Here is a 57,671-nt window from a genome sequence, read left to right as displayed (position 1 = left end):
TTTCGGCCGCTCCCATCACCCGTTCCCGCAGCGAGGTCAGGACGTCGACGAGAGGCTTGACGGACGAGTCTGCGTGCATGGTTTCGCTCCTTGGTGGTGGTACCGGCAGAGGTCCTGCCGTGGGGCGTCGTACAAGCACCGGACCACGGCTCCTCCAGCGCGGCCGTGGCTCCGGCTCCCTGCATCCGGTCTATGAACCGTCCGTCTGTCGTGATGTTCCGTGCTGCCCCGTGGTTCCGTACCGCTCCGTGGTTCCACGGGACTCGGCCGTTCCGTACGTCTCCGTGGTCCAGTGCGGATCTGTGGCCCCGTGCGGATCTGCGGTCCCGTGCGGATCTGCGGTCCCGTACGTCTCCGTGGTCGCGTACGGCTCGGTGGGCCTGTGCGGATCTGCGGTCCCGTACGTCTCCGTGGTCCCGTACGGCTCCGTGGTCCCGTACGGCTCCGTGGTCCCGTACGGCTCCGTGGTGGCGGAGGTACGCCCGGCCTCCGGTGTCCGGGGCGGCTCGGGTGTCCGGGGCGGGGCGTCGTGGGTCCACGCCGCCGGGCGTCCGCCGGGGACGCGGCGCGGCAGGGTGGCCTGCGGCGCCCCTGACGGCCCCTCGGGCCCGGTGGCGCCGGGGCGGCGGCGGGGCGCGGTGCTGGGGCGGTCCGGCGGGCGCCGGGACTCCCACTGGACGAGCCCCCGTTCGTCCAGCCGGATCAGGTCCGTCGTCACGGCGAAGAGCCCCCGGCCGAGCGCGAAGGCGAGATCCCGGGTGGTGCGGCGGCCGTTGGCCAGGGCGAGGAGCGCCGCGTACCGGGGCCCGAGCCGTCCGGCCTGCCGGTCCGCGCCGGCCGAGGGGCGCATCCGCGACCTGGCCAGTTCACCGGGCGAGCCCCACCGCTCGGTCACCAGCGCCAGCCGGCGCGCGGTCTCCTCGGCGACGGTCCCCGGCTCGGCCGCGTACCGGGTGAGTACGGCCGGGACGGGGGCGCCCACCTCCCACGCCTCCGGCCGGCTGAGCGCCATGGCGAACGCGCCCTCGAACATGGCGGCTGCGCAGAGAACCTCCAGCTCCGCCTCGCCCACCAGCCCCCGCCCCACCAGTACGGCCCCGAGCCCGTCCATTCCGTCCATGCCGTCCAGGGCGAGCGCGGAGGCCCAGGACGCGTCGTCCACCCGGCCCGACTTCAGCAGGACGGACTCGACGGACGGGGTGCCCGGGGTCTCGATCGCGCTGATCAGTCCGGAGCGCAGATGAATCGTTCCTCCAGGGGTACCGGCGACCGTCACGGTGCCGCTGTACCGCTCCTGACGCAGCCTCATCAGCAGCGCGGTGACATTGCGCGGCAGCGGTGTCCCCGCCGCCTCCCGCACCTCCCGCCCCGCAGGCGCGGGGCCCCGTCGCGCCGGGCCCTGGGTCTCCGGTCCGCCGCCGATCATGCGAGCACGCTCTCCGCATGGCGGGTCAACTGCCGGATCGCCAGCGCGAGATTGGTACGGTTCCGGTCCAGCGCCGCGACCAGCAGGACCGGATCCCCGGTCCGCCGGACCGTCTGCACCACGTGGTAGCGGCGCTCGCTCGCCACGATCACACTCTCCAGCTCGTCGTCGCCCCCGGCCCGCCCCACCCGGTCGGTGATCGCGGCGGCGGCATCGGCCGTCTCCGTCCCGCTGCCGACCTCCAGCGCGTCGCCGACGACGCAGTAGGTGAGCCCGGTGACCGCGTCCACCAGAGCGGCCCCCGTGATCCCCGGGGTCTCCATGATCCGCGTGAGGGACGCTTCGATCGCTGACACGTACATCCCTTCGGGAAACGACTGATGCGACAGTACTCTAGTCTTCAACTAGTACATCAGTGGCTGGTTTTGGCGTTTTTTGCCCGGCCCGGCTGTGAACCGCAGGGATCGACCGCTCGCAGCATTCGAAGAATTTCGAAGAGTTCGAAGAACAGGACCACGCGATGAACCTTGAATCCGCACTCAAAGAAGCCATGACCCTCGACGGCGCCCTGGGCGTGGCGGTGGTCGACTACGAGAGCGGCCTGTCCCTCGGCACGCTGGGCGGCGGCCCGGACCTCGACCTGGACATCGCGGCCGCCGGGAACACCGATGTCGTCCGCGCCAAGGTGCGCACGCTGGCCACGCTGGACATCGACGACGCCGTGGTCGACATCCTGATCACCCTGGGCAAGCAGTACCACCTGATCCGGCCCATGACGTCGAATCACGGCTCGCTCTTCGTCTACATCGCGCTCGACCGCGCCCGCGCCAACCTCGCGCTGGCCCGCCACAACCTCAAGCGCATCGAGTCCGAACTGGAGATCTGAGCCCCCCTCCTCCCGCCCCTTCTCCCCTCCGCTCTCCCCCCTCCGCCCCGCACCGTTCCGCCACTCCCCGTTCGCCGCCGCCTCGGCTCTGGTTAAGGTGGCCGGTCACGGATGGTGCCAGTGGTGAAGCGGAGACGGGTGCATGGGCGGGGGACGGGCCGGGTGGCTACGGGTGCCGGTGGGCGAGGGGTCGGACCCGTGGCGTACGCGCGGAGAGTGGCGGCTGGTCCTCTTCGTCGTGCACAACGTGACCTCCGCGACCCGGCTGCTCGATGTCCTGCCGCTCTTCCGGGACGACCTGCGCGTGCAGATGGCCGTCACCTGCACCGGTTCCTCACCGTTCCAGGCCGGGGTGGCCGAACTCATGGCGGAGACCGGGCTGGCGGTGGTTCCGTGGGAGCAGGCGCTCGCCCTGGCCCCGGAGCTGTCGATCTCCGCCAGCTTCGGCGGCGAACTGTCCCAGCTCAAAGGGAAGTTGACCGTCCTCTCACACGGGGTCGGATACAACAAGAGGCTGGCTACACCGGACACCGGACACCTGTCGCCCGAGCCCGCCGCTCCTCCGCCCGTTTTCGGCCTCTCCCCCGAGTGGCTGCTCGCGGACGGCATCCCGGTCGCGGACGCGCTGGTCTTCTCCCACCCCGAGCAGGTGGAACGCCTCCGCGCCGGCTGCCCTGAGGCGGCGCACACCGCCGTCCTCGCCGGTGACCCCTGCTTCGACCGGATACGGGCCGCCGTCGAGTACCGCGACCGCTTCCGGCGGGCCCTCGGGGTCCGCCCGGGGCAGCGGCTGGTGCTGCTGAACTCGACCTGGAACCCGGACTCCCTCTTCGGGGACCGGGGCGCCGAGGATGTGCTGCCCTCGCTGCTGCCGCGCCTCACCTCGGAACTCCCCGTCGACGGCTACCGCCCGGTCGCCGTCCTCCACCCCAATATCTGGCACGGCCATGGTCCTGGACAGGTCCGCGCCTGGCTGGACCGGGCCCGGCGGGGCGGTCTGGCACTGGTGGACCCGGTGACGGGGTGGCGCCAGGCGCTGATCGCCGCCGATGTGATCATCGGGGACGGTGGTTCCGTGACCTATTACGGGGCCGCGCTCGGCACCCCCGTACTCCTGGGCTCGACATCGGCCGGTGCCCTCGACGCGGAGTCACCGGTGGGCACCTTCGTACGGCACGCGCCCCGGCTCTCCCCGCACATCCCGCTGCGCACCCAACTGGACGCGCTGCTGGCCCCGGAGCGGGGACCGGGAGCCGCCCCGCCGGACACAAGCCCCGAACCCGGCCCCGCCGAGCTGGTCTCCTCCGTCCCCGGGGAGGCCGCCGTCCTGCTCAGGCGCCACTTCTACGGGCAACTGGGCCTCCCCGAGCCCGCCGCCCCCGCGCGACTGGACCCTCTCCCGCTGCCCCCGTACGAACCGCCGGTCCGGACCGCCCCGCTCAGGGTCGTCACCCGGCTGCCGGGCGCGGGCGAGGTGGAGGTGGACCGGTACGCGGACCCGCGCTCGGAACCGGCGGCCGAGGGCGACGCGCATACGGCCGTCCACGAGGACACCCTCGATCCGGGCCAACTCGACCTGGCCGATGTGATCTTCCGGTACGGCGCGGCCGACGACCCCCGCTTCGGCGGCCCCGGAGCCTGGACCCGTGAGGTGCTGGCCCGTCACCCGTACTGCTCCCTGGCCGCGTTCATCACCGAGGACGGGGCGTGTACGGTCCGCACCCGCGCCGGGGAGCTGCTCCGGCTCGCCGACCGCTCCCCGGACGGCCCTCTCCCGGCCGTCGACCCGGCCGCCTGCGCCTCCGCCCTCCACGCCTGGCTGGCCCTGGGCAAGGACGTGGCGGAGCTGACAGCCGGCGGGATGACGGTACGGACCGCCGCGACCGTCCGCCGGGTGTCGGTCACCCCCCTGCCTGTGCGCTGAGGCAGCGCTCGCGCAGCCCCCGCAGATGGGTGAGGTGCTGGGCGGCCTTCTCCTTGTCGAGGGTGGCCTCGGCCTCGTCGATCAGCGCCAGGGCGCGCTGCGGCTCGTCCTGGAGGAGGCAGGTCTCGGCCAGGTCGGTGAGCGTCCTCGCGGCGTTGTACGGGTCGTACGCCTCGCCGCCGCGCCGGAAGGAGGCGAGCGCCGACTCCAGCCGCTCCCGGGCCCCGGTGTAGTCACCGCCCACCCGCAGGGCCCGGCCCCGGTGGCGCTGGAGCAGGGCCCGGGCACGCGGCAGGTCCCCGGCCCCCTCGTCGTCCGGGCCTATCCCGTCCAGGAGGGCGCCGGCCCGGTCGAAGCAGGCGTACGCCTCGGTGCCGTCCCACTGCCGGAGCCGGAGCAGCCCGAGGGTCTCGACGGCGCTCGCCTGCCCGAGCAGGTGGCCCGCCGTCTCTTCGGCCTGGGCCGCCAGGGTCAGTTCGGACTCCGCCGCCTCCTCTTCCCGTAGCTCCATCAGGTTCAGCGCCAGCAGCGTATGCATCCGTCCGGCCCACTGGGAGCCTGGGTGCCGGGCGTCGGCCACCCGGGCCCCGGCCCGGAGCGCGGGCAGGATCTCGTCGTGGTGCCCCGCCTTGAGCTGGAGCGGCCAGAGCGCCTGGCAGAGCTGGTAGACAGCGTCGGGGTCGCCCAACTCCTCGGCGGCGAGGACCGCTTGGACGATCCCGCCCAGCTCGGTGCGGAGCGCGGTCAGCGCCTCGCCCTCGTCACCGTACGGAGCGATGCGCCCCTCCCGCTCCAGCTCCTCCTTCAGCCGGCCGTAGAGCGGACCGAGCGCCCAGGCCCTGGGGAGGGCGGCGACCCTGGCCCGTACCGCGAACTCCAGATACCACCGCACCGTGGAGGTCAGCGCCGCCGAGCAGGCCGCGATGCCATCCGTACGGAAGGCGGTCTCCTCCGCGTGTCCCCGGATCACGGGCCGGTAGCGGTAACGGCCCATACCGCTCACCACCTCCAGCAACTCCGCGTCGGCCAGGGCTCCGAGCGCCCGCGCCGCCTCCGCCACCGGGATCCCGGCGACCGGCGCGACGGTGTCGGCACCGAACGACGGCCACTCCCGCAGCGACATCAGCCGGTAGACCCGGGCCGCCCCGGGCTCCAGCCTCCGGTAGGTCTCCTCGGCGGCGGTACGGACGGGATCGTGGCCGGGCGGGATAGGGGCCTCCTCACTCCCGCCCCCGGACGGGGCCGCGAAGGGCGGTGTCGTCGGGTCGGCGAGCAGGGGCGCGGCGGCCCGCAGCGCGTACGGCGAGCCACCGCACCGCTCCAGCACCCGGGGCAGCACGGCACGGGCGGCGTCCACGGTCTCGCGGCCCGCGAGATCGGTGAGCAGGTGGAGCGCGTCCTTGTCGGAGAGCGGCCCGACCGGGACGGGCACCGCGTCCAGCCCCCGCAGCGGACGGCGCGCCACCACCACGGTGAACACCTCGGGCGCGGAGGTCAGCAGCGGCAGGACCTGCGCGGCCGAGTGCGCGTGGTCGAGCACCACCAGAAGCTTCCGGCCCGCCACACACCGCTGGAAGACGTCCCGCCGGTCCGCCGCGCCCAGCGGGATGTCGTCCGCGTCCATGCCGAGCTGGACGAGGAGGCTGCGCAGCACCACGGCGCTGTCGAGGGCGGTCCCGGCGGAGGCGCCGCGCAGATCCGCGTAGAGCTGCCCGTCGGGGAACAGGTCGGCCTTCATGCACCCCCAGTGGACGGCGAGCGCGCTGGTGCCGATGCCCTCGGGCCCATGGACCAGGGCGATCCTCGGACGCCCGTCGGCCTTGCGCGTGGCCTCCCGGCCCAGCGTCTTCATCGGTCCCTGACGGTCCCTGAAGTGCCGTATGGACGGCGGGAGTACGGGAACGGCGTCGGCCCGGCCGGGGAGTGGAGCCGTACGGGCGAACGCCGCCCAGGTGCGGGCGAGCGCCGGATCGTCCCGTACCGCCTCATGGACGAGGCGGGCCACGGCGTCCCTCTCGGCGGACCCCCGGGGCGCGGGCACCGCCCGCCCCGTGATGCGCTGGATCAGTCCGCCGGCCACCTCCCAGGCCGACTTCACCGCCTCATTGGCCGTCGCCGTCCCCACGGCGCCCAGCACCGCGACGATCGCCGCCATCGACATGGGATCCAGCATGTCCCGCTCCCCCGCTCCCCTGCTCCCGGCCCGGCTGTCCACGATGGTCCACCGCGATCGGTCCGCACCGCCGTCACACATCAACGGTAGCCCTGGTCAGGGGTGTTCGAGCAAGGGTTTGGCGAGTACTCGCCGCCTGTCCACAGATCGCGGCGGGCGGGAATACCGGCCTCTGCGGCGGGGAAGTAGGCGCGCACAAGGGTCCGGGAAGACGTCCGGGAAGACGTCCGGGAAGAAGTCCAGGGAGACAGGGCGAGCCGGGGACCGGCCCCGAGCAGGCCGGGCCCGGCGATCTTGCGGGATGGACCACGGACATCGGTGCATACCAGCCGGTATCAGGCGAATAGCCGCATCCATGCCGATACTGGCCCCATGACCCGACACGGAGAGCTGGGCACAGCCCTGCACCGGTGGCGCGACCGGATGCCCCCGGCCGACGAACCCGGCAGGGCGGGCGGGCTGCGCCATACGGAGCTGGCCCGGCTGACCGGCTTGTCCGTGGACTATCTCGTCAGGCTGGAAGAGGGCCGGGCCACCTCCCCCTCCGTCCAGGTGCTCACCGCGCTGGCGCACGCCCTGCGGCTCTCCGAGACCGAGCGGCGCCATCTCTTCCTGCTCGCCGGAGAGTCCCCGCCCGCCGTGGGCCGGGTCCCCGACCATGTGCCCGCCAGTGTGCGCCGGCTGCTCGGACGGCTCGCGGGAACCCCGGTCGGGGTGTACGACGCGGCCTGGAACCTGATCACCTGGAACCCGCTGTGGGCGGCCCTGGTCGGGGACCCCGCGCAGGCCCCGCCGCGCGAGCGCAACGCCGTCTGGCACCACTTCACCGGCGTGCCGAGCCGGATCGTCCGCACCGTGGAGCACGAGGCGGGGTTCGAGGCGGCGGTCGTCGCCGATCTGCGGGCGGCCACCGTCCGCTATCCGACCGATGTACGGCTGCGCTTCCTCATCGGCGAGCTGCGGCGCGCCTCCCACCGGTTCGCTGTGGTGTGGAACTCCCGGATCGCCGGTGCGCACGACACCGAGATCCGGACCGTGCGTCACCCGGATGTCGGACCGGTGACCCTGGAGTGCGACACGCTCACCGTGCCGGGGTGCGATCTGCGGATCGCCGCGTACTCGGCGGCGCCCGGGACGGACGCGGCCGACAAGCTCGCCCTGCTGGACGTGATCGGAACGGAGATCATCGGGGCGGAGGCAGAGACGGAAGTGGAGACGAAGGCCAAGACGGAGGCGGAGGTGGCCGCCGATGCCGAGCCCACCGATGACGTCGAGGGCGTCCAGGGCGTCCAGGGCGTCGGGAGCGTCGAGGGCGTCGGTGGCGTCGGAGCGGGACCCGGCGGGGCCGGGGCGCCGCAGGCCACCTAGGGCCTGACCGAGGGGCCGACCGGGGCGGTGATACATCCGGTCGGCCCACGCGACGGGCGCGCGGCGCGGAGCGTTCCTACCGTGGCCGAATGATCACCAGATCCGTGACGCGCTCCGCGCTCTCCGGCACAGCGGCCCTCGCCGCCGCCAGCCTGCTGATCCTGCTGCCGGCCTCCCCACCGGCCGCCGCGGATTCCCGTACCGACCCCGCCGTACGGGCTCCGGGACCACCCCGGGGCGCCGTGATCCCGATCGCGGGCTCCGCCGCCGCCTCGCCCCCGCACGGCGCGCCCGGCGCCCCGGGTGCCCCCGCCGCCCCGGCCCCCTCCCCGGCGGCCTCCTCGGCCCCATCGGCCCCATCGGCCCCGTCGGCCGCGGCGTCCTCGCCCTCCTCCGCCGCCCCGGCGCACGGCGGACTCGACGCCGCCGCGCGGGACGGGAGCCTGCTGCGCCGCCCGGGTGTCCAGGTCAGGCCCGACCGGGGCACCCCGGCGCCCCCCGAGCTCTCCGCGCTCTCCTGGCTGGTCTCGGACGCCACGACGGGCGAGGTCCTCGCCGCGCACAACGCGCATCTGGAGCTGCCGCCCGCCTCCACCCTCAAGACGCTCTTCGCCATCACCACGCTGCCGCATCTGCCCCCGAAGGCCGCGCACCTGGTGACCGACGAGGAACTGGACGACATCGGGCCCGGCAGCAGCATGGTGGGGGTCGTCCCCGGGCTCCGGTACGAGGCGGCCGACCTGTGGCGCGGGGTCTTCCTCAGCTCCGGCAACGACGCGGTCCGGGTGCTCTCCGAGATGAACGGCGGCTGGGACAGGACCGTCACCCAGATGCGGGACAAGGCGAAGCTGCTCGGCGCGCTCGACACCCATGTGGTCTCCCCCGACGGCTACGACGCCCCGGGGCAGGTCTCCTCCGCGTACGACCTGGCGGTCTTCGGCCGTACGGGGCTGGCCTCGCCCGACTTCGTCCGCTACAGCTCGACGGTGGACGCCGAATTCCCCGGCTACGGCGGCACCTTCGGCATCGTCAACACCAACCGGCTGCTGACCGGCGAGGACGGGGTGGCGCCGTATCCGGGGCTGATCGGCGTCAAGAACGGCTACACCTCGAACGCGGGGTACACCCTGGTCGCCGCCGCCCGGCACGGTGACCGCACGCTGCTGGTGACAGTGATGAACCCGCAGTGGGGCGGCGCCCACGCCGTGTACGAGGAGGCCAGGGAGCTGCTCGACTGGGGGTTCGCCGCCCACGGCAAGGTGACCCCGGTCGGCTCGCTCCGGCCGCCGCCCGCCCCGCTGCCGCCGCGTCCGAGGGTACGGGCGGCCGCGGTGGAGCCCGGCGCGGTCGAGAAGGCGGTACGGGCCCGCCCCGCGCCGCCGGCACCGCCCGCCGCCCACGCGGAGGCGGCCGGGCCGGGGGTCGGCACGGTGCTGCCGGTGGCCTTCATCGGTGGCGCGGTCGTCGCCGGTGCGGGACTGGTGCTGGTACGGCGCGGAGGCGCCCGGCGCGGCACGCACCGCCCCTGAGCGCCCCTGAGGGCCGTACGCCCCCCGTCCCCCGGCTACCAGTGCCCCGGGCGCGCGACGGACGGCGGGAGCCGGGTCCCCGTATCGCCGCGCGCCGCGTCGACCTGGCCCTGGACGAGGAAGAGGGCGCCGGTCAGATCGGCCCCGCGCAGATCGGTGTCCCGGAGGTCGGCGCCGATCAGGTCGGCCTGCCGCAGATCGGCGCCGCGGAGATCGGCGGCGATCAGACAGGCGCCGCGCAGCTCCACGCCGCGCAGGTCGGCGCCCTTGAGCCGGGCGCCGAGGAGATCGGCGCCCCGGCGGCTCTTCCTCCTGCCGGGGAGCTGGGCGCGGACGAGTTCACTGGTCCGCAGCAGCAGCGGGTTGACGGCGGAGCGCTGGGCCGCGACATCGACGGCGAGCAGGGTGGCGGGGTCGGCGAGGGTGAGGCGTTCGACGCGCTCCCGGGCGGTCCGCACCTCACCGTGGAGGGGGCGGGCGGGCTCCAGGGTGAGCGCCTCGGTCAGATACCGCAGGAGTTCCTGGAGTTGGCGCACGACCGGGAGGAGCGCGAACATCTCGCCGGCGGCGCCCGGATCCTGCCGCCAGTCGCGTCCCGCGTAGGTGATCCGGGAGATCTTCTGGCCGGCGCCGAAGCAGTCGTAGACCGTACAGCCGTGGTAGCCGCGCTGCCGCAGCTCGCCGTGGACGGAGCAGCCGAAGTCGGCGCGGAGCCGGGAGCAGGGCTTCCCCGCGGCCTTGTCCTCGGGGAAGCCGGACGCGGCGGAGAAGGTCAGCGCGACGCAGCAGAGCCCGAAGCACCGGGCGCAGTCGGCCCGCAGCCCCGGATCGTCGAGGGTGGCGGGCCCGTCCCCGCCGGTGCGGTCGGCCCCCTCGCCGCGATCGGTCGCCTGGTCGGTCCGGTGGTGCAAGGGAGGGATCTCCTGTCGCGGTACGAGTGATATGTGCGCTACGTGCGAGCGATATGTCCGGCACGCTCCATGGCAAGCGGTACGGCCCGGTACGAGCGGTACGGCTCCGTACGCATGGTACGGGCAGGGTACGGCCGGTCAGCGAGGCGCGTGGTGGCTCCGCAGGGCGGTACGGGCGCGGGCCGCGAGGCCGTCGGCCCCGCAGGCGTGGGCGAGTTCGAGCCCGCAGACGAGTTCGGCGTGGAAGCCGGCGGCGATCCCGTACTCGACCCGGGCGACGGCGCGTTCGTACGCGCACGGCGAAGCCTCCAGGTGCGCGACGGCCTGGCCCAGCAGTTCGACCCGCTGCGGCCCCTCCTTCAGGAAGGCCGAGCAGCAGAGCGCCACCCCGATGGCGGTGTGGGTGCCGAACCGTTCCGCGCGGTCCCTGGCGTACGAGGCGAGCTGGGCGGCGCGCCGGGGATCCTGGTCGGCGAGGGCCCGCGCGAGGTCGAGCGCCCAGGGGGCCATGATGACGTTGTGCCGGCCCCGGGCCGTCAACGCCTGTCCGACACACTCCAGTTCGGCGATGGCCTCCTCGGTGCGGCCGAGGGCGAGCAGCAGCCTGCCCCGGGTGGAGGGGGCGTCGGGGATGACGATGGTGGAGGAGTACGGGGGCCGGAACGCGTACCGCTCGGCGACCTCGGCCGCCTCCTCGACCCGGCCCCGGGCGAGGAGGGTGTCGATGAACATGCAGACGGCGTCCCAGTTCATCGGCAGCCCGTCGCCGACCCGGTCGGCGAGGCGGAGGCTCTCGCGCAAGTAGGTCTCGGCGTCGGCGAGCCGGCCGCGCCTGCGGTGCACATAGCCGACGAGCGCGTGGGCGAAGGCGAGATGGCCCCCGCTCCAGCCGGAGATCTCGAACGCGCGCAGCGCCTCGGTGAAGAGGCTCTCGGCGCGGTCGAGCCGGTCGGCGAAGGCGTACGCGAGCCCGAGCAGGGCCGGGGGTTCGAAGCCCCACGCGGTGTCGGCCCAGCCGACGCCGGGTGGCAACGCGCCGTCCTTCAGGGCGCGTTCGGCGATCTGCACCACCTCCTCCGCGCTCTCTCCGCGTGCCGTGCCGTCGAAGGCGCGGAGCATCAGCAGGATGCGTTCGGTGTTGTCGCGGCCGGTGAGCGGGGCCGCCGCGCGGGCGAGGCGGCGGGAGCGGTCGTGGCCGTCGTCCTCGATGGCCTGGACGCCCTCCCAGAGGAAGTGGGCGGCCTGGAGGCGCATCCTGGCCGGCCCGTCGGCGGTGCGGGCCACTTCGGTGGCGACGACATGGGCGGCGTCGCCGGTCTGGTTGTTGTGGGTCAGGGCCTGCGCGAGGCGGAAGACCACGTCCACCCGGAGCGCCGGGTCGAGGTGCGGGGTGTCGAGCGCGGCGCGCAGGTGTCCGACGGTGGTGGCGGGCGAGGTGAGCAGGGTGGCGCAGCCCAGTTCGAAGAGGAGGGGGCCGCGTACGGTGGACAACGGTGGTTCCGCCAGGGCCCGTTCGAGGCAGCGGCGGGCGGCGTCGGGCGCTCCGACGGCGAGGTGTTCGGCGGCGGCCTCACGGAGCTGTTCGACCAGTTCGGGGTCGCCGTCGGGGTGCACTTCGAGGAGGTGCGGGGCGGCCGCCGCCGCTCCCCGGCCGCTCCGGGAGACCGCCCAGGCGGCGAGTCCGTGCATGGCGGCGCGCACGCTCGGCGGGATGGCGCGGTAGACGGCCCCGGCGATCAGCGGGTGGACGAACTCCAGCGGGTCGCTGCCGACGAGGATACGGGCGGTGCGGAGCCGCCCGGCGCACTCGGCGGCCTCCTCGTCGCTCATGCCCGCCAGGGAGACGGCGAGTTCGAGGGAGATGTCGGTGCCGAGGATCGCGGCGGCCCAGGCGAACCGGGTGGTGGCGGTGCCCAGTTCCTCCAGTCGCGCGATGAGTCCGGTGCCGCGGGCCGAGGCGCCGAGGGCGCTCAGTTCGCCGGCGTTGTCGCGGACGGGGGCGATCGCGCTGTCCCGTACCTTCGCGAGGAGTTCGACGGTCTCGTACGCGTTGCCGCCGGTCACCTCCCAGACCTCGTGGCAGAACGGGTCGTCGGCCCGCTCGCCGAGCGCGGCGCGGGCGAGTCCCGCGGTGGCGTCGGGGGTGAGTTCCCGGAGCGTGACCAGCAGTCTGGCCGCCGCGCCCAGGGAGCGGAGGTGCGCCTCGGCCTCGCCGACGGCCTCCTCCGTACGGTAGGCGACGATCAGCAGGACGGGGAGGCCGCGGCCCGGGCGGCGGGCGAAGTCGGCGAGCCAGGCCAGGGTCTCCAGGTCGGCCCAGTGCGCGTCGTCCACGACGAGCAGGAGCGGCCCGCCGCCCTCGGCGAGCCGTACGACGAGCGCGTCCAGACCGTCCCTGACGCCCTGCGGGTCGGTCGGCTGGTCGCCGGGCGGTGCGACGCCGAGCGCGGGTCCGACTATGTCGTAACGGTCCCCGAGCAGTTCGGGCGCGGCCCCGTACCCGTCGTACGGCGCGGCCCCCTCCCCGGGCGCTTCGGAGTCCGGGACCATGAGCGCGGGCTGGAGGAGCTGCCGTACGACATGGAACGGCACGGAGGCCAGCCCCTGCCCGCCGCGCGCCGCCCAGACCGCGCACCGGCCGGCGGCGAGTCTGCGCACCTCCCCGAGCAGCGCGGTCTTCCCCAGCCCGGCGGCACCCCGGTACACCAGCACCCCACCGGTGGCCGAGGCCCCGCAGAGCGCGTCCACGGCATGGGCGGCGGCGGCCAGTTCGGGCTCGCGCTCCAGCAATGGAAGAGCGCCCGTCTGCTCCGGCCGGTGCACCGGCATCCTTCCCCCCTCTCGGGCAGCGCCCAGGTCAGGTGACGAGCCTAGCCCCGCCGCGCGCCGAGCGGACCCGAATACGCACGAATTCGGCGATTCGACTGCGCGGCGGTGCGAAAAGGAGTATGGGGAGCTCCTTCTCGCACCGTCCGCGGTTCCGGCGGTCGTCAGCCGCCGCGCGACCAGCACCCCAGGAGCACGGGTTCCAGTTTCCGCTTCGATCCGTCACGTTCGAACACCTGGAACGCCTCCAGGCAGGCATGCACCCAGACGGCGTCCCGCTCCCCCGCCCCGGCCAGTTCGATGGCGGCGCGGATGTCCCCGTCGTCGGCCCATTCGTCGCCGAACTCCTCGGACACCGCCCGGTATCCGGCGGCGACCAGCGGGTCGGCGGTGAGCCCGGTGGCGTGGACCAGCTCCGACGCCGGTGCCCGGTCCTGGAGTTCGTCGGCGAGCAGCCGCAGCGCCTGGTCCTGGTCGCCGCAGGTGCCGTACAGCGCGCGGGCCCGGTCGAGCAGGACGGGCCAGCCGCCTGTCACCTCCAGCAGACGGGTCACCCGTTCCTCGGTGCCGAAGACCCCGCCCTGTGTCCAGGACTTCAGTCCGCGCCAGTCGTGGCGGCGCAGCACCACCGCCAGGGAGGCCGGGCCGGCGGGGGCGGTCAGCAGTTCGCGCCAGAGGGCGAGCTGGCCCGTACCGGCGACCAGCACCACCGCTCTGGTGACTCCCGCCCGTTCGGGAACGGTGTGGCGTGCCAGCTCCAGGGACTCGCCGCAGGTCTCGCCGCTGACCCCGTGACGTGCGAGGTCGCTGATGACGACCCTGCGCTCGCCCGGCTGTCCGGCGCCGATCTCCTGGCGGAAGACGCCGATTCGTCCGATGGGCGGCAGTACCCATTCGGCCACTTCGCGGGTGACGTCCCGCAGAGTGTCCTCGACGTCGCCGACATGGGTGGCGGCGGTGCCGAGAACGACCCGGGTCTGGTTGGTCCGGTCGCCGAGGAGGTCGTTGACCTGGGTGACCGTGAGCGGGGCCGGCCCGCCTCCGGAGAGTTCGGGGCGCCCCGCCAGGACGACGGTCTCCTCCAGCAGGCACTCGCTCTCGGCGCTGAGCAACTGGCTCTCGATCTCCTGGGCCGTGCCGATCATCCGGAGCGCGTTGGGGCCGCGCAGATGCCACCCCCGGCCGTCGTGGTTCGGGGCCAGCACCCCGAGCCCCACCATCTCCTGGAGGTAGGCGCGGAACCCCTCGCTGTCGAGTCCGCTGAACCCCGCGTCCCACCAGCTCGCGCACTCCTCGCGGAGTTCCACGTCGCTCAGCCGGGCCTCCAGCCCGTTGTCCCGGGCGCACCGCGCCAGCACATTGGCGATGACGTTGTAGCGGTCGTCGAGCGTGAGCGTCTCCTTGAACGCCGCGGTGATGCCGTCGCGCAGTGTGGGATCCGACTCGACGGCCTCCACTTCGGAGGCTCCGATGGCGTACGGCGGCCCCGCCACGTCGCCGCGGGCCCGCCGGCGCTGCATGACCTCCACCAGCCTGCTGCCGAACATCTGGAGCAGGAAGGGCTGGTAGGAGCAGTAGCCCAGCACCCGGTTCACCAGATCCACGTCGGCGAACTCGAAACCCAGCGCGCGCATGGGAAGCGCCAGGAGATCCGCCGCGTACTGCGGCCGCAGCGGTCCCACCACGGTGGGGGTCTGCGCCAGGTGGCTGAACGGGCCGTTGCGGGCCAGCCGCGTGAACCGGTGTACGGAGTGCAGCCCGGCGAAGACGACTTTCATCCGCCCGGGGCTCTCCACGCAGAGGCCCTTGAGGCGCCGGGTCTCGGTGCAGTGCGGGGCGTCGGCCTCGAAGAAGAGGTCGCACTCGTCCATCAGGATGAGCAGCCGCCGCCGCGGATCGGCCGCCAGCCACTGCTTGATGCCGGACTTGACCCTGTTCCAGGGATGGGCGGCCCGTGCCTTGCGCCGTGGCTGGGGCGGCAGCACCCCGAGATCGGTCAGCTCCTGGTCCAGTACGTTCCAGATCGTCTCCGACCCCAGGGCCTGGCCCTTGCCGATGTTGTGGTGGTCGAGGTTGAGGTAGACCGGCTGGTGGTGGCCGGGCTGCTTTTCGGCGAAACGGTCGCCCGCTTCGTTGAGCAGGGCCGATTTCCCGAGCCCGCGCCCGCCGAAGATGATCTGTGTGCCGTCGGGGTCCAGGATCTTCTTCCGCTCGGCGTCGCGGCCGTAGAACATCTCGCGTCCGATGCGGCCGCGCTTCTCCTTGACGTACGGGTTGACGCCGGAGAACGGCAGGAGCGTCTCCGTCGCCACACTGACCTGCCGGTTGCCCCGGGCCGCCAGATAGGCGAGGGCCGCGTCGTCCACCACCATGAGCGGGGCGCACCCGGCGGAGTGCCGGGCCAGTTCGGCCCGTGCGTCGGGGCCGAGCGTGCCGAAGTAGAGGACGAGCAGACTCTCCCCGCTGGGCTCCTTCGCGGCCCGGCTCAGCACCAGCGGGGCCGGCGGCCGGCCCCAGAGCAGCAGGACACAGAGCCTGCTGCCCTGTTCGGTGATCTTCGTGCCGAAGGCGGGGGCCCAGGCGCGGCCGTTGATGCCGATGTCCATGACGTCGACGAAGCGGTACTCGTTGCTGCGCGGCAGGTCGTTGCGCACGGGGGCCTTGGTGGCCTCGTAACCGAGCAGTCTGAGCGCGGGAAGCAACAGGTCGCGCCGGACGTTGAGGCGCTCCTTGGGCTCGGTGGCGGCGAGTTCCCGCCAGCCGTCGAGGGCGGTCGCCGCCTGCGCGGCCTCGTCCTCGGAGAGGTGCGTGTAGTCGAGTACGGGCAGGTCCGGGTGGCTCCGGCGGGTCCGGACGGTCGTGACCAGTTCGGTGGTGATGCCACCGGGCAGCCCTCGGGGGACCTCCGGGAAGAATCCCGCGAGGTGCGACTCACCGGCCAGGATCTCGGGCACGGGCTCGCCCAGTTCGAGGAAGTAGACGAGGTCGGCGGCGGTGGCCAGGCCATCGGTCTCCAGATGGCGCAGGACCTGCCCCCGCTCGTCGGGGCTGATGTCCGGCAGGGCGTCCAGCCGGGCCCGCAGCCGGTCGGCGGCCTCCTTGCGGTACCGGGGCAGCAGCTCCGCGACCCGGGCGAGGGTGCGCCGTACCGGAGCCGGCTCGCGCGGAGTGCCGTCCTCCGCCACGGGGAGGGCGTCGGCCAGCAGTTCCTGGAGGGTCACGTCCTGGTCGTCGGAGAGCGCGCCGTCCGCCTGGGCCCGCCGCAGCTCGGCGGTGCGCTCCCGGTGGCTCTCGGTCAGCTCCGCGCGGCGGCGGACCGCCGACTCGTCGAGGCGGGTGCGCCAGGCCTCGGGCCGGTTCAGCGAGGAGGCTCCGGGCAGGGTGCCACGGCGGTGCAGGTCGAGAATGCACCGGGCGGTGTGGAACTCGTCCTGTTCCAACTGGAGTTCCAGCGCCTGGTCCCAGCTCCTGTCCACGGCGGCGAGCAGATCCGCCGTCGAGGGGCGCTCGCCGGGACCGAGCGGGATCTTGAGGAGTTCCGCGTCGATCACCTGCCGCACGTCGTCCTCCGGTTCGGGACGCTGGATCGCGGCTCCGTGCTCAAGTTCGTGGAAGAGGCGGGTGAGGGAGTCCCGGGCGGCGCGGGCCGTGGCGGTCCGCAGGGCGCTGGGGCTGCCGCTCGCCGCCGCCAGCTCGCCCAGGGCGGCGTCCCGCTGGGCGAGGACGCCACGGCGCATGGCCGAGATCTCCCGTACCGCCCAGTCGCTGTCGGCCACCTGGTTACGGCGCAGGGCACCGCTGGTGTTCAGCCACGCCTGGGCGGAGTCCACGGCGCGTTCGACGACATGCACCAGGTCCTGGCGGCCCGAGCCCTGGAGGGGGCGCCCGCTGGAGCCGAGGAGTTCCCGGTCCCGGCGGTCGATCTCGGTGTGGATCTCGGAGAGCCGCGACAGCCGCTCGATGGTCGCGCGCGCCGTCGCCTCCGCCCCGGGTTCCCCGTTCGCGATGCCCAGGAGCATCGTGCCCAGCATCCCGTCCTCGGCGAGCCACCCCTTGGCGATGGTGGTGGCCCGGTTGAACCGCAGGCGCTGCGGTTTCAGCAGTTCGCGGCAGCGCTCGGCGCTCTCCCGCACCCCGGCCTCGGACGCGGAGGCGTCGGCGATGACGGCCATCGGGGGCGCGGTCAGCAGCGCGGAGTTCAGGGCCCGGTCGGCCACCGCCATCGCCACGAGCGACAGCGCCTCGGGCAGGCGCGGGGCCAGCGCCTTGAGCTGGGCCCCGGCCACATGGCCGCCGGTGACCAGCGCCGTACGGACGAGTGCGGGAAGCAGCAGCAGTTCGGTTCCGTCGCCGGGGTGTACGGAGAGGTCGTCCCACCGCTGGATCGCCTCGCCGACGGCCCTGGCACCGCCCCCGGATCCGGGGCGGAGGACGGCAGCGGCGGCGGCGACATCCAGCGCGCCGGACTCGTCCTCGGGCCGCCTCGCGGCGCGCGCGAGGCAGGCGGCGAGCCCGAAGCGCCCCTCGGAGACGAGCCTGAGGAAGGCGCTCTCGGCGGAGGCCGCCGCCGTGTCGTGCTCTCCGCCCCGCGCGCTGCCGGACGCGCTGTCGGACGCGCTGTCGGAGGCTGCCGCCGGGGGCGGTACGTGCTCGGGCGGTACGTGCTCGGACAGTACCGCCGGGGGCAGGGGCGGCTCGGGCCGGGTGGGCGGGGGCGCCGGGGCCCGCGGGGCATCCACCGGTACGGTCCGGGTGGGCGCCGCCGGAAGATCCTGGACCCGGCCGGACTCCACGGGCGCCTTCCCGTTCGTCTTCCCGTACGTCTTCCCGTGCGGCCGGGGAGTCTCGGCGGACCGCCTCACGGGCACGCCGGGCGTGACCGGGGGATCCGCCGGGCTCCCGCCCGAGGCCCCCGCGTTGCCCTCGGCCCCTTCGGTGGCGTCCCGGGGAGCGGCGGGCTCCCCGGTGCCGTCGGCGGCGGGCTCTCCGGGCGGCTCCGCCTCCGCTGCCGCCGGGTCCGGCCCCACCCGCTGTCCGGGCACGTCCGCGGCTCCGACCCCCGGGGGAAGCGACAGCTCCTGGTGCATCACGGCCGCCAGGACACATTCGGGGAGCTCCGTGCCGACCTGCTGGGTCAGGGCGTTCACCACCCGGGAGTCGGCATCGGGTCCGGTGCCCAGCTCGACGAGGCGCACCAGGGCCTGGAGCCCCTCCAGTTGCGCGCGCTCGGCGGCCTCCCAGTTCCCGGCTTCCAGCAGCACCCGGGCGCGGTCCTGGGCCGTCTTCAGTGCCGAGGCGGAGAGACCGCCCTCGCGGCATGTGACGGCCAGCAGGGTTTCGAGCACCCGCCGCTCCGCCGTGTCACGGTCGCGCGCCGCGCGGTACGCGCCCACCGCGCGGGTCAGGTCGTCCAGCCGTCGGAGTGCGGCGGGGTGCCCTGCGGCGGCCAGCGCTTCTTCCACGCGGGTGAACTCGTCGGCCAGAGCGGCGAGGTGAGGTAACTCGTCCGGGGCGGGCGGGCGGCCGTCGTCGAGGAGCTCGACAAGGCGCCGGGCGTCGCGGCGGGCGGCCTGGAAGGACGCGGAGAGTCCCGCGTGGGCGGCGAGCAGCGCGTCACCGCCCCCGTCCGCCGCCTCGTCCACTGACTCTTCCGCCGCCTTCCCTGCCGCGTCCTCCGCCGCGTCCCCTGCCCTGTCCTCTGTTGTCGCGCCCTCTGTCCCGTTCTCGTTCTCGCTCTCGCCTTCGCTCCCGCCCGCCGGGTCCCGCCGGGCCGGATCGGCCCCGGGCCCGGTGGCGCCGGTACGGAAGTCAGGCGTCGCCTCGACGATCTCGGCGGCCGTCGTGCGTACGGTCTCCGTGCCCACGAAGTCCGGACCGGGGCCGAGCCGCCCCGGGGCGGTGGCCCACACCAGCACCCGCGCGTCGACCGCGTTCGCCTGGCACCAGGCGAAGACGCTCAGCCGTACCAGGGTGGCCCCCCACCGTGCCACCGGATCCACGGCGAGGTCCTCGCGCGGCTCCGCGTCGGCGTGGTGGCCGACGGCGGCCCGCTCCACGTCCGAGAACACCCGTGCCGTCAGCAGCCGAGGGGGACAGGAGCAGCCGTTCTGCCGCGCCGCCCTCCGCATACGGTCGCGTACATCGCGGCAGAGCGACTTGCCCGCGCGCCGCGGGGCGGCGAGTCTGATGCCCAGTCTGCCCAGCAGCGCTTGGCGTTCCTTGTAGGTGACGGAGTTGAAGGCCAGCTCCACCATGTCGCAGGTGAGATCGTCCAACGCGCCGGCCACCGGGGCGTCCAGCGCGTTGAGCGCCGCGGCGAGCGGTCCGAGAAGTTCGGGAGGGGTGCCCGCCGGAGAGAGCGGCGGCTCCGCGTTCACGTGGTACCGATCGTGCATGCGTACTCCTTTTCTCCGGATTTCCCCGGATTTCCCCGGCTCCCGAGGTCTCCCTGGGGAATGCGGACCATCACCAGAACCGTCACACGCGTCACGCTCTGTGAAGCCAGGAGGTTACGCCAAGTTGCCCCACTCGAAACGTCTTTGACAGTTTTCCGTGACGAATGATCATTCTTGACGGTTTCCAGACAGGGCGCGTGCGGTGCCTCCACCCGGACCTCGGCTATCCGGCATCCCCCGGCACACGAACATCACAAGGTGTCAACAGGGCCTCCTCACCCCGGAACCGCTGTGGCAGACTCGCCGGTATGTCATGGTCCGAGGGCCTGTCCGCGGGGGTGGAATGTGAGTGAGCCTCGGTCTGCCCCCACCATCGGGCAGCTCGTTCTCGGCAGACAGCTCCAGTCACTCCGCGAGAAGGCCGGGTTCTCCCGGGACCGGTCCGCGAAACTGCTCCATGTCGCGGCGGGCACCGTGCGCCGGATGGAGACCGCGGAGGTCTCCCTCAAGATCCCGTACCTGCAACTCCTGCTCCCCGAGTACGGGGTGGGCGAGGAGGACACCGAGTCCTTCGTCCGGCTCGCCGAGGAGGCCAACAAGCCCGGCTGGTGGCAGCGGTTCTACGACATCCTGCCGGACTGGTTCAGCGGGTACGTGAGCCTCGAAGAGGCCGCTAAAACGATTCGCTCGTACGAACCGCACTTCATACCCGGGCTCCTCCAGACCGAGGAGTACGCGAGCGCGGTCCTCGCCACCGGGGCGATCGGCCGGACCACGGACCCGCACCGGCTCGAACGCCATGTCGCGCTGCGCATGGAGCGGCAGGCGCTGCTCACCCGCCCGGAGGCGCCGGCGTTCTGGACCATCCTGGACGAGACGGTGCTGCGCAGGTCCGTCGGTTCGAAGGAGGTGATGCGGGCCCAGATCGACCGGCTGATCGAGGCGGTCGAGCTGCCGAACGTGACGGTCCAGATAGCCGAGTTCGGCGCCGGGCCGCACCCGGGCGCGTACAGCCCGTTCGTGCTCTTCCGCTTCGGGATCCCCGAAGTGCCCGACATGGTCTACATCGAGTATCTGACCGGGGCGCTCTATCTGGACCAGCCCCACGAGGTCTCCGCGCACATGCAGGCGATGGACCGGATGGCCACCCTCGCGGAGCCCGCCCACCACACGAAGGAGCTGCTGGCCGCGTACCGCCGCGAACTGTCAACTTGACCCGGCCCTGAAGGGCCGGGCTTGGAGGTAGCGCCCAACTGGCTGCTGGGTGGGTTCCTCCGTCCGGACACCCCTATGGGGTGGCGGGGACGCGTGACTCACGCCCCGCGGTCCACACAACCTCGCCCTTGAGGCCGATGTTGTGGGACGCGTTGTCGTCCGCGTGCATCAGGGCCCCGCAGGACCGGCAGGCGAACGTCGCTTGTGACGGGCGGTTGCGCCGGTCGATATGACCGCACTGGGAGCATCGCTGGCTGGTGTACGCCGGATCGACATACACCAGTGGCACCCCGGCCCGCTTGGCCTTGTACTCGATGTACCGGCCGAGCTGACGGAAGCTCCACGAATGCAGTTGTGCCCGCTGGTCCTTGCGGAGCCGTACCCGGCTCCGGATGCCCGTGAGATCTTCCAGGGCGATACCGGAGCCGGTGCGTTCAGCGGTGGTGACGATGGTCTTCGAGATGACGTGGTTGACGTCGGCGGTGTGCCGGGCTTCCTTGCGTGAGCGCTTCTTCAGGAGGCGTTTGGCGGATTTGGTGCCCTTGGCCTGGAGCTTCTTGCGCAGTGCGAGCTGTCGTCTCCGGTACCGGTTCAGGCCGCGTCCGGCGGCCCGGTAGCCGGTCGAGGCGGTGGCGATGTTGACGATCCCTAGATCCACGCCGACGAACCCGCTGGGCTCGTACCGCTCGGCCTCGGGGATGTCACAGACGGCGACCAGGTAGAACACGCCGTCGCGTTCGATCAGGCCGGACTCGCCCTTGCGGTACTCGCGGAGCATCTTGAGTGCGTCCGGGGAGCAGGCGAAGCGCACGTTCTTGAGCCGGCCCGCCGTTGTCCAGATCGAAACCGTCCGGGCGTCGTAGCGCCAGGACAGACACCGGTCGTCGTACGGCTGCGCGGCCTCGGGCCGGAACACGACCGGCTTCGACTCCGCCCTGACCCTGCGCTTCGATCCCGGCCTGCCCAGGTTCCCGGCACGGATATTCGCCTTCAACGTGGCATAGGCGTCACACGTCTTCTTGATGACATGCTGGGCGGCCTGCGCCCCCAGCCCACGCGCCTTCAACGCCGTGTAGGTGTGCTTGCGCAGCTCGTACTCACGCGGGACACCGCGCTCGAACGCCACCCCGGACACCCAGCACGCAGCCTCGTTGACCGTACGCAGGGTCGCCGACAGCGCGGCGACCTGGTCGGCCTCCGGCATCAGCTTCACCCGTGTCACGATCTTCACACCCGCGATCGTAGCGTTGATCTATGGCACCACGCTGGGAACCAAATCCCAATATCCGCAGGGGCAGAACAGTCGTCCACACCCTTCACGCGCACTTGGTCTTCACGCCCAAGTATCGGCGCGGGCCTTTCACAGATGAGATCCTCCGGCGCTGCGAGGAGGTCATGCGGGACGTGTGCGCGGACTTCGACGCCGAACTGGCTGAGTTCAACGGGGAGAAGGACCACGTCCACCTGCTGGTGCGCTACCCGCCCAAAGTCGCCTTGTCCCGCCTGGTCGGCTCCCTCAAGGGCGTCTCCGCCCGGCGGCTCCGTCAGGAGTTCCCAGCCCATATCCACACATACCTGTGGGGTGACCATTTCTGGTCGCCTTCGTACTTCGCCGCCTCGTGCGGTGGAGCATCACTTGAGATCATCGAGGAATACATCGAGAACCAGAAACGACCCGGCTGAGGTCAACAGTGCGGACTCATGGGAACCCGCGGGCCAGAACGCCCCAGAGAAGCGCATCCTCCCGGGCGTAAACACCCGGGGTTCCGCGCCAGATCAAGCTGAACGTCGGGCGGGCCGGAGAGCGGGGAAGCAGGGATGGGGTGGACGGGGCCGGGGCCGGGCGGGATGGTCTCTCCGGCCCGGCCCCGGCCCGGCCTCGGCCCGGCCCCGGCCCCGTCTCCGGCCGTTACGGGCGCGTGCCCGCGCCGCCGTTCGCCAGCAGCGCCTCGATCGCTTCGAGTTCCGGATCCGTCAGGGGCGCCGCGTCCAGAACGGCCAGATTCTGGTCGAGCTGGGCGACACCGCTCGCCCCGATCAGCACCGACGTGACCCGCGCGTCCCGCAGCACCCAGGTCAGCGCGAGCTGCGCCAGGGTCTGGCCCCGCTCGCCCGCCGCCTTGTCGAGCGCGCGCAGCAGCGTCAGCTTCTCCTCGGTCAGCGCGTCCCGCTTGAGGAAGTGGCCGACGGCCATCCGCGAGTCGGCGGGCACCCCGTCGAGATAGCGGTCGGTGAGCTGCCCCTGGGCGAGCGGCGAGTAGGCGATGACCCCGGCGCCCACCTCGTCGGAGGCGGCGATCAGCCCGTTCCGCTCGATCGTCCGGTCGAGCAAGTTGTACGCGTGCTGGTTGATCAGCAGCGGGGTGCCCAGCTCGCCCAGCAGCTCCGCGGCACGGCGCATCTGCTCGGGCGGGTAGTTGGAGAGCCCGGCGTAGAGCGCCTTGCCCTGCCGCACGGCCGAGGCGAGCGCCCCCACCGTCTCCTCCAGCGGCGTGTCCGGGTCGAAGCGGTGCGAGTAGAAGAGGTCGACGTACTCGACCCGCATCCGCGCCAGCGACTGGTCGAGGCTGGCCAGCACATGCTTGCGCGAGCCGAACTCGCCGTACGGGCCCGGCCACATGTCGTACCCCGCCTTGGTGGAGAGGAACAACTCGTCGCGGTAGGGCCGGAAGTCCTGGGTGTAGACCGTTCCGAAGTTCGCCTCGGCGCTGCCGTAGGGCGGGCCGTAGTTGTTGGCGAGGTCGAAGTGGGTGACCCCGCGGTCGAACGCGCGGCGCAGCACGGCGCGCTGGTTCTCCAGCGGGGCCGTGTCACCGAAGTTGTGCCACAGCCCCAGGGAGACCTGGGGCAGCCGTACACCGCTGACGCCGCAGCGCTGGAACCGCATACCGGCGTAGCGGTCGGCGTCGGCGAGATAGGGCGGACGTTTCAACGAACTCTCCTGGTGGCTGGGGGTGGAGCGGGGCGCCGCGCCTCGCTGCGGAGGCCCGGCGCCCCGACGCTACACACGGATCGGCCTACAGGGAACGGGGGGACGGAGGCGACGAGGACGGCAGGTCCTGGTCGGGTACGGGTGGGTCCGGTACGGGCCGGTCCGGTATGGGTATGTCCGGTACGGGCCGGTCCGGTATGGGCACGTCCGGTACGGGCCGGTCCGGTACGGGCACGTCCGGTACGGGTGGGTCCGGTACGGGCGCGTCCGGATCCGGGGTCCGCTCCGCCGTGCCGGGCAGCCGTGCCGCGAGCAGCGCGCCGAGCGCGGCGACGGCGGCGAGGGCGGCGAGCGTGGTCGCCATGGCGGAGGTGAAGGCGTCCACCCAAGCGGCCCCGCCCCCTCCGGCTCCGCCCCCTCCGGCCCCGCTTCCGACGAGCCCGCCGCCCGCGAGGGTGAGCAGGGTGGCGGCGAGCGCGGTGCCCAGCGCCGGGCCGATGTTCATCGCCGTCTGCTGGAGTCCGCCCGCCACCCCGGCCAGCGAGAGCGGCGCATGGCGGACGACCACGGCCGTCGCGGTGACCATGACCGTGCCGAAACCCGCCCCCAGCACCAGGAACGCCCCGCTGATCAGCAGCGGCGGCGACCCCCGGTCCACCGAGGCGAGCAGCAGAATGCCGAGCGCCAGCAGGGCCATCGCCGGTCCGGCCGTGGCGCGCGGCCCCCACCGCCGGGCCAGCGCCGGGGCGGCCGGGGCGCTCACCACCATCAGCACGGCCAGCGGCAGCACCCGCACCCCGCACTCCAGCGGGTCCATCGCGAGGACGTCCTGGAGGAAGTACGCGGCGACGAAGAGCGTGCCGAAGAGCGCGGCCGACGCGCAGAGCAGGACGGCGAGCGCCGGGGCGAGCGCGGCGGCCGGACCGCCGAAGAGGGCGGGCGGGATCAGCGGGCTCGCGGCCCGCCGCTCATGGCGGACGAAGGCGGTGGCGGCGACGGCGACCACCGCGCACCCCGCGACCGCCTCCGCCGTCCAGCCGGATTCCGGGAGCCCGACGAGGGTGTGGACCAGTGCGGCCAGGGCCACCGCGAGCAGCGCCCCACCGGAGAGGTCGAGCCGCGCGGGCCCGGTCGCGTCCGTACGTACGATGCCACCCGCCGCCCCGGACGCACCCGCCGCCCCGGACGCTGCCCCGGACGCGGCCCCGGTCCGGTCCGCCGGTTCCGTCCCGCCCGCCGCCTCGGGCAGCCGTACGGCGAGGGTCAGTCCCCCGATCACCAGCGCGGGCACGACGTTCAGGAAGAAGACGCCACGCCAGCCGAAGTGCTCCGTGAGCGCGCCGCCGACGACCGGGCCCGCCGCCGCTGCCACCCCGATGGCGCCGGTCCGCACCGCGATGGGCATCGCCAGCCGGTCGGGCGGGTACGCGGCGCGGAGCATCCCCAGGGTGGCCGGCTGGAGCAGCGCGCCGAAGACCCCCTGGACCACCCGGAGTCCGATGACCCAGCCGATCCCGGGCGCCGCGCCGATCGCCGCCGACGCGGCGCCGAAGCCGAGCATCCCGAGGGCGAAGAGCCTGCGGTGCCCGTACCGGTCGCCCAGCCGCCCGGCGAGGACCAGCAGACTGGCCACGGCGATGAGATAGCCGGTGCTCGTCCACTGGACCTGGGCGAACGTGGCGTCCAGATCGCGCTGGAGAGCGGGGCGCGCGACGGTCAGGACGGTGCCGTCGAGGGCCACGACCGAGGCCCCGATGACACTGCCGGCGAGCACCAGCCGCCGCCCCGCCCGCGCCTCCCGTTCCCGTACCGGAGGCTCGGACGCGTGGGGTGTCCCCAGGGGTACGGAGCCGGTGCGCGCCCCGGGTCCCGGGCGCTTCCCGGCGGTCACCGGGACCGCCCGGGATCCGTCGCGCCCGGGGCGGAGCCTGGCACGGTCCCCGTGGCAGGCCCCAGATGGGCGTCGACGGTGGCACGGAGCAGTGGCTCCGCGGTGTCCAGCCCGGTGGCGAGCGGAAGGCTGCCCCACGCCCACAGTTGCGCGATGCCGTGCAGACCGGCCCAGAGCGCGCCCGCCACCACCTCGGGCTCCGCCGCCGGTGCGGGGCGTACCCGGGCGACCAGGTCCACCAGCACCCGGAAGAGCGGCAGGCTGGTCTCGCGCAGCCCGGGGCCCCGGCCCTCCGTGGCGTTCTCCAGCAGGTCGTGGCGGAACATCAGCTCGAACATGCCGGGGTGGGCCGCCGCGTACCCGAGGTAGACGCGGCCGAGCGCGAGGATCCGGGCGCGCGGCTCCCCCGCCGGTCCTTCCCCGGTGGCGCCCGCCCCGTCCCCCGGGGCGCTCCCGGCCGCCGGCGCGGCCGCCGCCTCGGCTGCGAGCGCGTCGAAGCCCTGGCGGGCGATGGCGGAGAGGAGCGCGGCGTGGGTCGGGAAGTACCGGCGCGGCGCGCCGTGCGAGACCCCGGCGCGCCGGGCGATCTCGCGCAGGGAGAGCGCCGTCACGCCCTCCCGCGCCACCAGTTCGACACCGACGGCGACCAGCCGGGCACGGAGACCGGCGTCGGGTTCCCCCGCGGGAACAGCGGGAGCAGTTGTTCCAGGCAGATGCATAGACACTGTCTACCACCCGAAGGTAGACAGTGTCTACGCGCCGTGCCCTGCTCTCCGGGCCGGTCACCGCGCCCGGACCGGGACCATCCGGCTCAGCCGATCGGCTCCGCCATGCGCACCACGTCGTACGCGAGTCCGATCGTCTCGCCGGTGGCCGGGTCGGCCAGCTCCACCCGCCAGCGGTCGGCGAACTGGTCGACCCCCTCGACCATGGGGATCGTGCCGGAGATCAGCACCGTGCCCGGGATCAGCTCACCGCGCTCCCGCAGCAGGTCGGCCCAGTACGTGGGGGTGAGCAGCTCGGCGAGGGTGCCGTCCTGGATCAGGGTCTCCGCACCCTCGGCCCCCACCCAGGCACGGAGGGTGAGGGCGTCGAGCCGCTCCTCGACCTCGGCGAGCCGCCAGGCGCGCCGCGCCAGCACGTCGGGGCCCGCGTTCTTGCTCCAGGCCACCCCGTGGACCTCCAGCTCGCGGTCGGTGTGGTCGCAGGCGGCGGTCAGCAGCAGGTCGCCGCCCTCGTCCACGACCAGGGCCCACTCCGCCTCACCGGAGGTACGGCCGTGCTGGACGCTGACCCGCTCGGTGTGCTGCGCGAGGTACGGCGAAACCGGGTAGAGAGCAGGGGTGACGGAGGGCGCGGGCACCCCCAGTTCGGCGAGTTCGGCCACATGCGCGGCCACGTCGTCCTGGCTGCGCCCGGCGTATCCGGCGTTGAGCACCTGGACGACATCGGCTTGCCGGGTGGTGCCGTCGGGCAGTTCGAAGGTGAGCAGCGCCATCGGAGTTCTCCACATCGTTTGCGCGGTATCAGCGGGGTTAACTTTGTGCGCGAGGCTTGCGCATACGACCTGTATACAAGAAGTATGCCGGTAGGTCGACCTCCGGCCTCCTTCCCTCTGAACTCGGACGGACACCGTGAACCACATCTCCCAGCAGACGGATCCCCGCCCGCCCGGCGGCTCGGCGGTCCGCCGCGCGTTCTTCGCCAGCCTCACCGGGACCGCCCTGGAGTGGTACGACTTCGCCATCTACTCGGTGGCCGCCGCGCTCGTCTTCGGCGAGGTGTTCTTCCCCTCGGAGGACCCGGCCACCGGCACCCTGCTGGCGTTCTCGACCTACGCCGTCGGCTATGTCTCCCGGCCGCTGGGCGGCTTCGTCTTCGGCCGCCTCGGGGACAAGATCGGCCGCAAGAAGGTGCTGATCGCGACGCTCGTGCTGATCGGCGTCGCGACCCTGCTCATCGGTGTGCTCCCGGGGTACGCGACGATCGGGGTGACCGCGCCCGCGATGCTGGTGCTCCTCCGCTTCGCGCAGGGGGTCGGGGTCGGCGGCGAGTGGGGCGGCGCCGTGCTGCTCTCCAGCGAGTTCGGCGACCGGCGGCGGCGCGGCTTCTACGCCTCGGCCGCTCAGGTCGGCCCGCCGGCCGGAAATCTGCTGGCCAACGGGGTCCTCGCGGCGCTGGGGCTGATGCTGACGGACGAGCAGTTCATCAGCTGGGGCTGGCGCGTGGCGTTCCTCTTCTCCGGGGTCCTGGTCGTCTTCGGGCTCTGGATCCGTACGAAGCTGGAGGAGACCCCGGTCTTCCAGGCGATGGAGGCGGAGAACAAGCGCCCCGAGGCGCCCATCAAGGAGGTCTTCACCACGCACCCGCGCGGGCTGGCCGCCGCGATCCTCAGCCGGATCGCCCCGGATGTGCTGTACGCGCTCTTCACCGTCTTCGTCCTGACGTACGCGACCACCGAGCTCGGCATGTCGCGCGGCTCCGCGCTCACCGCGGTGCTGATCGGCTCGTCGTTCCAGGTCTTCCTGATCCCGCTGGCCGGCGCGCTCTCCGACCGGTTCAACCGGCGGGCGCTGTACGGGATCTCGGCGGTGGCGGCCGGGGTCTGGCCGTTCCTCTTCTTCCCGCTGACGGCGGGCGGCAGTTGGCCCGCGCTCGCCTTCGGCGTGGTGGTGGCGCTGGTCATCCACTCGCTGCTGTACGGCCCCCAGGCGGCCTTCATCTCCGAGCAGTTCTCGCCCCGGCTGCGCTACACCGGCTCCTCCCTCGCGTACACCCTGGCCGGGGTGGTCGGCGGCGCGGTGGCCCCGCTGCTCTTCACGGCGCTGCTCGACGCGTACGACTCGTGGGTGCCGCTGGCGCTGTACGTCGCGATCACCGCGGTCCTCACCGTCGGCGGGGTCCTGCTGGGCCGCGACGCGAAGGACGCGGACGCCGAGGACCTGCTCACCCCGGCGGAACCGCCGGCCCGGGGGGCGAGCGCACCGGACGGCGCGCCCAGCCTCTGACCGGCGCTTCGGTCCGTACGCCCGTACGCGCCCGCCCTCCGCGGGGGGCCGCACCCGACCTCCGCTGGGGGCCGCACCCGCGCACCCGCACCCCGTATCGCCAGCACCTGGAAGGACCCCATGCGCATCGCGCTCTGCCAGCTCACCACCGGCCCCGACCCCGAGGCCAACCTCGGCCTGCTCCGCGACCACGCCCGGCGCGCGGCGGAGGCGGGTGCCCGGATCGCCGTCTTCCCCGAGGCCGCGATGGCCTGCTTCGGCACCCCGCTCGGCCCGGTGGCCCAGCCGCTCGACGGACCCTGGGCCGAGGAGGTCCGCCGGATCGCCAAAGACACCGGGCTCGTGGTGGTCGCCGGGATGTTCACGCCCGCGCCCGGCGGCAAGGTGGCCAACACACTGCTCGCCACCGGGCCCGGGGTCGAGGCGTCCTACGACAAGATCCATCTGTACGACGCCTTCGGTTACGCCGAGTCCGACACCGTGGCGCCCGGTTCCGAGGTCGTCACCATCGAGGTGGACGGGGTCGGGATCGGCCTCGCGACCTGCTACGACGTCCGTTTCCCCGAGCTGTTCCGGGCGCATGCCGACGCGGGCGCCGTGGCCTCGCTGGTCCTCGCCTCCTGGGGCGCGGGGCCCGGCAAGCGCGAGCAGTGGGAGCTGCTGACGCGGGCCCGCGCGCTGGACGCGACGGTCTGGCTCGCCGCCGTGGGCCAGGCGGACCCGGCGGCTTCCGGAACGGAGGAGTCCGGGACGCCCGGGGCGTCACCTGCCTCGAACACCTCGAACGCACCGACCGGAATCGGCCACAGCGCACTCATCGGCCCGGACGGCACGGTACGGCACGCACTCGGCCCGGAGCCGGGGATGGTGCTGGCCGACCTCGACCCCGCGGAGGTCACCGCCGTACGCCGCACCCTCCCCGTACTGGCCAACCGGCGCCTGCCGCAGCCGCGTTGAGCACCCGGCGCTGGTGCCCCGCCGGGCGCGGCCCGGCGGGGCACCAGGCCGGGATCAGGGTCGGCCTGGCTCGGGGCCGGCCTGGCCGTGGGCGCCGTGGGTCGGCCAGGCTCGGGGCCCACCGGGATCACCCCGTGAGCAGGACCTTGAGCGTGGTCTCCAGGTGGCTGTCGATCGCGGCCCGCGCGGCGTCCGCGTCGCGCTCGGCGACCGCCGTCAGGATGGCCTGGTGCTCCCGGAGCACATCCTCCTGGCGGCCGTGCCGGCTGTAGAGCGCCACCACCCCGGCCCTGATCTGCCGGCTGCGCAGCCCGTCGTAGTGGCGGGTCAGCAGCGCGTTGCCCACGGCGGCGACCATCGTGGCGTGGAACTGGTGGTCCACCGCGATGAATTCCTTGGCGTGCTCGGGTCCGCTCAGCGCCCGCTGCCGCTCCAGCAGCGCCGCCAGCTTCTCGACCGGGGCCCGGCCGTCCGGGACGACCCGCTCCGCCGCGTACCGTTCGACGATGCCGCGCAACTCCATCAGCTCGGTGATCTCCCGCCCCGAGAGGGCGACGATCTGCGCGCCGCGCTTGGGGACCAGCCGGACCAGGTCCTCGGCGGCGAGCAGCAGCAGCGCCTCGCGGATGGGGGTACGGGAGACTCCGATCCGGTCCGCGATCTCCTGCTCGGAGAGGAACCCGCCCTGGAGTTCGGGGTCGGTGAGGACCTCCTCCTTGAGGAACGCGTACGCCTTCTCCCGGCCCGACGTCACAGCGCACCTCTCCATTGCATACAACGAGTATACGAGCCGCTCGGGCCCCCCGTACACCCTGCGCCCGTTATGTTCTTCTTTTTCCTTTCCTTCACCGGAGTTTTCAACAGTGTGTCCCAACTCTGTTGAATTTCGCCTTCCGAACTCCCTTGAACCGGCCCGAGAAAATAGGCCAGAGTTCCGAACGCGGTAACCACGCACTCTGGTTGCCGCCGGACACACGGCTACCTCTGCGAAATCGGTCCCCACGCCGATTTCCCCCCCATGCACGGCCGTGTGCGCCGAGACCGGAAGGAAATGGACTGTGCGATTCTCCGGCAAGATACTCGTGGCCGCGGCCGCGGGCGCGCTGCTCTCCGTCACCGCCGTCGGCGGGGCACAGGCGGGGCAGCAGACCACCGAGCGGTACGACCCGGCGATGGTGCGGGCCCTCGCCACCTCGCTCGGCGTCAGCGAGACTGCGGCCACCGAGCGGCTGGACCGCCAGGCCGACCAGCAGAACCGGCTGACGAAGCTCGGCAGAGCGGGCGTCGCGACCGACGGCGCCTTCTTCGACGGGACCGGCACGCTGGTCGTCAACGCCGTCGGCACCAGCGCCGAGGAGCGCATCGAGGACGCCGGCCTGACCCCGCGGATCGCCCGGCACGGCGAGGCCGCGCTCGACCGCGTCAAGGCCGAACTGGACGCCAGGGCCCTGAAGGAGACGCCGTCCGGCGTCACCGCCTGGTCGGTGGACCTGGCGTCGGACACCGTCACCGTCGAGGTCAACGACGCGAAGGACGCGGCGGCCGCCGCGTTCCTGAAGGCCGCGCGGGCCCACGGCGACGCCGTGCGCGTGGTCGAGGGCAAGCCGGAGCTGTCGACCCAGGCGGTCGTCACGCCGGGCGACGAGATGTCCTTCAACGGCTATGTCTGCTCGGTCGGTTACGGGGCCCGCGACGCCTCGGGCCGCCAGTACCTCGTCACCGCCGGCCACTGCATCGAGGACCTGCCCGTCCTGTCGTACAGGGGCACCCGCTTCGCCCAGGGCACCAACACCCGCTTCGCGGTCGGCAGCCGCAGCGTCGACATGGGCATCGCCGCCGTCGACTCGGGCAGCTCCATCGCCACCCAGGTGGGGACGTACGGCAGCGCCGGCACCGTCGCCGTCCGGGGCAGCTCGCGGGCCTCGGCCGGCGCCGACCTCTGCAAGTCGGGCCGTACGACCTTCTGGACCTGCGGCAAGGTCAACTCGTACAACGTGACCGTCACCTACACGGACCCCAACGGCGGTCCGAACACGGTCGTCACCGGCCTGGGCAGCTCCTCGGTCTGCACCCAGGGCGGCGACAGCGGTGGCGCCTACATCTCCGGCAACCAGGCGCAGGGCATGACCTCGGGCGGCCCGTCGGCGCAGCGCTGCAACGGCTCCGTCAACTCGCCCGGTTCGTCGTACTTCCAGCCGCTGGACGACGCGCTCTCGTACTACGGGCTCACCCTCAACACCAACTGACGCCCCTCGGACCAGCCGCTTCACCCCGGGCCGCCCCCACCGGCCCCCAGGACCGCCCATCGGATACGGTGGGCGGTCCTGCCCGTGCGGGCCCGGCCCGCCGGCCCCGCTCGACCCGGAGGGGGACCCCGTGCACCAGGACCCGCCCCTCACCGGGGAGCCCGCCGCCTCCGGCGCCGCGCCGGCCTTCGCCGAGGTCTTCCAGCGCGCCGTCAAACGGCGCGGGCTCTCCCTGGAACGGGTCCGCAGCCGCCTCGCCGAGCAGGGCCTCCCGATCAGCCTGACCACCCTCAGCTACTGGCAGCGCGGGCGCAGCGAGCCCGAGCGCGCCGAGTCGCTGCGCGCGGTGGACGCCCTGGAGACCATCCTCGAACTTCCCCCGGGGGCGCTGCGCTCGCTGATCGGCCCGTACCGCCCCCGGGGCCGGGTCGCGCCGCCCGCCCACGACCTGCGCTCCTCGCACCGGGTCTTCGGCGAGAACTCCCTGGCGGAGCGGATCCTCGGTCCCGACTTCGCGCGGCTCAACGAGGCGATCTCCACGCTGAGCATCCGGGAGACCGTCACCATCGACGCCCGGCGGCGGCTCCGCTCCATCGCCGTCCAGCAGGTGCTGCGCGCGGCCCGCGAGGACGCCGACCGGCTCACGGCGGTCCATACCGTCGACAGCGGGGCGCGTGCGGTGCATACGACGGTACGGTGCGGAATTGCCGGGCCCGTCCGCTTTCTGCCCGAGGTCAGTACGGTCGTCCTGGACATCGAGTTCGGCCGGGAACTCGCGAAGAACGAGACAGTGGTCATCGACTACACCCTCACCGTGGATCCCGGGGACGGCACCGACGATCATTACCAGCGCGCCACCCGGGTCCGGCTGCGCGATTATCTGCTCCATGTCTATTTCCATCCGGACGCGCTGCCGGCGGTCTGCCACCGCTATTACCGGGAGCACTCGGAGGCGGAGATGAGCTACAACCACCGGGTCGCCCTGGACGCCTCGCACACCGTCCACTCGGCGCCGGGCCGCTGTCCCGCGGGCATCTACGGGATCTCCTGGGAGTGGCCCTCCTGACACCGGCCCGCCCCTGACCCGACGCCGCCGGGGCGGCGGCCGGCTGGCTTGAAGTGTTCACCCATAAGCGGAATCAGGCATTCAAGTTGAAGATGTCTTCAATTCGCCAACCCATACAAGTCGTTACTCGATAAACTCGTCATTCCGAGGTGTCGTCAGTCCGAGGGGACGGGGTTCATGGCAAGTGCAGATGTAGCGCTGAAGGACGCGATGATGATCGAGGGCGCCCTGGGTGCCGCTCTGGTCGACTACACGAGCGGCATGGCGCTGGGCACGCTCGGCGGGAGCAGGGACCTGGATCTCGCCGTCGCGGCGGCGGGGAACACCGATGTCGTACGGGCCAAGTTGCGCACCCTGGAGACGCTGGGCATCCAGGACGCGATCGAGGACATCCTGATCACGCTGGGCGCCCAGTACCACGTCATACGTCCGCTGACGGGCTCGGCGGGGCAGGGCCTCTTCCTGTACGTGGTGCTGGACAGGCAGCGCGCCAATCTGGCGATGGCGCGCCATCAGCTGAAGCGGATCGAGACCCAGGTGGACGTCTGACCGGGGGGTACGGCCGGCGCCGCCTTACTGCGCGCCGTTCTCCGGAGGTGCGCCCCCGCTGTCCGGGGTGCCCCCGTTGTCCGCGGCGCGCAGGTCGGCGAGGAGTTCGGCCTGCCCCGCCAGCACCCCGGAGAGGATCGTCCGCGCCACGCTCAGCAGTTCGGCGAGGTACGGGTGGGCGAGCGCGTAGTGGACGGCCGAGCCCTCCCGGCGCGTGACCACGAGATTGGCCCGGCGCAACACGGCCAACTGCTGGGAGAGCTGGGCGGGTTCGACCCCGACCTCGGGCAGCATCTCGGAGACCGCGTGCTCACGCTCGCTGAGCAGCTCGAGCACCCGGATGCGGACGGGGTGGCCCAGCGTCTTGAAGAACTCGGCCTTCAGTTGATACAGCGGCGCGCTCACCGGTCTTGCCCCTTTTCCCGCGCGTACCGCGTACAGCGCATCTGCCCGGACCTCGGGAGACGACCACCTTACCGGCCGGGCATCCGGGGCGACCACGCGCTCCCCCGCGAGGACCATGGCACCCCGGGCGCCCACGGCGCTCGTTAGACAATGGAATCCATTTTCATATAGCGTCGGGCCTCCCACCCCTTACCGGAGGTCCCCATGGCCGTGCCCAAGCGGAAGATGTCCCGCAGCAACACCCGTCACCGCCGCGCCCAGTGGAAGGCGACGACGCCCCAGCTCGCGCCCGTCGTCGTCGACGGGGTCGTGTACCGGGTGCCGCAGCGGCTGGTCAAGGCGTACGAGCGCGGGCTGCTCCGCCCCGAGAGCTGAGCCGCCCCATGCCGCCCACCACTCCACCCCCGCCTCCGCCCCCTGCTTCTCCCCCGCTCCCCGTCACCGTGCTCTCCGGCTTCCTCGGAGCCGGCAAGACAACGCTTCTCAACCATGTCCTCGGCAACCGCGAGGGCCTGCGGGTGGCGGTCATCGTCAACGACATGAGCGAGATCAACATCGACGCCGCCCTGGTGCGCGGCGGCGAGGCCGCGCTCTCCCGCACCGAGGAGCGGCTGGTCGAGATGACCAACGGCTGTATCTGCTGCACCCTCCGCGACGACCTGCTGGAGGAGGTGGACCGGCTGGCACGCGAGGGCCGCTTCGACCATCTGCTCATCGAGTCGAGCGGCATCTCGGAACCCATGCCGGTCGCCGCGACGTTCTCCTTCCCGCGCGACGACGGCGCCACGCTCGGCGATCTGGCCCGGCTCGACACCATGGTCACCGTGGTCGACGCGGTGAACTTCCTGCCCGAACTGGCCGGCGGGGACGGGCTCGACGAGCGCGGGCTCGCCCCGTACGAGGACGACGAACGCACCGTCAGCGACCTCCTGATGGACCAGGTCGAGTTCGCCGACGTCCTCGTCCTCAACAAGCTCGACCTGGTCGACACGGCGAGCGCGGACCGGCTCCGCGCGGCGCTCTCCCGGCTCAATCCGGCCGCGCGGGTCGTCCCCGCCGTCCGGGGGCGGGTACCGGTCGGCGCGGTCGTGGGCACCGGGCTCTTCGACCTGGAACGCGCGCAGGAGGCGCCGGGGTGGGTGCGGGAGCTCAACGGCGACCATGTGCCCGAGACCGAGGAGTACGGGATCTCCAGCACCGTCTTCCGGGCCGAAGCCCCGTTCCACCCGGGCCGGTTGTGGGCGTTCGTCACCACGGGCCTGGAGAGCGGACGGTACGGCCGGATCCTGCGCTCCAAGGGATTCTTCCGGCTCGCCTCCCGCCCACGGGTCACCGGCTTGTGGTCGCAGGCCGGCGCGGTCGCCCGCTTCGAGCCGCTGGCCGCCGGGGCGGCCGGGTCCGGGTACCGCCAGGAACTGGTCTTCATCGGCACGGAGTTGCGCGCCGAGGCGCTGTGCACGGCGCTGGCCGGCTGTCTGCTCTCCCCCGGCGAGACGGCCCCGTACGACGACCCCTTCCCCGGGTGGGACACGCACGGCCTCGACGAGGCCTGCACGCACGAGCACCCGGAGCCCGCCACCGCTCCGGGCTGACCTCAGGCAGCGCCAGGGGCCGGGGACTTGAGTCCCGCCCCACAGAGCGGGACGACCACCTCGGGTGCGGTGAGCGCGGTACGGGCCGCCGCCTCGGCCGGGCCCCGCGTCTGCCCGGTCGCGGTGCGGGCCGCGCGGACGGCGGCCCAGCAGACGGCGGCGGTGGGCTCCACGAACACTCCCCGCGCGGCGAGTTCGGTACGGGCCGCCGCGATTTCCTGGTCGGGCACCGCGACCACCGTACCGCCGGTGGCACGGACCGCCCGCAGGATCTGTTCGCCGCGCGGTGGCGCGGCGATCGCGATGCCCTCCGCGACGGTCGTCCCCGCGTCGACGCCGACCGGGATGTCCGCGCCCCGTTCCACCGCCCGCGCCAGCGGGGCGCAGCCGGCCGCCTGTACGGCGACGATGACGGGCATCCGGGGCGCGAGCCCGGCGGCGACCAGCTCGGAGAAGGCGAGGTGGCAGCCGAGGACGAGGGTGCCGTTGCCCACGGGGACGACGACCGTGTCGGGCAGGGTACGGCCGTACTGCTCCCAGATCTCGTAGCCGTACGTCTTCACCCCGTGCGCGAAGTACGGGTGGAAGACATGGCTGGCGTACATCACCCCGGGCTCGGCAGCGGCGGCGACGGCCGCGGCGGCGGTGTCGGCGCGGGAGCCCGGGACGAGGGTGACGGACGCGCCGTGCGCCCGCATCTGGGCGAGCTTGGCCGGGGAGGTGGCGGCGGGCACCAGCACCCGGCAGGGGATGCCCGCGCGGGCGAAGTAGGCGGCGGCCGCGGTGCCCGCGTTGCCGCTGCTGTCGACCAGCGCGGACGCGACGCCGAGCCGGGCGGCGAGCGTGGCGAGCACGACGGCGCCCCGGTCCTTGAACGACAGGGTGGGCATCAGGAAGTCCAGCTTCAGCCGCACCCCCGGCAGCGTCCCGGAGTCGACCAGCGGGGTCATGCCCTCCCCGAGCGAGATCCCGGGATCGAACGCGACGGGCAGCACCTCCCCGTACCGCCACATGGTCGCCGCGCGCCCGGCGAGGACGGCCGGTTCGAGCACGGCGGACCCGGGGGAACCGGCGGGACCAGTGGGACCGGCGGGAAACGCCGCGACATCCAGCACTCCCCCGCACACGCACCGCCACACCAGCGCGGCCACCGGATACTCCGCCCCGCACCGCGCACACACCAGATCCGGAAGCCCCTCACCCGCCGTACTCACAAACCCGCCCTCCGCTCGTCCCCGCCCCGCCGCCTCACCATGGCCCCACCCTAGGCGCGCAGCCGGCCGCGAAGGGAGCGGGCGATCTCCTCGACCGCGGCGGCGGGGACCCGCTGGCCCTCGGGACGCTGGAGCATCCCGAAGACCCGCGGGCCGCGCAGTTCCTCGGGCAGGTCCTTCATCCGGGGGGGGCAGGGCGTCGCCCTGGGCCTCCTTGGCGCAGGTGTAGCAGGTCGGTGATGTCATGCGGGGCAGCGTAGCCCCGTACCGCCCCTACAACTCGGGGACCAGTAAGGGTCGTTGTGTCATCCCCAGGTCGGAGACAAGGTGCACCCCGGCGAGGGATCCGGGGGGTGGGGTGGGTGTTGAAGGATCTTTTCTGTCCGAACATGCGATCGGAAGGATCGATATCGTGCGCAGACGACGTCTCGCGCCCCTGTTGGCCGTGAGTGTGACGGCCACGCTGGCTCCCGTACTCGCCACCTCGACCGCCACCGCCGCCCCGGCCGCCGCTCCGTCGGCCGCCGCGTCCTCCGCCGCCGGGAAGGGCGCGCTGGACCGGTACACGCGGCAGAAACCGGAGTGGAAGAGGTGCGGGGACGGGACTCCGGCTGAGTTCGAGTGCGCCACGGTCAAGGTGCCGCTGGACTACCAGGATCCCGGGGGCGCCCGGATCGACGTGGCCATATCCCGGATCAGGGCCACCTCGCCCGACCGGCTCGGGGTGCTGTTCTCCAACCCGGGCGGGCCCGGCGGGCCGGGGCTGTTCATGCCGCTGGCGCTGGCGGAAGAGCTTCCCGAGGAGTTGCGCGGGAAGTACGACCTCATCGGCTTCGACCCGCGCGGGGTGGGCGAGTCCACCCCGGTCTCCTGCGGTCTTGAGGAGAAGGAGTGGAACTGGCTGCGGCCGTACAAGGAGGAGACGTTCGACACGGATGTCGCCTGGGCCCGGAGCGTCGCGGAGAAGTGCAAGGAGAAGGCGGGCGACACCCTCCCGCACATCACCACGCGCAACACCGCGCGCGACATGGACGTCATCCGGGCGATCCTGGGTGAGAAGAAGCTCTCGTACCTGGGGTACTCGTACGGCACCTACCTGGGCACCGTCTACACCCAGCTCTTCCCGGGCCGGTCGGACCGGATGGTGCTGGACAGCGCGATCGACCCGGAGCGTGCCTGGCGCGGGATGATCCAGTGGTGGGCGGAGGGCGCCGAGCCCGCGTACCACCGGTGGACCGAGTGGGTCGCCGAGCGCTCGGACACGTACGGCCTCGGGGACACCCCGAAGAAGGTGGACCGGGCCTTCTGGGACCTGGTCGAGCAGGCCGACGAGACGCCCATCGAAATCGACGGCGAGAGGGTCACCGGCGACGACATCCGGGGCGGTATGCGCCCGTCGTTCTTCTCCCCGGAGCACGCCACCGAGGTCTTCCTGAGGGTCCGGGACGCCGCGGCCGGGACCTCCGGCGCGTCCGGTACGTCCGGTACGTCCGGTACGCCCGGTACGGCTGCCTCGACGGGGACGCTCGGGCTGTTCGCCCGGGCCCAGGGGCCCGGCACGGCGGCCGAGGAGGTGGACGACAACGGCATGGCGAGCTTCTGGGCCGTCGTCTGCGGCGACAACTCGGCGGCGTGGTCCCGCGACCCGGAGAGCTACCGGGCGGACGCCATCGCGGACCGGGGCCGGTACCCGCTCTTCGGCGACTTCGCGTCCAGCATCAAGCCCTGCGCCTTCTGGGACGAGTCGGCGGAGCCGGTGACCACGGTGAAGAACAAGGTCGGCTCCCTGATCGTCCAGAACGAATGGGACTCGCAGACCCCGCTCCCCAGCGGCCAGGCGCTGCACACCGCCCTGAAGGGCTCGAAGATGGTCACCGTCCTCGGCGGGGAGGGCCATGGCGTCTACCCGAGCGGCAACACCTGCACGGACGCGGCCGTCACCGGCTACCTGCTCACCGGCAAGCTCCCGAAGAAGGACGTGACCTGCCAGGCCACCCCCGCTTCGAACGAGGAGGCCCGCCGGCAGCAGCGCGGGAAGGACATCGTTCCCGGCTCTCCGCTGCCCGAGCGCGCTCCGGACCGTTTCTGACCGGTCACCCGGTGCACAGAACGGTGCACATACGGAAACTCCCGGTACGGAACGATCCGTACCGGGAGTTTTCCCGAGTGTCCGAGGGGGGACTTGAACCCCCACGCCCGATAAAGGGCACTAGCACCTCAAGCTAGCGCGTCTGCCATTCCGCCACCCGGACGAGTGGTCGTTTCGCGGTGTTCCCCGCGGCGACAGAGACAACGATACCAGGGGTTCGGGGGGTGTCTCACCCACATATCCGGTGGTCAGAGGTGGCGGCTAGGGCATGAGGTGGTAGTCGGGGAAGTTGCCCGGCGGGCGTTCGTCCGGGGGGCCCTCGGTGACCGCGCGGACCAGGAGGTCGCCGCCGACGAAGGCGCCGCGCCAGGAGTGGCCGAAGCCGCCGAAGAGCTCGTCGCGGTCGCCCCGGGAGCGGGGGGTGCCGTGGCCCGTCTTGAAGGCGCGGATCTGGGGGGCGAGGCGGGCATAGGTCCCGGGGTCGTCGGTGGAGAGCGTCGCGACCAGCGCGCCGTTGGAGGCGTTCATCGCGGCCAGCAGCTCCGCCTCCGTGTCGACCAGGACGATCGTGTCGACCGGGCCGAAGGGTTCCGCGTAGTGGAGCGGGGAGGACGGGGGCGGGTCGAGGAGGGTGACGGGGGCGAAGTAGGCGCGGGTGTCCTGGCCGGGGAGGAGGCGGGCGTCGGCCAGGGTGGCCCGGTGGAGGGGGACGGCGCCGCGTTCGATGGCCTCGCCGACCTGGTCGGAGAGTTCCTTGGCCTTGGCGGCGTTGATCAGGGGGCCGAAGTCGAGGGTGGGGGGCGGGTCGTCCGGCGAGGCTACGGCGAGCGGGTGGCCCACCCGTACGGTGCGGACGGCGGGGAGGTAGGCGGCGAGGAACTCGGCGAAGAGGGAGCGCTGGACGACGAAGCGGGGGTAGGCGGTGCAGCGCTGCTTGCCGTAGTCGAAGAGTTTGGGGATCACGGCGGCCAGGGCGGCGAAGTCGGTGCAGTTCCACACACCCCAGGTGTTCAGTCCCTCCTGTTCGAGGACATGGCGTTTGCCCAGGTCGGCGAGGGTGGTGGCGATACCGGCGCCGGTGTCCCGGCCGCCGACGAAGGAGACACAGCCGATCTCGGGGGCCCGTACCAGCGCCTCGGAGAGTTCGCCGCCGCTGCCGCTGACCAGGGTCACCGGGACGCCCTCGCGGGCGGCGAGCGCGCAGGCCAGGGTGAGGCAGGCGACGCCGCCGTCGGTGGGTGCCTTGGCGATCACCGCGTTGCCGGCCAGTGCCTGTACCAGCAGGGCGTGGACGAGGACGGACATCGGGTAGTTCCAGCTCGCGATGTTGGAGACGGGGCCCGGGAGCGGGGCCCGGTCCGCCACCATCGGCTCGGCCTCCGCCACGTACCAGCGCACCCCGTCGATGGCCCGGTCGACATCGGCCCGGGCGAGCCGCCAGGGCTTGCCGATCTCCCAGACGAGGAGGAGGGCGAGCAGGTCGCGGTGGGCGGTGAGGGCGTCGAGGGTGGCGCCGATACGGGCGGCGCGCTCGGGCAGCGGGATATGGCGCCAGGCGCGGTGCGCGTCGAGCGCGGCGCGGACCGCCTGGCGTGCGGTGCCGGCGTCCAGCCGGGGCGGGCCGGCGACCGGGGTGCCGTCGACGGGGCTGGTGGCGGGCAGGGCGCGGCCGTCGGAGCGCCAGGACGCGGCCCAGAGGTTCCGCACCCGGTCGTCGTGGAAGGCCTCGGGCGCGGCGGTGAGGCAGCGCTCCCAGGCGTCGGACCAGGCCATACCCGGTTTGAGGATCAGTGGGGTGGGTGCCATGGGGGTCTCCGCTCGTACTCAAGTATGGGCGGTGCCGGGCGTGGGCGCGAGATGGTCCAGGACGAGCCGGGCGGTCTCGGTGGGGGTGGCGCCCACACGGATGCCGGCCGCCTCCAGGGCCCGGCGCTTGGCCTCTGCGGTGCCGGAGGAGCCGGAGACGATGGCGCCCGCGTGGCCCATGGTCCGTCCCTCGGGCGCGGTGAATCCGGCGATGTAGCCGACGACCGGCTTGGTGAGGTGTTCGGCGGCGTAGGCGGCGGCGCGCTCCTCCGCGTCGCCGCCGATCTCCCCGATGAGGACGACGAGTTCGGTCTCGGGGTCGTCCTCGAAGGCGGCGAGGCAGTCGATGTGGCTGGTGCCGACGACGGGGTCGCCGCCGATGCCGACGGCGGTGGAGAAGCCGGTCTCCCGCAGCTCGTACATGAGCTGGTAGGTGAGGGTGCCGGATTTGGAGACGAGTCCTATGCGGCCTGGTTCGGGGGCGATGTCGGCCGGGACGATGCCGGCGTTGGCGTGGCCGGGGCTGATCACGCCGGGGCAGTTGGGGCCGACGATACGGGTGGAGCGGGCCCGGGCGTACACGGTGAAGGCGACCGTGTCGTGGACGGGGATGCCCTCCGTGATGACGACGGCGAGGCCGATCCCGGCGTCCACGGCCTCGGTGACGGCGTCCCTGGCGTACCTCGGCGGGACGAAGACGACGGTGACATCGGCGCCGGTGGCCGCCATGCCCTCGCGTACGGTGCCGAAGACGGGCACGGCGGCGCCGTCGATGTCGGCCTGGCTGCCGGCCTTGCGGGGGTTGACGCCGCCGACGACGGCGGTGCCGGCGGCGATCATCCGCCGGGTGTGCCGCAGCCCCTCGGCGCCGGTCATGCCCTGGACGAGTACCTTGCTCTCCTTGGTCAGGAAGATGGCCATGGGGTTCCTCTCCTCATCCGGCGTGTGCGAGGTCGGCGGCGCGCCGGGCCGCGCCGTCCATGGTGGTGGCCTGCTGTACGAGCGGATGGGCGCACCCGGCGAGGATCTCCCGGCCGCGTGCCGCGTTGTTGCCGTCGAGCCGGACCACCAGGGGCCGGGTCAGGGTCACCGTCTCCAGGGCCCGTACGATGCCGTCGGCGACCTGGTCGCAGGCGGTGATGCCGCCGAACACGTTGACGAGGACGGATTTCACGTCCGGGTCGGCGAGGATGACGGTGAGTCCGTCGGCCATCACCTGGGCGGAGGCGCCGCCCCCGATGTCGAGGAAGTTGGCGGGGCGGGCGCCGCAGCCGGCCACCACGTCGAGGGTGGACATCACCAGGCCGGCGCCGTTGCCGATGATGCCGACCTCGCCGTCGAGTTTCACGTAGTTGAGCCCCTTGGCGGCGGCCTCCGTCTCCAGCGGGCTGGTGCCGGGTTCGGGGCCGTCCGCCGCCCAGCGGGCTTGGCGGAAGCGGGCGTTGTCGTCGAGGGTGATCTTGCCGTCGAGGGCGACAAGGTGCCCGTCCGTGGTGCGGACGAGGGGGTTCACCTCGACCAGCAGGGCGTCCTCGCCGACCAGCACACGCCAGAGGGCGCGGAGGACGGGGACGGCGGTGGCGGGGAGCCGGGCGGCGGTGGCGATACGGGCCGCCACGGCCTCGGTGACGCCTTCCGCCGGGTCGACGGGGATACGGGCCACCGCCTCAGGACGTTCCTCCGCGACCTGTTCGATCTCCATGCCGCCCTCGGCCGAGGCGATGGCGAGGAAGGTGCCGGCCGCCCGGTCGAGCACGTAACTGACGTAGAACTCGGTGTCGATGGCGACGGGTCGGGCCAGCATCACCTTCTCGACGGTGTGGCCCTTGATGTCCATGCCGAGCATCCGACGGGCCGTCAGTTCGGCCGCCGCCTCGTCGGCGGCGAGCTTCACCCCGCCCGCCTTGCCGCGCCCACCGGTCTTCACCTGGGCCTTGACGACCACGCGCCCGCCGAGCCGCCGGGCGGCGGGCGCCGCGTCCCTGGCGGTGGTCACCACCTCGGCGGGTGGTACCGCGATGCCGTGTTCCGCGAAGAGTTCCCTTGCCTGGTGTTCGTAGAGATCCATGGCTGCTCCCCTTGCTCCCCTGTGACGAAAAGTGGCGCACGCCCCCTGGACACCACCCGCCCGGATGCGGGATAACAAGCTTCATACAGTATTCGTCGACTGTATGCAATGTACTGCGAGGCGACCACGACGAGACGGCCTACGAAGGGACAGGGACCTCCTCATGCCCGACGACAACGACGACAACCAGGAACTCATCTCCGGTGGACACCTCGTCGCCAAGGCACTCAAAGCAGAGGGGGTCGAGGTCGTCTACACCCTCTGCGGCGGCCACATCATCGACATCTACGACGGCTGCGTCGACGAGGGGATCGAGGTCGTCGACGTACGCCATGAGCAGGTCGCCGCCCACGCGGCGGACGGCTACGCCCGTATCACCGGCAAGCCGGGGTGCGCTGTGGTCACCGCCGGGCCCGGGACGACCGACGCGGTCACGGGGGTCGCCAACGCCTTCCGCGCCGAGTCCCCCCTGCTGCTGATCGGCGGCCAAGGGGCGCACACCCAGCACAAGATGGGGTCCCTCCAGGACCTGCCGCACGTCGACATGATGACCCCGATCACCAAGTTCGCCGCCACCGTGCCGGACACCGCGCGCGCCGCCGACATGGTCTCGATGGCCTTCCGCGAGTGCTACCACGGCGCCCCGGGACCCTCCTTCCTGGAGATCCCGCGCGATGTGCTCGACGCCAAGGTGCCGGCCGGGCGCGCCCGGGTGCCCGCGGCGGGACGGTACCGGGCCTCGACCCGCTCGGCCGGCGACCCCGAGGCGGTCGAGAAACTCGCCGACCTGCTGGTCCACGCCGAGAAGCCGGCCATCCTGCTGGGCAGCCAGGTGTGGACGACCCGGGCCACCGACGCCGCAATCGAGCTGGTACGGACGCTCAACGTCCCCGCGTACATGAACGGCGCGGGGCGCGGCACCCTCGCCCCCGGCGACCCGCACCACTTCCAGCTCTCGCGCCGCTACGCCTTCGCCAACGCCGACCTCATCGTCATCGTCGGGACGCCCTTCGACTTCCGGATGGGGTACGGGAAGCGGCTCTCCCCGGACGCGACGGTCGTCCAGATCGACCTCGACTACCGCACGGTCGGCAAGAACCGCGACATCGACCTGGGGATCGTCGGGGACGCCGGTCTGGTGCTCTCCTCCGTCACCCAGGCGGCGAGCGGGCGGCTCAACGGCGGCTCGGCGGGGCGGAAGGCGTGGCTGGACGAGCTGCGCGCCGCCGAACAGACCGCCGTCGAGAAGCGGTTGCCCCAGCTCCGCTCGGACGCCGCGCCGATCCATCCGTACCGGCTGGTCAGCGAGATCAACGACTTCCTCACCGAGGACTCGATCTACATCGGGGACGGCGGCGACATCGTCACCTTCTCCGGCCAGGTCGTCCAGCCCAAGTCCCCCGGCCACTGGATGGATCCGGGGCCGCTGGGCACCCTCGGGGTCGGTGTGCCCTTCGTCCTCGCGGCCAAGCAGGCCAGGCCCGACAAGGAAGTGGTGGCGCTCTTCGGGGACGGCGCCTTCTCGCTCACCGGCTGGGACTTCGAGACGCTGGTCCGCTACCGGCTGCCCTTCGTCGGCATCGTCGGCAACAACTCCTCGATGAACCAGATCCGTTACGGCCAGAAGGCCAAGTACGGCGAGGCGCGCGAGCGGGTCGGCAACACCCTCGGCGATGTCCACTACGACAAGTTCGCCCAGATGCTGGGCGGTTACGGCGAGGAGGTCCGGGACCCCGCCGATATCGCGCCCGCCCTGCGGCGCGCCCGCGAGTCCGGGCTCCCGTCACTGATCAACGTCTGGGTCGACCCGGACGCGTACGCCCCCGGAACCATGAACCAGACCATGTACAAGTGAAGGAGCCCTCCCATGACCCAGGCTCTCGACACCGTGCCCGCCCACGCCCCCAAGGCGCTCTCCGGAATCCGCGTCCTCGACATGACCCATGTCCAGTCGGGGCCCTCCGCAACGCAGTTGCTGGGGTGGCTCGGCGCGGATGTGGTGAAGCTGGAGGCGCCGAGCGGTGACATCACCCGCAAGCAGCTCCGCGATCTGCCCGACGTCGACTCGCTCTACTTCACGATGCTCAACTGCAACAAGCGCTCCATCACCCTCAACGTCAAGACGGAGCGCGGCAAGGAGCTGCTGACCGAACTCATCCGCCGCTCCGATGTGCTGGTGGAGAACTTCGGTCCGGGCGCCGTGGACCGGATGGGCTTCACCTGGGAGCGGGTCCAGGAGATCAACCCGCGGATCGTGTACGCCTCCATCAAGGGGTTCGGCGAGGGCCCGTACACCAACTTCAAGGCGTACGAGGTGGTCGCGCAGGCCATGGGCGGCTCGATGGCCACCACCGGCTTCGAGGACGGGCCGCCGCTCGCCACCGGCGCCCAGATCGGCGACTCGGGCACCGGGGTGCACGCCGCCGCCGGGATCCTCGCCGCGCTCTTCCAGCGCGAGCACACCGGGCGCGGCCAGCGGGTCAATGTGGCGATGCAGCACGCCGTGCTCAACCTCTGCCGGGTCAAACTCCGCGACCAGCAGCGGCTCGCGCACGGCCCGCTCGCCGAGTACCCCAACGAGGACTTCGGCGACCAGGTGCCGCGCAGCGGCAACGCGAGCGGCGGCGGCCAGCCCGGCTGGGCCGTCAAGTGCGCGCCCGGCGGCCCCAACGACTACGTCTATGTGATCGTGCAGCCGGTGGGGTGGCGGCCGGTGACCGAGCTGATGGGCCGCCCCGAGCTGGCGGACGACCCCGAGTGGGCGACGCCCGAGGCGCGGCTGCCCAAGCTCGGCAAGATGTTCCAGCTCATCGAGGAGTGGACGGCGACCCTCCCCAAGTGGGAGGTGCTGGAGCGGCTCAACGCCCACAACATCCCCTGCGGCCCGATCCTCTCCACCAAGGAGATCATCGAGGACGCCTCGCTCGCGGCCAACGAGATGGTCGTCGAGGTCCCCCACCCCGAGCGCGGCTCGTTCACCACGGTGGGCAGCCCGCTGAAACTCTCCGACTCCCCCGTCGAGGTCGTCACCTCTCCGCTGCTCGGTGAGCACAACGCGGAGGTGTACGTGGGCGAACTCGGCCTGGGCGACGAGGAATTGCGGCTTCTCAAGACGAACGGAGTCATCTAGTGGCGGACACCACCGAGGAGAGCAGGGCGGCCGTGCGCGCGCTGCTGGACGGAGCACTGGCACAGGGGCGCACCGCGCTCACCGCGCCCGAGGGCAAGGCCGTCACGGACGCGTACGGGATCCCCACCCCGGCCGAGGCGCTGGCCGAGAGCGCGGACGAGGCGGTGGCGCTGGCCGACCGGATCGGCTTCCCGGTGGCGATGAAGATCGTCTCGCCGGAGATCACCCACAAGACGGAGGCGGGCGGCGTCCGGGTCGGGGTCGCCTCGGCGGCCGAGGTGCGCGGCGCGTTCACCGCGATCGTCGCCAACGCCCGTACGTACGACCCCGATGCGCGCATCCTGGGGGTGCAGATCCAGCAGATGGTGCCCGCCGGGACCGAGGTGCTGATCGGCACGGTGACCGACCCGACCTTCGGCCCGGTCGTGGCGTTCGGGCTCGGCGGGGTGCTGGTGGAGGTCCTCAAGGACGTCACCTTCCGGCTGGCGCCCGCCACCGAGGACGACGCGCTGTCGATGCTCGACGGGATCCGCGCGGCGGAGATCCTGCGCGGGGTGCGCGGCGCTCCCCCGGTCGACCGCGACGCGCTCGCCGGCCTGATCGTGAAGGTCTCCCGACTCGCCGCGGACTTCCCGGAGATCGCGGAGGTCGACCTCAACCCGGTCTTCGCCTCGGCCGGCGGGGTGATGGCCGCCGATGTCCGGATCCTGCTCGCCGGGGAACGCCCCGCCGCGCGGCGCCGGTACGGCCGCGAGGAGATCCTGGCCTCGATGCGGCGGCTGATGAAGCCGACCTCGGTGGCGGTGATCGGGGCCTCCAACGAGGCGGGAAAGATCGGCAATTCGGTGATGCGCAACCTCGTGGAGGGGGGATTTTCCGGCGATATCCACCCGGTGAACCCGAAGGCCGATGACATCCTCGGCCGCAAGGCGTACAAGAGCGTGATGGATGTTCCCGGTGAGCCCGATGTGGCGGTCTTCGCGATCCCCGCGCGCTTTGTGCCGGCCGCGCTGGAGGAGGTGGGCCGCAAGGGCATCCCGAACGCGGTGCTGATCCCGTCCGGCTTCGCGGAGACCGGCGAACACGCCCTCCAGGAAAGGCTGGTGGCGATCGCCGAGGAGCACGGGGTGCGCCTGCTGGGGCCGAACATCTACGGCTACTACTCCACCTGGCAGGACCTCTGCGCCACCTTCTGCACCCCGTACGACGTGAAGGGCGGGGTGGCGCTGACCTCGCAGTCCGGCGGGATCGGGATGGCCGTCCTCGGCTTCGCGCGGACCACCAGGACGGGGGTCTCCGCCATCGTCGGTCTGGGCAACAAGTCGGACCTGGACGAGGACGACCTGCTGACCTGGTTCGCCGAGGACGAGCGCACCGAGTGCGTGGCGATGCATCTGGAGGACCTGAAGGACGGCCGCGCGTTCGTCGCGGCGGCGCGGGCCACCGTACCGAGGAAGCCGGTGGTCGTGCTCAAGGCGGGCCGCACGGCGGCGGGGGCGCGGGCGGCCGGCTCCCATACCGGGGCGCTCGCCGGGGACGACGCGGTGTACGACGACATCCTGCGGCAGGCCGGGGTGATCAGGGCGCCGGGGCTCGGGGAGATGCTGGAGTACGCGCGGGCGCTGCCGGTGCTTCCCACGCCGCGCGGTGACAACGTCGTCATCATCACCGGCGCCGGCGGTTCCGGGGTGCTGCTGTCGGACGCGATCGTGGACAACGGGCTGACCCTGATGGAGATCCCGCCCGATCTCGACGAGGCGTTCCGCGCGTTCATCCCGCCGTTCGGCGCCGCGGGCAACCCGGTGGACATCACCGGGGGCGAGCCGCCCGCCACGTACGAGGCGACCATCCGGCTGGGGCTGGAGGACCCGCGGATCCATGCGCTGGTCCTCGGCTACTGGCACACGATCGTCACCCCGCCGATGGTCTTCGCGGAGCTGACGGCCCGGGTGGTGGGCGAGTTCCGGGCGCGGGGGGTGGAGAAGCCGGTGGTGGCCTCCCTCGCGGGCGATGTGGAGGTCGAGGAGGCGTGCCGGTACCTCTTCGACCACGGGGTGGTGGCCTACCCGTACACCACGGAACGGCCGGTCGAAGTGCTCGGCGCGAAGTACCGCTGGGCGAGGGCGGCGGGGCTGCTGTGACGGCCGGGCGGCGGACGGTGGCGGACGAGCCGGCAGGAGGTGGTTGATGGCCTGACCTCACCCGCACAGCACGAAAGTTTTTGGACAGGGGGCGCTGGCCAGTTCTTTCGCTGCAAGTGATGCAAGGGGTGCTCGACCTCGATGACAACGACTCAACTCAACACGTCCGTGCCCTATCACGAGGTGACGGACCGCAACGGACGCGTGTACCGGATCGGTGAGAGCGACCGGGACATCATGGGGCGTCCCCGCTGGACGATGGTGCTCTTCCCGTGGATGGGCATGCTCGGGATCAGCTCGTCGGAGTACGCGTTCACCTCCGCGGAGGACACCCTGCACCAGGCCCATCTCTGGAGCAGTGGGCACATCTTCTGGCTGATGGGCGTCTGGGTCTTCTTCCAGGCGGCCGTGGCCTTCCCGGCCGGGCAGCTCAGGGAGAGCGGGCGGCTGCCCGCCCGGTACGCCATGATGCTGGGCGCGCTGGGGACGTTCCTGGGGTATCTCTCGCTGGCGTACGCCCCGCATGTCATCGTGGCGTACTTCGGCTTCGGGATGTTCAGCGGGATCGGGGCCGGTCTGGTCTACGCGACCTGCGTCAACATGGTCGGCAAGTGGTACCCGGAGCGCAAGGGAGGGAAGACGGGGCTGGTCAACGGCGGTTTCGCGTACGGTTCGGTGCCGTTCGTCTTTCTCTTCACCGCGTATCTGGACCTGAGCAACTTCCAGCGTGTGCTGGTCTCCGCCGGGCTGGCCTGCTGCCTCGTCGTCGGTGTGGCCGGGTGGTTCTTCAAGGACCCGCCGAAGTACTGGTGGCCCCAGGGCGCCGACCCGCTGAAGGTCTCCGACGACCCGAGGGTGCGGCGGGCGCTGGCGAAGAACCCGCCGGCGGTGAAGCAGTACACACCGAGGGAGGCGGCCCGTACGCCGGTGCTGTGGATGATGTGGTTCTGCCTGCTCTGCACGGCGGGCATCAACATCTTCGGCATCGCCTTCCAGGTGCCGTTCGGCAAGGACATGGGGTTCGCGGGCGGGATCGTGGCCACGGCGATGTCGCTCAAGGCGATCGTGAACGGGACGGGGCGCGGTGTCATCGGCTGGATCTCCGACCGGTACGGGCGCCGCCACACCCTGGTGCTGGTCTGTGTGGTGCTGGGGTGTGCGCAGTACGGTGTGCTGATCTCCGGGACGCTGGGCAGTATGCCGTTCTTCCTGCTCTGCTCGATGGTCTCCGGGTTCGGCGGCGGCGCGATCTTCCCGCTCTTCGCGGCGATGACGGCGGACTACTTCGGCGAGAACAACAACGCCTCGAACTACGGCATGGTCTACAGCTCGAAGCTGGTCTCGGGGCTGGTGGGCTCCGGGGTCGGGGCCGTCGTGGTGGGTGCCTGGGGGTACCGGGGCGCCTTTGTCATCGCCGGGTCCATCGGGATCGCCTCGGCCGTGCTCGCGTTCTTCCTGAGGGCGCCGGGGAGGCCGGACATCAAGCGGATCCGGCCCAACCCGAATCCGATCGGCCGCGAGGCCGAGTGACAGCGCGGTCCTCCGCACGGTGGGCGACCACCGTGCGGAGGACCGCTGTCGTCCACAGGAGCCGGGCCGTTACCGCTTCTCGCGGAGCCCGTGCAGATGGGCCGAGGACTTGCGGGCGAACTCGATGGAGTCGACCGGCTGATCGTGCTCGACCTGCCAGTGGTGGGCGCGCCGCCCGTTGTGGGTCTTGTTGACGGCGGAGATGAAGCGCCGGTAGTCGATGTCACCGTCGCCGACGTCGACCATGCGGTAGCCGTCGCGGGTCGTGTCGTCCTCGATGCCGTCCTTCACATGGAAGAGCGGGTAGCGGTGGGGCTGCTTGAGGACGTACTTCAGCGGGTCGAGCGGCGCGGGCCGGCCGTCCGGGGTCCTGCTGAAGCGGAACTGCGCGGTGTACGCCCAGTAGATGTCCATCTCCAGGTAGACCAGGTCGGGGTCGGTCTCGGCGAGCAGGACGTCGTAGAGGCGTACGTTGGGCCGGTCGGTGGCGAAGGAGAACTCCTCCGCGTGGTTGTGCTGGTAGAACTTCATGCCGCGCCGCTTCGCCGCCGCGCCGTACGCGTTGAAGTCGGCGGCGGCCCGCTTCCAGGCGTCGACGGTGGAGCCGTACCGGAAGGGTCCGGACGCGGTGCCTATGTGCTCCAGGCCGAGTTCCTGGGCGTCGTCCAGCACCTTGGTGAGGTTCTGGGCGAAGCTGTAGGCGTCGGGGTTGCTGTCGTCGGCGTAGTTGACATGGCTGCCGATGGGCTTGAGGCCGTGGTCCCTGGCGAGCCGCTTGAGCTGGCGCAGGGTGATGGCGCCGACGCTGCCCTGGGTGTATCCGGCGAACTCGATCTCGTCGTAGCCGAACCGCTCCAGCTCGTCGAAGACCTTGGCGAAGCCGATGGTGGAGACCTTGTCGCGGAGCGAGTAGAGCTGGATGCCGAGGCGTCCCGGCGGCAGGACGGGCTGGCCCTTGCCGTGGCCGTGACCGGGCGTGGTGCCATGGCCGGGTCCGTGGCCCTGGCCGTGGGCGGCGGCCGGGGAGGCGAGTGCCGTGCCGCCGACGACCGCCGCCGCGGTGGCTCCTGCGGCGACACCGAGCATGCCGCGCCGGCTGAGTCTGTGGGCGAGTTCGGGGTCTGCGGGGGTCTTGCGGCTCATTCCGGAACTCCTTCTGTGGTGGCGGGTCCGTGCACTCCGGCGAGGTGGAGGAGCAGGCTCTTGACGTCGGTGGCCGCGACGCGGTCGCCGACGGCACGGGGGGTGGAACAGAGGATGAGCGGACCTTCGTCGTCGCTCGCGGGGAGCCGTCCGTGGCTGCCCCGGATGGGGGAAGGGTCGAGGGGGACCACCGCGAGCCGGTACCGCATGCCGAGCTTCTTGCGGGCGATGGCGGTGGCGGCCTTGACCCGGACATAGGGGTCCAGGGGGTCCATGAAGAGTTCGACGGGGTCGTACCCGGGCTTGCGGTGGATCTCCACGAGCTGCGCGAAGTCCGGGGCCCGTGCGTCGTCCAGCCAGTAGTAGTACGTGAACCAGGCGTCCGGCTCCGCGACGGCCACCAGCTCGCCGGAGCGCGGATGGTCCAGCCCGGCCGCCTTCTTGCCCTCGTCGTCGAGGAGTTCGCCGAGCCCTTCGAGGTCCTTCAGGGCCTCGCGGGTGGCGTCCAGGTCCTCCGGGCGGCGTACGTAGACATGGGCGAGCTGGTGGTCGGCGACGGCGAAGGCGCGGGAGGCCATCGGGTCGAGGTACTCCATGCCGTCCTGGGTGTGGACCTCCAGCAGCCCGGCCCTGCGCAGGGCGCGGTTGATGTCGACGGGTCGGGAGACCGGGGTGATGCCGTACTCGGAGAGCGCCACGACCGTACGGCCTTCGGCGCGCGCGTCGGCGAGCAACGGGGCGAGGACGGCGTCGAGTTCGGCGGCGGCGCGGTGCGAGCGGGGGTCGTCGGGGCCGTACCGCTGGAGGTCGTAGTCGAGGTGCGGGACGTAGGTGAGGGCGAGATCGGGGCGGCGGGTGGCGATCAGGTGGCGGGTGGCGTCCACGATCCACTGGGAGGAGACGAGGTCGGCGCCGGGTCCCCAGAAGTGGAAGAGGGGGAAGGTGCCGAGTTCCGCGGTGAGTTCGTCGTGGAGTTCGGGTGGCCGGGTGTAGCAGTCGGGCTCCTTGCGGCCGTCGGCGTAGTAGACGGGGCGCGGGGTGACGGTGTAGTCGGTGTCGGCGCCCATCGCGTACCACCAGCAGACGTTGGCGACGGTGTAGCCGGGGTGGGCGCGGCGGGCCGCGTCCCAGAGCTTGTCGCCGGAGACGAGCCCGTTGTGCTGGCGCCAGAGCAGTACGTCGCCGAGTTCGCGGAAGTACCAGCCGTTGCCGACGATGCCGTGTTCGGCGGGGAGGGTGCCGGTGAGGAAGGTGGACTGGGCGCTGCAGGTGACGGCGGGCAGGACGGTGGAGAGCGGGGCCCGCGAGCCGTTCTCGGCGAGTTCGGTGAGGTGCGGCATGTGGCGGAGCAGCGCCGGGGTGAGGCCGACGACGTCCAGGACGAGGAGCGGGGTGGGGCGGGCGGCGTCGGGGGCCTGCTCCGGGGTGTCGCTCATGGCAGCTCCTTGAGGCCGAGGTCGACCAGCAGGTCTCTGGCCAGGATGAGTTCGGCGGCGATGCCCTCGGCGAGCCGGCCGCGCGAGCGGGGGCGCAGCTCCGGCGGGAGCGCCTGCCAGGTGTAGGTCTCGACCTCCAGATGGCGGGTGCGCGGGGTGGCGCCGCCGACCAGCCGGGCGAGCGCCGCCCGGAGTACGGGGAGGGTGGAGGTGAGCGGCGGGGCGGGCGGGGCGTGCAGGGGTACGTGGAAGTGGGCGCGCCAGGGCGCCCCTTCGGGCAGGGCGTCGCCGGCCAGCGCCTCGTCCAGGTCGTCGGTGCCGCGCAGCCCGGCCGCCGTGCTGGTCCTGGTCTGGTGGAGGAAGCGGGGTTCCGCGAAGGCGCGCAGGGCCTCCCGGACCTCGGGGAGGTGCGGGTGCTCGGCGTGCAGGGCGGCGGAGAGCTGGGCCTTGGGGATGGGGATCCGGGCGGCGTCCAGCGCGTCGAAGGCGGTGGCGGGGTCCTCGAAGGCGGTGGCGAGATGGCAGGTGTCGACGCAGATGCCGATCCGGTCGCCGGGGAGCGCGGTGAGCGGGGCGATGGCGTCGGCGGTGGTCTCGACGATGCAGCCGGGCTCGGGTTCGAGGGCGATCCGGATGGACTTGCCGGTCAGCTCGGCCAGCGCGTCGAGCCGCCCGGTGAGGGTGGTGAGCGCGGTGTGGGCGGTGCGGTCGGCGGCCTCGTCCCAGACGGTGCGCCAGCCGAGCGGCAGGGTGGAGACCGAGCCTTCGGTGACATCGTCGGGGAGGAGCGCGGCGAGCAGCCGGGCCAGGTCGGCGGTGTAGGCGAGCCGTTCGGGGTGGGCCCAGTTCGGCTCGTACACGCGGTACTTGACCTCTTCGGCGCCGAACCCCTCGTACGGGAAGCCGTTGAGGGTGACGACCTCCAGGCCGCGCCGGTCGAGTTCGCCCCGGAGGGCGCGGAGTTGGGCCGGGTCGTTGACGAGGGCCTGGGCGGCGTCCCTGGCGAGCCAGAGGCCGATGCCGAGCCGGTCGCGGCCGAGTTTTCTCCGTACCGGTTCGCAGTGGTCGCGGAGTTGGGCGAGGACGCCGTCCAGGGTCTCGGCGGGGTGGACGTTGGTGCAGTACGCGAGGTGGACGGTGGAGCCGTCGGGGTGGCGGAAGCGCATCGGCTCATTCCCCTCCGCGCAGTACGGAGTTGCCTTCGTGGAGGGCGTCCGGGACGGGGACGTCGAGCTGGAGCCGGCCGCTGAGTCCGTAGAACTCCACGGGGTTGCGCCAGAGCACCTGGTCGACGTCGTCGGCGGTGAACCCGGCGGCGAGCATCGCGTCGGCGACCTTGCGGGTCTTGAGGGGGTCGCTGTTGCCCCAGTCGGCGGCCGAGTTGACGAGGACCTTCGCGGTGCCGTGGGCCTTGAGGACGGCGACCATCCGCTCCTCGTCCATCTTGGTGTCCGGGTAGATGGAGAAACCGAGCCAACTGCCGCTGTCGGCGGCCTCCTTGACGGTGGTCTCGTTGAGGTGGTCGAGGAGCACCCACTCCGGGTCGAGGGCGGATTCCCGTACCACGTCGATGGTGCGGCGGAGCCCGGCGAGCTTGTCGCGGTGCGGGGTGTGGACGAGCGCGGGCAGCGCGTGGTCGGCCGCGAGCTGGAGCTGGGCGGCGAGCGCGGTGTCCTCGGCCGGGGTCATGGAGTCGTAGCCGATCTCGCCGACGGCGACGACGCCGTCCTTGACGAGGTAGCGGGGCAGCTCCTCCAGGACCGGGACGCACCTCGGGTCGCCCGCCTCCTTGGGGTTGAGGGCGAGGGTGCAGTGGTGTGCGATGCCGTACTGGGCGGCGCGGAAGGGCTCCCAGCCGAGCAGGGCGTCGAAGTAGTCGTAGAAGCTGGCGGGCGAGGTACGGGGCTGGCCGAGCCAGAAGGAGGGCTCGACCAGGGCGCGTACCCCGGCGGCGTACATCGCCCGGTAGTCGTCCGTGGTGCGGGACGTCATATGGATGTGGGGGTCGAAGATGCGCATCAGGACTCCTCGCCGGTGAGGTGGAGCACGCGGTGCAGGTCGGCGGGTACGGGACGGCCGGCCGCCGCGCGTTCCTCCGCGAAGTCGCGGAGCATACGGGCGAGTTCGGCATCCCGGTGGGCGCGCGGGCCCAGGCAGGCGACGGCGTCCAGCGGTACCCCGGTGAAGAGGCATTTGAGGACGGCGTGCCGCCAGCCGTGCGCGTCGAGGTGGGTGGCGGCGTACGGTCCCACGGCGGCGGCGAGGAGCCGGGGGTCGTTGGTCCGCAGCGCGTCCTCGGCCAGGTGCAGGGCGCCGGGTCCGGTGAGGAGGTCCGGCAGGGCGAGCAGCACGGCGCGCCGTTCGGCGGCGCTGCCCCGCTGGTAGAGCCGGGTGAGGGTGGCGGGTCCCGCCGCCGCGCGGCGGAGCAGGAGGGTGCGGACGGCGTCCGCGTGGTCCTGGCCGCAGTGCCGGCCGGCGGCGGCGAAGCGGAGCTCCCAGGGGGCGGCGGTGCTCTCGTCCCGCTCTCCGGCCCCTCGGGCGGCTTCGGTGGCCTCGGCGAGCGCGGTGTCGAGCCAGCCGGTGGCGTCGGGGGCGAGGCGGGCGGCGAGTTCGGCGCGGGTGGCGGTCATGCCCGTACCTCCTGGGCGCGGAGGAACTCCATGGATCTGCGGGCGAGTTCGGGTCCGGCGTGGGAGTGCCGGGGCAGCTCGACGACGGTCAGCCCCTGGTAGCCGGTGGCGGCGAGCGCGTCGAGCACCGCCGGGAAGTCGATCTCGCCGTCGCCGAAGGGGAGGTGTTCGTGGACGCCGCGCCGCATGTCCTCGATCTGCACATGGCGCAGCCACGGCGCGGCCTCCCGTACGCACGCGGCGGGCGAGGCGGGCTCCAGGCACTGGCAGTGGCCGATGTCGAGGGTGAGGCCGAGGTGGGGCGGGTCGCCGAGGCGGTGGCGGAGGGTGTGGAAGGCGGCGAGGTCCCCGACGAGGTGGCCCGGCTCGGGTTCTACGGCGAGCGGGATCCCGGCTCTGTCGGCGGCGTCGAGCACCGGGCCCATCGCCTCTTCGAGCCGCTTCCACGCGGTGTCGGGGTCGGTGCCCTCGGGGGTGACGCCGCTGAAGCAGTGCACGGCGTGGGCGCCGAGGTCGGCGGCGACCTGGACGGCGGTGACGAGGAGCCGGGTCCGGGCGGCGCGGCCGGCCGGGTCGGGGTCGAGGAGGGTGGGGCCGTGTTTGCGGCGCGGGTCGAGGATGTAGCGGGCGCCGGTCTCGACGGTCACATCGAGCCCGAGCGCGGTGAGCCGGCGGGCCACCCGGCGGGTGCGGTCGGCGAGTTCGGGCGCCAGGGGGTCGAGGTGCATATGGTCGAGGGTGAGGCCGACGCCCTCGTAGCCGAGGTCGGCGAGGAGGCCGAGGGCGTCGTCGAGGCGGAGGTCGGTGAGCCCGTTGGTGCCGTATCCGTAGCGGGGTCTCATGTGGGGCTCACTTTCCGTGCGACGGTGCGGGCGAGCGGTGCCAGCGCCATGACGCCCAGCGCCACCCCGGCGGCGCCGCCGCGTGCGGCGAGCGCGCCCTGGAGCGGGATCATGGCGCGGATGCCGCCGCCGACGGCGCGCTGGGTGAGGGGCGGGGAGGGGTTGAGCGCGGCGTGCAGCAGGGGGCGGCCCGCGGTGGCGGCGTAGGCGGCGGCGAGCCCGGCGGTGAGGGCGCGGGGGCCGGCCGGTCCTGCGGTGCGGGCCGTTCCGGAACTCTTCGGCCGGCGGCGGCCGAGAAGAGTTCCGATGGCGCCGGTCACCGCGAGGGCGGCGAGCGGCAGGGCGGTGGAGCCGCCGTGTGCCTCGCGGCGGGAGACGGTGGTGACGGCGGCGGTGTGCACGCCGAGCGCGGCGGCGGCCGGGAGCGCGGCCCGGACCGCCCCTCCCCCGGCGCCCGGCGCCGCCCCCGCGGTGGCGGTGGCGCCGAGCAGCAGGTCGAGGGAGCGGGCGGCGCCCATCGCGACCGGGCCGGCGACGGTGTGTTTGAGGTGGAGGTCGTACGACCAGACGGTGGCGGCCAGCGCGGTGGAGACCGCGAAAGCGGGCCGCCCGGCGCGGGCGGCGAGCGCCACTCCGGCGACGGTGAGCGCCCCGGCGGCGGCGAGCGCGGCGGGCGGGGAGACCCGGCCCGAGGGGATCGGCCGGTGCGGCCGGTCGACGGCGTCCTCGTCCCGGTCGGCCCAGTCGTTGAGCGCCATGCCCGCCTCGTACAGGCAGAGCGAGGCGCCCACGGCGAGCGCGGTGGTACGCCCCGGTCGTGCCCCGAGCACGGCGGCACCGGCGAGCGCGTCACCGGGGACGGTGAACAGCGCGGAGACCCGCAGCAGTTCGGCCCAGGCGCGGGGGGTGTTCCGGGCGGGGGCCGGGGTGCCGGACAGAGGACTCGGGGTGCGCGGCACGGAGCCCGGGGCGTCCGGCATCGGACGCGGGGAGTCCGGCGTGGGAGCCGCGGAGTCCGGTGGTGGGGGCTGGGTCATCCGGTTTCCCCCAGGCGGTCGGCGAGGGCGAGGAGTTCGGTGAACTGTTCGGCGAGCGCGGCGGGGCCGCCGTCCGGGTCCTTGAAGTAGAAGCCGAGTCCGGGCACCGGGCCGCTGATCCCCGCCTCGTGGGCGCGGGCGACCAGGCGGGCCAGGTCGAGGACGAGCGGCGCGGCGAGCGCGGAGTCGCACCCCTGCCAGATGGTCTGGAGGACCATACGGGAGCCGAGGAACCCCTCGAAGGCGATGTGGTCCCAGGCGGTCTTCCAGTCGCCGAGCGCGGGCACGTCGTCGATATGGACCTCGCCCTCGGGCGCGGCGCCCAGGGTGTCGGCGAGGACGCGCTCCTTGCCGGCGTTCTTCGCCGCCGCTGCCGCCGGGTCGGCCAGCGCCGCCCCGTCTCCGCCGCCGAGCAGGTTCGTACCGGACCAGGCGCGTACGGCCAGGGACCGCTGGACGAACATCGGCGCGAGGACGGAGCGGAGCAGCGTCTGGCCGGTCTTGCCGTCGCGGCCCGCGTGGGGAAGTCCGCGGGCCTGCGCGTCGGCGGTGAGGGCTTCGGTGCGCACCCCGGTGGAGGGGGTGAAGTTGACATAGCCGCACCCCGCCCGGAGCGCGGCGGCGGCGTAGAGCGAGCTGGCGGGCAGCCGGGGGTCGTCGGGGGCGGGTTCGGCCTCGGTGGAGGAGACGTTGACGACGACGGTACGGGCGACACCGGTGCGCCGGGCGAAGTCGGTGAGGTCGTCGGCGAACGCCGCGATGAGCTCGTCGTCGCTCCTGGTGTCGCCGGGCCCGGGTCCGCCGGGCCGTATCTCCCGGTCGGCGGCGGCGAGTTCGGTGTGGATCGCGGCGGGCAGCCCGTGCGGCAGCACCCCGGCGGCGGTGAGCGCCTCGGCGCGCTTGGGCAGCGGGCAGCTCGCGGTGTCGTGGCCGCCGAAGACGAGGGAGGAGAGGGCGGGCAGATGGGCGCGGGCGAAGGGCGGGGTCTCCGTGACCATGCCGGTCGGGGGGTGGAGTCCCGCGGTGACGGCCGCGCATCCGGCGACGGCCGTGGTGGCGACGGAGCCGCGGGCTCCGACGAACCAGACTCCGGTGCGCCCGGCGGCCGGGGCCTGAGCCGAGGCCGGGGCCGGGTGCGCTGCTGTCGATTCCGTACCGGTCGTGGTCACGGCTGCCTCCTGCCGGTGGGGGGTCGGTGGCGGGGTGGTCGGTGATGAGGTGCGGTCGGTGGCGGGGTGGGGTCGGTGACGAGGTGTGGTCGGCGGTGGGGTGGGGTCGGTGACGAGGTGGGGTCCGTGGTGGACGG

45 protein-coding genes and 1 tRNA gene (1 of these 46 running past the window's edge) are annotated in these 57,671 nt (G+C 72.8%); 18 read left to right on the top strand and 28 right to left on the bottom strand.

Features of this window, described 5'->3' with window-relative positions; all coding sequences use genetic code 11:
* From AB0O07_RS03510 to AB0O07_RS03500, 3 genes are all read right to left on the bottom strand, one after another.
* Positions 1–79: the beginning of a roadblock/LC7 domain-containing protein gene (locus AB0O07_RS03510; RefSeq protein WP_365626146.1), read on the bottom strand. 311 nt of this gene lie to the left of the window's left edge; 79 of the gene's 390 nt are visible here — the first part of the coding sequence; its start codon is at positions 77–79; its stop codon lies off the left edge, out of view.
* 111 nt (positions 80–190) lie between these two features.
* Positions 191–1,426, bottom strand: a complete 1,236-nt coding sequence (locus AB0O07_RS03505; RefSeq protein WP_365626144.1) for a hypothetical protein — start codon at positions 1,424–1,426, stop codon at positions 191–193.
* Entirely contained in the window at positions 1,423–1,782 is a 360-nt protein-coding gene (locus tag AB0O07_RS03500) for a hypothetical protein (protein WP_365626141.1), read from the bottom strand. Before AB0O07_RS03500 ends, AB0O07_RS03505 begins: the two co-directional genes overlap by 4 nt.
* A gap of 164 nt (positions 1,783–1,946) precedes the next feature.
* Between AB0O07_RS03500 and AB0O07_RS03495 the strand changes: the two genes are divergently transcribed.
* Together AB0O07_RS03495 and AB0O07_RS03490 are read left to right on the top strand one after the other, a co-directional pair.
* Positions 1,947–2,312: a hypothetical protein gene (locus AB0O07_RS03495; protein WP_365626138.1), complete on the top strand. Its 366-nt coding sequence runs from the start codon at positions 1,947–1,949 to the stop codon at positions 2,310–2,312.
* A gap of 142 nt (positions 2,313–2,454) precedes the next feature.
* Positions 2,455–4,236 carry a hypothetical protein gene (locus AB0O07_RS03490; protein ID WP_365626135.1) on the top strand — a complete coding sequence of 594 codons (1,782 nt, stop codon included), beginning with the start codon at positions 2,455–2,457 and terminating at the stop codon, positions 4,234–4,236.
* On the opposite strand, the gene AB0O07_RS03485 is transcribed toward AB0O07_RS03490, so the two are convergent.
* Positions 4,214–6,409 carry a tetratricopeptide repeat protein gene (locus tag AB0O07_RS03485; protein WP_365626132.1) on the bottom strand — a complete coding sequence of 732 codons (2,196 nt, stop codon included), beginning with the start codon at positions 6,407–6,409 and terminating at the stop codon, positions 4,214–4,216. The genes AB0O07_RS03490 and AB0O07_RS03485 overlap by 23 nt on opposite strands.
* A 372-nt stretch (positions 6,410–6,781) precedes the next feature.
* On the opposite strand from AB0O07_RS03485, the gene AB0O07_RS03480 reads away from it, so the two are divergent.
* Positions 6,782–7,777: a helix-turn-helix transcriptional regulator gene (locus AB0O07_RS03480; RefSeq protein ID WP_365626129.1), complete on the top strand. Its 996-nt coding sequence runs from the start codon at positions 6,782–6,784 to the stop codon at positions 7,775–7,777.
* Positions 7,778–7,866: 89 nt separating this feature from the next.
* A complete protein-coding gene (locus AB0O07_RS03475; protein WP_365626126.1) occupies positions 7,867–9,306 on the top strand; it encodes a D-alanyl-D-alanine carboxypeptidase in 1,440 nt (479 codons plus the stop codon).
* 35 nt (positions 9,307–9,341) lie between these two features.
* Here the strand turns inward: AB0O07_RS03475 and AB0O07_RS03470 are convergent, their stop codons facing one another.
* The 3 genes from AB0O07_RS03470 to AB0O07_RS03460 form a co-directional block, all read right to left on the bottom strand.
* The gene (locus AB0O07_RS03470) at positions 9,342–10,127 is read right to left on the bottom strand and encodes a pentapeptide repeat-containing protein (protein WP_365627960.1); all 786 of its coding nucleotides are present in this window, start codon (positions 10,125–10,127) and stop codon (positions 9,342–9,344) included.
* 228 nt (positions 10,128–10,355) lie between these two features.
* Positions 10,356–13,046 carry an AAA family ATPase gene (locus AB0O07_RS03465; RefSeq protein WP_365626123.1) on the bottom strand — a complete coding sequence of 897 codons (2,691 nt, stop codon included), beginning with the start codon at positions 13,044–13,046 and terminating at the stop codon, positions 10,356–10,358.
* A gap of 161 nt (positions 13,047–13,207) precedes the next feature.
* Positions 13,208–19,438 carry a hypothetical protein gene (locus AB0O07_RS03460; protein WP_365626120.1) on the bottom strand — a complete coding sequence of 2,077 codons (6,231 nt, stop codon included), beginning with the start codon at positions 19,436–19,438 and terminating at the stop codon, positions 13,208–13,210.
* A 345-nt stretch (positions 19,439–19,783) separates the two neighbouring features.
* Here AB0O07_RS03460 and AB0O07_RS03455 point away from each other — a divergent pair, with 345 nt between their 5' ends.
* Positions 19,784–20,653 carry a helix-turn-helix transcriptional regulator gene (locus AB0O07_RS03455; protein ID WP_365626117.1) on the top strand — a complete coding sequence of 290 codons (870 nt, stop codon included), beginning with the start codon at positions 19,784–19,786 and terminating at the stop codon, positions 20,651–20,653.
* A gap of 73 nt (positions 20,654–20,726) precedes the next feature.
* Here AB0O07_RS03455 and AB0O07_RS03450 read toward each other — a convergent pair whose 3' ends face one another.
* Positions 20,727–21,884 (bottom strand): transposase, encoded by a 1,158-nt coding sequence (locus tag AB0O07_RS03450; protein WP_365626114.1) that lies wholly within the window; start codon positions 21,882–21,884, stop codon positions 20,727–20,729.
* Positions 21,885–21,907: 23 nt separating this feature from the next.
* Between AB0O07_RS03450 and tnpA the strand changes: the two genes are divergently transcribed.
* On the top strand, positions 21,908–22,336 hold the full coding sequence (gene tnpA / locus AB0O07_RS03445; RefSeq protein ID WP_365626111.1) for an IS200/IS605 family transposase: 429 nt from the start codon (positions 21,908–21,910) through the stop codon (positions 22,334–22,336).
* 226 nt (positions 22,337–22,562) lie between these two features.
* Here tnpA and AB0O07_RS03440 read toward each other — a convergent pair whose 3' ends face one another.
* The 4 genes from AB0O07_RS03440 to AB0O07_RS03425 all read right to left on the bottom strand — a co-directional run bounded on the left by AB0O07_RS03440 (position 22,563) and on the right by AB0O07_RS03425 (position 26,974).
* Positions 22,563–23,540, bottom strand: a complete 978-nt coding sequence (locus tag AB0O07_RS03440) for an aldo/keto reductase (RefSeq protein WP_365627957.1) — start codon at positions 23,538–23,540, stop codon at positions 22,563–22,565.
* 130 nt (positions 23,541–23,670) lie between these two features.
* Positions 23,671–25,359, bottom strand: coding sequence for an MFS transporter (locus tag AB0O07_RS03435; RefSeq protein WP_365627954.1), 1,689 nt, complete (start codon positions 25,357–25,359; stop codon positions 23,671–23,673).
* Between the two features lie 113 nt (positions 25,360–25,472).
* Complete coding sequence (locus AB0O07_RS03430; protein ID WP_365626108.1) at positions 25,473–26,195, bottom strand: TetR/AcrR family transcriptional regulator; 723 nt, start codon at positions 26,193–26,195, stop codon at positions 25,473–25,475.
* Between the two features lie 92 nt (positions 26,196–26,287).
* Positions 26,288–26,974, bottom strand: coding sequence for a DUF2848 domain-containing protein (locus tag AB0O07_RS03425; protein WP_365626105.1), 687 nt, complete (start codon positions 26,972–26,974; stop codon positions 26,288–26,290).
* A gap of 136 nt (positions 26,975–27,110) precedes the next feature.
* On the opposite strand from AB0O07_RS03425, the gene AB0O07_RS03420 reads away from it, so the two are divergent.
* Positions 27,111–28,484 (top strand): MFS transporter, encoded by a 1,374-nt coding sequence (locus AB0O07_RS03420; RefSeq protein WP_365626102.1) that lies wholly within the window; start codon positions 27,111–27,113, stop codon positions 28,482–28,484.
* Positions 28,485–28,604: 120 nt separating this feature from the next.
* Entirely contained in the window at positions 28,605–29,441 is an 837-nt protein-coding gene (locus AB0O07_RS03415) for a carbon-nitrogen hydrolase family protein (RefSeq protein WP_365626099.1), read from the top strand.
* A gap of 127 nt (positions 29,442–29,568) precedes the next feature.
* Here AB0O07_RS03415 and AB0O07_RS03410 read toward each other — a convergent pair whose 3' ends face one another.
* A complete protein-coding gene (locus tag AB0O07_RS03410) occupies positions 29,569–30,195 on the bottom strand; it encodes a GntR family transcriptional regulator (protein ID WP_365626096.1) in 627 nt (208 codons plus the stop codon).
* A 349-nt stretch (positions 30,196–30,544) separates the two neighbouring features.
* Between AB0O07_RS03410 and AB0O07_RS03405 the strand changes: the two genes are divergently transcribed.
* The 3 genes from AB0O07_RS03405 to AB0O07_RS03395 all read left to right on the top strand — a co-directional run bounded on the left by AB0O07_RS03405 (position 30,545) and on the right by AB0O07_RS03395 (position 33,302).
* On the top strand, positions 30,545–31,687 hold the full coding sequence (locus AB0O07_RS03405; RefSeq protein ID WP_365627951.1) for a S1 family peptidase: 1,143 nt from the start codon (positions 30,545–30,547) through the stop codon (positions 31,685–31,687).
* Positions 31,688–31,817: 130 nt separating this feature from the next.
* The gene (locus tag AB0O07_RS03400; RefSeq protein ID WP_365626093.1) at positions 31,818–32,753 is read left to right on the top strand and encodes an XRE family transcriptional regulator; all 936 of its coding nucleotides are present in this window, start codon (positions 31,818–31,820) and stop codon (positions 32,751–32,753) included.
* Between the two features lie 177 nt (positions 32,754–32,930).
* Positions 32,931–33,302 carry a hypothetical protein gene (locus AB0O07_RS03395; protein ID WP_365626090.1) on the top strand — a complete coding sequence of 124 codons (372 nt, stop codon included), beginning with the start codon at positions 32,931–32,933 and terminating at the stop codon, positions 33,300–33,302.
* A gap of 24 nt (positions 33,303–33,326) precedes the next feature.
* Here the strand turns inward: AB0O07_RS03395 and AB0O07_RS03390 are convergent, their stop codons facing one another.
* Positions 33,327–33,707, bottom strand: coding sequence for a metalloregulator ArsR/SmtB family transcription factor (locus AB0O07_RS03390; RefSeq protein WP_365626087.1), 381 nt, complete (start codon positions 33,705–33,707; stop codon positions 33,327–33,329).
* 204 nt (positions 33,708–33,911) lie between these two features.
* Here AB0O07_RS03390 and rpmF point away from each other — a divergent pair, with 204 nt between their 5' ends.
* Both rpmF and AB0O07_RS03380 read left to right on the top strand, forming a co-directional pair.
* Positions 33,912–34,082, top strand: a complete 171-nt coding sequence (rpmF, locus tag AB0O07_RS03385) for a 50S ribosomal protein L32 (RefSeq protein ID WP_365626085.1) — start codon at positions 33,912–33,914, stop codon at positions 34,080–34,082.
* Between the two features lie 8 nt (positions 34,083–34,090).
* Positions 34,091–35,299 (top strand): GTP-binding protein, encoded by a 1,209-nt coding sequence (locus AB0O07_RS03380; protein WP_365626082.1) that lies wholly within the window; start codon positions 34,091–34,093, stop codon positions 35,297–35,299.
* A gap of 2 nt (positions 35,300–35,301) precedes the next feature.
* Here AB0O07_RS03380 and AB0O07_RS03375 read toward each other — a convergent pair whose 3' ends face one another.
* Positions 35,302–36,450 (bottom strand): pyridoxal-phosphate dependent enzyme, encoded by a 1,149-nt coding sequence (locus AB0O07_RS03375; protein WP_365626079.1) that lies wholly within the window; start codon positions 36,448–36,450, stop codon positions 35,302–35,304.
* A 113-nt stretch (positions 36,451–36,563) separates the two neighbouring features.
* Positions 36,564–36,695 (bottom strand): hypothetical protein, encoded by a 132-nt coding sequence (locus AB0O07_RS03370; protein WP_365626077.1) that lies wholly within the window; start codon positions 36,693–36,695, stop codon positions 36,564–36,566.
* 230 nt (positions 36,696–36,925) lie between these two features.
* Between AB0O07_RS03370 and AB0O07_RS03365 the strand changes: the two genes are divergently transcribed.
* A complete protein-coding gene (locus AB0O07_RS03365; protein WP_365626074.1) occupies positions 36,926–38,602 on the top strand; it encodes an alpha/beta hydrolase in 1,677 nt (558 codons plus the stop codon).
* A gap of 78 nt (positions 38,603–38,680) precedes the next feature.
* Here AB0O07_RS03365 and AB0O07_RS03360 read toward each other — a convergent pair.
* The 4 genes from AB0O07_RS03360 to sucC form a co-directional block, all read right to left on the bottom strand.
* A tRNA-Leu gene (locus AB0O07_RS03360) sits at positions 38,681–38,765 on the bottom strand.
* A 98-nt stretch (positions 38,766–38,863) separates the two neighbouring features.
* Complete coding sequence (locus AB0O07_RS03355; RefSeq protein ID WP_365626071.1) at positions 38,864–40,408, bottom strand: aldehyde dehydrogenase family protein; 1,545 nt, start codon at positions 40,406–40,408, stop codon at positions 38,864–38,866.
* 18 nt (positions 40,409–40,426) lie between these two features.
* Positions 40,427–41,329: a succinate--CoA ligase subunit alpha gene (gene sucD / locus AB0O07_RS03350; RefSeq protein ID WP_365626068.1), complete on the bottom strand. Its 903-nt coding sequence runs from the start codon at positions 41,327–41,329 to the stop codon at positions 40,427–40,429.
* 13 nt (positions 41,330–41,342) lie between these two features.
* Positions 41,343–42,476: an ADP-forming succinate--CoA ligase subunit beta gene (gene sucC, locus AB0O07_RS03345; RefSeq protein WP_365626065.1), complete on the bottom strand. Its 1,134-nt coding sequence runs from the start codon at positions 42,474–42,476 to the stop codon at positions 41,343–41,345.
* A gap of 163 nt (positions 42,477–42,639) precedes the next feature.
* On the opposite strand from sucC, the gene AB0O07_RS03340 reads away from it, so the two are divergent.
* The 4 genes from AB0O07_RS03340 to AB0O07_RS03325 all read left to right on the top strand — a co-directional run bounded on the left by AB0O07_RS03340 (position 42,640) and on the right by AB0O07_RS03325 (position 49,277).
* Entirely contained in the window at positions 42,640–44,331 is a 1,692-nt protein-coding gene (locus AB0O07_RS03340; protein WP_365626062.1) for a thiamine pyrophosphate-binding protein, read from the top strand.
* 12 nt (positions 44,332–44,343) lie between these two features.
* Positions 44,344–45,606 (top strand): formyl-CoA transferase, encoded by a 1,263-nt coding sequence (gene frc / locus AB0O07_RS03335; RefSeq protein ID WP_365626059.1) that lies wholly within the window; start codon positions 44,344–44,346, stop codon positions 45,604–45,606.
* Positions 45,606–47,747, top strand: a complete 2,142-nt coding sequence (locus tag AB0O07_RS03330) for an acetate--CoA ligase family protein (RefSeq protein ID WP_365626056.1) — start codon at positions 45,606–45,608, stop codon at positions 47,745–47,747. The genes frc and AB0O07_RS03330 overlap by 1 nt, the downstream gene beginning before the upstream one ends.
* 141 nt (positions 47,748–47,888) lie before the next feature.
* Complete coding sequence (locus AB0O07_RS03325) at positions 47,889–49,277, top strand: OFA family MFS transporter (RefSeq protein WP_365626053.1); 1,389 nt, start codon at positions 47,889–47,891, stop codon at positions 49,275–49,277.
* 69 nt (positions 49,278–49,346) lie between these two features.
* On the opposite strand, the gene AB0O07_RS03320 is transcribed toward AB0O07_RS03325, so the two are convergent.
* From AB0O07_RS03320 to AB0O07_RS03285, 8 genes are read right to left on the bottom strand one after another with little or no spacing between them, the layout of a single operon-like run.
* A complete protein-coding gene (locus AB0O07_RS03320) occupies positions 49,347–50,420 on the bottom strand; it encodes a sugar phosphate isomerase/epimerase (protein ID WP_365626050.1) in 1,074 nt (357 codons plus the stop codon).
* Positions 50,417–51,856, bottom strand: a complete 1,440-nt coding sequence (locus AB0O07_RS03315) for a nucleotide pyrophosphatase/phosphodiesterase family protein (RefSeq protein WP_365626048.1) — start codon at positions 51,854–51,856, stop codon at positions 50,417–50,419. The genes AB0O07_RS03320 and AB0O07_RS03315 overlap by 4 nt, the downstream gene beginning before the upstream one ends.
* Positions 51,853–53,022 (bottom strand): metabolite traffic protein EboE, encoded by a 1,170-nt coding sequence (gene eboE / locus AB0O07_RS03310; protein WP_365626045.1) that lies wholly within the window; start codon positions 53,020–53,022, stop codon positions 51,853–51,855. The genes AB0O07_RS03315 and eboE overlap by 4 nt, the downstream gene beginning before the upstream one ends.
* Before the next feature lie 4 nt (positions 53,023–53,026).
* Positions 53,027–53,875, bottom strand: coding sequence for a TatD family hydrolase (locus AB0O07_RS03305; protein WP_365626042.1), 849 nt, complete (start codon positions 53,873–53,875; stop codon positions 53,027–53,029).
* Positions 53,875–54,486, bottom strand: a complete 612-nt coding sequence (locus AB0O07_RS03300) for an EboA domain-containing protein (protein WP_365626039.1) — start codon at positions 54,484–54,486, stop codon at positions 53,875–53,877. Before AB0O07_RS03300 ends, AB0O07_RS03305 begins: the two co-directional genes overlap by 1 nt.
* Positions 54,483–55,328, bottom strand: coding sequence for a sugar phosphate isomerase/epimerase family protein (locus AB0O07_RS03295; RefSeq protein WP_365626036.1), 846 nt, complete (start codon positions 55,326–55,328; stop codon positions 54,483–54,485). Before AB0O07_RS03295 ends, AB0O07_RS03300 begins: the two co-directional genes overlap by 4 nt.
* Positions 55,325–56,365: an SCO3242 family prenyltransferase gene (locus AB0O07_RS03290; RefSeq protein WP_365626033.1), complete on the bottom strand. Its 1,041-nt coding sequence runs from the start codon at positions 56,363–56,365 to the stop codon at positions 55,325–55,327. Before AB0O07_RS03290 ends, AB0O07_RS03295 begins: the two co-directional genes overlap by 4 nt.
* Positions 56,362–57,534, bottom strand: coding sequence for an inositol-3-phosphate synthase (locus AB0O07_RS03285; RefSeq protein WP_365626030.1), 1,173 nt, complete (start codon positions 57,532–57,534; stop codon positions 56,362–56,364). Before AB0O07_RS03285 ends, AB0O07_RS03290 begins: the two co-directional genes overlap by 4 nt.
* Between the last annotated feature and the right edge of the window lie 137 nt (positions 57,535–57,671).

It is taken from the genome of Streptomyces sp. NPDC093085, assembly GCF_040683935.1.
GTDB lineage: Bacteria > Actinomycetota > Actinomycetes > Streptomycetales > Streptomycetaceae > Streptomyces.
This window is presented reverse-complemented; position numbering and strand designations above follow the sequence as displayed.

Excerpts from the sequence above, each read along its gene's own strand:
- AB0O07_RS03505 (WP_365626144.1), bottom strand. The coding sequence starts at position 1,426 with ATGATCGGCGGCGGACCGGAGACCCAGGGCCCGGCGCGACGGGGCCCC.
- AB0O07_RS03495 (WP_365626138.1), top strand. The coding sequence starts at position 1,947 with ATGAACCTTGAATCCGCACTCAAAGAAGCCATGACCCTCGACGGCGCC.
- AB0O07_RS03490 (WP_365626135.1), top strand. The coding sequence starts at position 2,455 with ATGGGCGGGGGACGGGCCGGGTGGCTACGGGTGCCGGTGGGCGAGGGG.
- AB0O07_RS03485 (WP_365626132.1), bottom strand. The coding sequence starts at position 6,409 with ATGCTGGATCCCATGTCGATGGCGGCGATCGTCGCGGTGCTGGGCGCC.
- AB0O07_RS03480 (WP_365626129.1), top strand. The coding sequence starts at position 6,782 with ATGACCCGACACGGAGAGCTGGGCACAGCCCTGCACCGGTGGCGCGAC.
- AB0O07_RS03475 (WP_365626126.1), top strand. The coding sequence starts at position 7,867 with ATGATCACCAGATCCGTGACGCGCTCCGCGCTCTCCGGCACAGCGGCC.
- AB0O07_RS03465 (WP_365626123.1), bottom strand. The coding sequence starts at position 13,046 with ATGCCGGTGCACCGGCCGGAGCAGACGGGCGCTCTTCCATTGCTGGAG.
- AB0O07_RS03460 (WP_365626120.1), bottom strand. The coding sequence starts at position 19,438 with ATGCACGATCGGTACCACGTGAACGCGGAGCCGCCGCTCTCTCCGGCG.
- tnpA (WP_365626111.1), top strand. The coding sequence starts at position 21,908 with ATGGCACCACGCTGGGAACCAAATCCCAATATCCGCAGGGGCAGAACA.
- AB0O07_RS03440 (WP_365627957.1), bottom strand. The coding sequence starts at position 23,540 with ATGCGGTTCCAGCGCTGCGGCGTCAGCGGTGTACGGCTGCCCCAGGTC.
- AB0O07_RS03430 (WP_365626108.1), bottom strand. The coding sequence starts at position 26,195 with ATGCATCTGCCTGGAACAACTGCTCCCGCTGTTCCCGCGGGGGAACCC.
- AB0O07_RS03425 (WP_365626105.1), bottom strand. The coding sequence starts at position 26,974 with ATGGCGCTGCTCACCTTCGAACTGCCCGACGGCACCACCCGGCAAGCC.
- AB0O07_RS03415 (WP_365626099.1), top strand. The coding sequence starts at position 28,605 with ATGCGCATCGCGCTCTGCCAGCTCACCACCGGCCCCGACCCCGAGGCC.
- AB0O07_RS03395 (WP_365626090.1), top strand. The coding sequence starts at position 32,931 with ATGGCAAGTGCAGATGTAGCGCTGAAGGACGCGATGATGATCGAGGGC.
- rpmF (WP_365626085.1), top strand. The coding sequence starts at position 33,912 with ATGGCCGTGCCCAAGCGGAAGATGTCCCGCAGCAACACCCGTCACCGC.
- AB0O07_RS03380 (WP_365626082.1), top strand. The coding sequence starts at position 34,091 with ATGCCGCCCACCACTCCACCCCCGCCTCCGCCCCCTGCTTCTCCCCCG.
- AB0O07_RS03370 (WP_365626077.1), bottom strand. The coding sequence starts at position 36,695 with ATGAAGGACCTGCCCGAGGAACTGCGCGGCCCGCGGGTCTTCGGGATG.
- AB0O07_RS03355 (WP_365626071.1), bottom strand. The coding sequence starts at position 40,408 with ATGGCACCCACCCCACTGATCCTCAAACCGGGTATGGCCTGGTCCGAC.
- sucD (WP_365626068.1), bottom strand. The coding sequence starts at position 41,329 with ATGGCCATCTTCCTGACCAAGGAGAGCAAGGTACTCGTCCAGGGCATG.
- sucC (WP_365626065.1), bottom strand. The coding sequence starts at position 42,476 with ATGGATCTCTACGAACACCAGGCAAGGGAACTCTTCGCGGAACACGGC.
- AB0O07_RS03340 (WP_365626062.1), top strand. The coding sequence starts at position 42,640 with ATGCCCGACGACAACGACGACAACCAGGAACTCATCTCCGGTGGACAC.
- frc (WP_365626059.1), top strand. The coding sequence starts at position 44,344 with ATGACCCAGGCTCTCGACACCGTGCCCGCCCACGCCCCCAAGGCGCTC.
- AB0O07_RS03325 (WP_365626053.1), top strand. The coding sequence starts at position 47,889 with ATGACAACGACTCAACTCAACACGTCCGTGCCCTATCACGAGGTGACG.
- AB0O07_RS03320 (WP_365626050.1), bottom strand. The coding sequence starts at position 50,420 with ATGAGCCGCAAGACCCCCGCAGACCCCGAACTCGCCCACAGACTCAGC.
- AB0O07_RS03315 (WP_365626048.1), bottom strand. The coding sequence starts at position 51,856 with ATGAGCGACACCCCGGAGCAGGCCCCCGACGCCGCCCGCCCCACCCCG.
- eboE (WP_365626045.1), bottom strand. The coding sequence starts at position 53,022 with ATGCGCTTCCGCCACCCCGACGGCTCCACCGTCCACCTCGCGTACTGC.
- AB0O07_RS03305 (WP_365626042.1), bottom strand. The coding sequence starts at position 53,875 with ATGCGCATCTTCGACCCCCACATCCATATGACGTCCCGCACCACGGAC.
- AB0O07_RS03300 (WP_365626039.1), bottom strand. The coding sequence starts at position 54,486 with ATGACCGCCACCCGCGCCGAACTCGCCGCCCGCCTCGCCCCCGACGCC.
- AB0O07_RS03295 (WP_365626036.1), bottom strand. The coding sequence starts at position 55,328 with ATGAGACCCCGCTACGGATACGGCACCAACGGGCTCACCGACCTCCGC.
- AB0O07_RS03290 (WP_365626033.1), bottom strand. The coding sequence starts at position 56,365 with ATGACCCAGCCCCCACCACCGGACTCCGCGGCTCCCACGCCGGACTCC.